The organism is Lacticaseibacillus boliensis, assembly GCF_054784775.1.
Map to the genome: position 1 here is coordinate 1 of NZ_BAAIHN010000024.1, position 46,584 is coordinate 46,584.

The following is a 46,584-nucleotide window of genomic DNA, read 5'->3' on the forward strand; positions in this document are numbered from 1 at the left end:
ATGGGTGTACGGACTCATAGTCGAGTTCTCCTTGTAGTTGGTCTTGTGGTGATTCCATTTTACAAGGACTCAGGCTATGAGTCTTTTCTATTTGACTAATTTGTTGCACTTGAATTGTAAATCCGTCACCCTAAAAAGCGCACCCGCCGGGGATGCGCCTTTATTGTTCTAATATCCAAGTAACGAACGTGCGCCAGCCATTACTAAATTCGCGCCCGTATATCAATAAATGAAAAACCTATCACGTAGCGCGTCATAGGTTGTTTGGTGCATACCCTTTGGCCGCTTTGGAAAGTACCACCACTGGAGCGTTCACGGGCTCGAACCCATACGGATCCAGAAGCTAACAATGACCTGGTGTGAATGAAGCTTGAAAAAGCTCATTGGCGCCGCGTCTCTTTATTTTGTACACAACCACCCCACCGGCCATTTGGTCGATGGGGTGTTTTAGTTATGGATCATTCACCAGCTTGATTGCCCGCACGTCTGAACTTGCCAGGGGTCTGGCCGGTGGCGTTTTTGAAGACGCGAATGAAGGTGTTGACGTTCTTGTAGCCAACTTGTTCGGCAATGTCAGAAACCTTCTGGTCGCTTTCCATTAACAGGGATTTTGCTTGCCGGATACGCAGCTGGATCAGATAGTCTTTGAACGAGATCCCAAGGTGTTCTTTGATCAAACGGCTGGTGTGTGATTCTGACAGGTGGTAGTGATCAGCAATTTCGGATAATGCTAGATCGCTTGTGTAGCGGCGACTGATGTAGTCGATAATGTGTTCGACTAGGGAGCGGTCATTTTTGCTGTGCTGTTTGATTTTGATGAAAGCTTGTTGAAAAAGTTCAGTCAGTGCTTCTTGAATGCGGGCAGGCGTGGTTTCGAGATTCAGCCGTGTGAAGGTCGCTTGGTTTTCGTCGATAAAATCTGCGACTGAGATGCTGGCACTATCAAGCGTCCGTTTTAATGTATTGAGAAAGACAAACTTGATATTCGTCAGGATCGCCAGCGTTGGGTCGTCGACGGCCAAGTTTTTGGTCAGCGCATCGGTAAGCAGTTGGCTGGCCTTGTCAAAATTACGCCGGGTCACCTCGCCGATCAAGGCGGCTTCGGTTTCGATTGTGTAGTTGCTTGTGATCATCACGAGGTTGGCGGCAGACGTCTGGTGGGCTTGCGGGGTAGCGGTGGCTAGACTATACGCGTCTGCGAATCGCTGTGGGATCTGGTAAAGCGTTTTAAAAGGCACAGAGATCAAGCTGTGAACTTGGGTCTCAAGGCGCGCAGAGAGCTTGTCGGTGACGTCTTGAACCGTTTGGATGAAGGCTTTGGTCGCGTTCAGGCCGCCTTCGCTGATGATGGCATAGTGGTTGACATCGATATCGAACAAGTAATGGATCGGCGTCGGCCAGGTGTCACGGATGCTTTGCTTACGCGAATCTTTACGCTCGTTGATGCCTAGCGGTTCTTCGCTCACCGCGATTTGATGGAAGCTGATGATCGCGATGACGCCACCGTCTTGTAATTCGGTGAGTGATAAGATGTCAGCAAAACGCGTGATGTCTTTTTGCGAGTAACTGTTCAAAAGAAGGTTCTTCAAGAAGAGCGATTTGAGATCGTTGGTGACATCGTGTTGCATCTGTACATATTGATAATTGCTTTCGACCAAGTCGTGGATCTTTTCGAGCAAGATCTCAGCGTTTTGGGGGCGCACGTTGGAGTCGATCTGTTCCACTTCGTCGATGATCTTGGCGTATGGGCGAAAACTGCGGCGACTCAAGATAATGACTAGCAAGCCACCGACGAGTAGCAGCAAACAGAAGTAAGCCACAAGAGTTTGTACGAGGTTGGTGGGAATGCGTGAAAGGGCGCGATTGCTGATCTTATATGTAAATAATACCGTGGGGATGACCGTCGACTGCCGGATGAAGACTTGGTTGCTGTTTTGCTGGCGCTGTATGACCACTGAACTTTTCTCAGGATGAGTCGTCAGTGTTGCCATGATCTTTTTGGCGCCTGGCAGTTGCTTGGCGCTGTGAGCATCGAGCGTGTCCACCAACGTTAGCTGGCCTTTGTTGTTGTATATCTTTAAAGGCGATAGATTGGCTTTGGACCAGGTCAGCAAAAAAACGACCGGTCGCGAAGCGCCAGAGATTGTGGCAGAGCGGAGCAATAGGACATACTGGGCGTTTTCGACGACCCGAATGCCGGAATCTGGAGGGTCAGTGAAGAAGGATCTGACTTGGGCGTTGAGGTTTGCAATCTGCATGTAGTCGAGGTACGAGTGAAATTTGTAGTAGCCAGAAGAACTGATGATCTGTCCGTTATAGCGACGGGCAACGCCAATGGTATAGTCGGAGCTATAGTTAGTGTAGTCAGGATTGGCGATGATATCGTCGTAAACCGCGGCATAAGTATGAAAATTATTAGGCTGGTTGAGTGCTAAGCGCTGGATACTCGGCTTATTCCCCAACGTCAAAACGGCGTCATTACCTGTAGAAAGCTGTTGATCGATGATGGTGGCTTCTTGTTGGAGATTGGATTTGATTTGATTGATCGTATCGGTTCGCTGCTTAATATAGGTGCTTCTGACAACGGAAACGGTGATGATCAGGGTATAGAAACTGGCGACGATTAAGAAGGAAAGCAATATTTTTAGATATATCCGATTTTGCATATTTCGTCCTCCTTTGATAGCGCTTTAATTGTCGCACAAAAAGTTGCTAACGGCCATATCGACGAAATATTCAATTATTGCTAAAATACGCAATCGATTCAAAAACGCGAAATATTGGCGAAATTATCGAAAATTAGAAATTGATTGCGCTTTCATGTGGCCGTATGTTGATGATGTTCTATTTCAACAACCACGTGCCTGAATCAATACATATTAGGGGGGATCGGGTGACACGATTGAAGACCGCTGTGATTTTGGATCATTAAGGTTAGTTTTTCGCTAAGGAGGAAGCATGATGAAGATCGGCAAATGGATCGCACTTTCGACTGCCGCGTTGAGTATCACCTTGCTGGCTGCTTGTGGCAATAGTTCTAGCAAGGATTCATCTGGCAAAACAACAGTCAAAGTTGCGTGGCGCTACACTGGTAAATCAGATCCGACGCCTCGGGTGTATACCAAGACCTGGATCAAATCGTTTGAAAAAAAGCATCCCAACATCAAGATCAAGTTGGAGCCAATCAACGCCAGCGAAAGTGATTACTATTCCAAATCTGATTTAGCTATGAAGTCGGCGGACACGACGCCAGACATTGTGGCCGAGGATACCTTTATTTTGGCGGCCGATGCTAAAGCCGGATATCTGTCTGATTTAAGTAACAAAGTGACCAAGTGGCATGATTGGGATCAATATCTGACCTCAATGAAGAAAGGGACACAAGGTTCTGACGGCAAGCAATATGCCGTACCAGGCACGACTGATTCTCGGGGGCTGTGGTATGACAAAGCGCTGATGAAGAAGGCCGGCTATTCGGCAGACTGGACACCGAAGAATTGGGATGACATTTTAACCGCTGCCAAGAAAATCAAACAAGTCGCGCCGGATTCGATTCCATTCACGATGAGTGCGTCGACGACCAACGGCGAATCGGTTTCGATGCAGACCTTTGAAATGTTGCTATACGGCACAGGGGAAACCTTGTACAACGAAAAGACAGACAAGTGGAACGTGAACTCCGCGGGCATCAAAGACAGTTTGAGCTTCGTTAATACGGTCTTCAACAAAGACAAGACCGGTCCGAGTCTGTCAGTGGCAATGAACAGCAATTATGGCTCCACGATTTTCCAAGACAAGATTCCGAAGGGCCAAGTTGGTATTGCAATGGATGGTGTCTGGGATGCTGCCAACTGGACGGCTGATGGGGCTGCGCCGATCTCCAATCTGACCAGCAAGATCGGCTATACTTTGATGCCAACGCAAAAAACGACGAAGCAAGGCTTTGTCACGATGTCTGGTGGCTGGGCATGGTCGATCCCGGCTAAGTCTAAGCATCAAAAAGCTGCATGGACGGTTTTGAAGGCCATGAACACCGAGAAGTTGGCAGTTAAGCGGGCGGTTCAAGAAGGTAACCTGACGCCAAGAAAAGATGCGGCTAAGGATCCTGAATACCTGAAGAAGCCATACATCGACACAGCGACGAAGGCATTGGCCAACGCATACTTCCGCCCAAAGAGTGATCTGTATCCTAAGGTTTCTGTGTTGATCCAAAAGGCAGTTGAAGATGTTGCTTCCGGTCAGCAAACGCCAACGCAAGCCGCAGCTAAGTATGCGACTGACGTCAAAGGAATCGTTGGTGCTAAGCATACTGAGACGCAAGATTAGTCTAAGTTGAACAAAGCGTTCTTACTTGCGGTTTGGCGGATTAGCATAATCTGATCAAGCCGCATTTGTGATTATGGAGGTGAGTCTATATGGATGCGACAAATTCCCTCTCCCCGAAGCAACAACCCAACGATAATCGGGTGAAACAAAAATCTAGAAGGCGCCTGTCCTTTTGGCTGATGGCACCAAGCATCGTGTTGCTGCTGGTATTTTTCATCACGCCAATGGTGTTGACCATTGTCTTTTCGTTCACCAACATGTCGTTGACCGGGGCTAGTGCGAGTGCTTTACAGTTTATTGGTTTCCAGAATTTTGCGACGATGTTCAAAGACCCGCAATTGGCGAAGTCGGTATGGAAAACCATCATCTTCGTCATTTTCTCAGCGGTGATCGGGCAGTGTTTCTTCGGTTTCTTGGTGGCCTTCATGATGCGCGGGAAGAACCGTACCTTCCGGCGGATCGTCGGGTTGGTCATCATTGCGGCATGGGTGACACCTGAAGTCGTTGTTGGGTTTTGCTGGGTCTCTTTCCTTGGTGACAACGGGACGTTGAACATGATCGCGCATAACTTGTTGGGGATGAAGCCGATCGCTTGGCTGTACACGTTTCCGATGGTCAGCGTTGTGATCGCCAATATCTGGCGGGGCACGGCATTTTCAATGATGGTCTTCCAAACTGCGTTGGATGACATTCCCCAAGAAGTTGAAGAAGCAGCCTACATGGATGGTGCTTCACGGTGGCAGGTAGTCACACACATCACGATTCCAATGGTGCGTGGGACGATCGCAACCAACGTGATGCTGGTCACCCTGCAAACGCTGGGCGTGTTCACACTGATCTACACCATGACCGGTGGCGGTCCATCAGACGCCACTTCGACCTTGCCGGTGTTTATGTACAAGCAAGCGTTTGTCAGCTATCAGCTCGGTTATGGCACGGCGATCTCGTTAGTCCTGCTGTTGATCGGCGCAATTGCAAGTCTGTTGTATATGAAAGTTCTGAAGGTCAAACTCTAAGGAGGCAATCGCTATGATGCGTGAAAATAAGGGGATCAGGATACTCCAATACGCTATTCTTGCCGTGATTGCCCTCCTGTTCTTATTACCGTTATTATGGATGCTTTTTTCGTCATTTGACGCGCAGGCCATTCAGGCGATTCAATGGCCGAAAAAGCCGACGCTGGGCAATTTCGGGGCGATATTGTCTGATCCGGCAATCATGCGTTCATTTGGGATCGGGCTGTTAGTGTCTGGGTTCCAGGCGGTGTTTGTTGTGGTGATTTCGGTGCTAGCGGCTTATCCGCTTTCTCGTTATCCGCTACCGTGGAAGCGGCCGTTTTTGCTGACGATCCTGTTTCTGACGTCGCTACCGATGACGGCGGTGATGGTGCCGGTTTATCAGATGTTCTTATTCTTGAAGCTTCAGAATTCCTTGGTGGCAACGACGATCTTCATGATTTCGTCGAGTCTACCGTATGGGATCTGGATGATGAAAAACTTCATGGATTCAGTGCCGACTGAACTTGAAGAAGCCGCCTGGATCGATGGTTCTTCCGTTTGGGGCGGGGTGCGCAAAGTCGTGATGCCGCTGATGATGCCTGGGATCTTCACGATCGCGATCTACACGTTCACCGGGTCCTGGGGAAATTTCTTTGTGCCGTTTATTTTGATCACGGCACCTGAAAAAATGCCTGCTTCAGTCACCATCTTCCAGTTCTTCGGTAATCATGGTATGGTTAATTACGGCCAATTGGCAGCGTTTTCTTTACTCTACACGATTCCGGTCGTGGTACTGTATATTTTCGCCCAGCGCTATATGTCTAAAGGCTTCAGCTTCGGTGGGGCTGTGAAGTAGGAGGTGTGGATATGGTAGAGAATCAAAAGCAGTTCTTGCGTAAAATGAATCAGCAGCTCGAGTACTTACATGGTTATTATTATCGCGATTTCACGTCGGTGTCGGACTTGACGATCAGCGAAGACACACGTGCGGATAAGCGTCAGATCCCAACCGACGCGACCTGGTCGCCGATCGCCATCGGGGCCCAATGGGAAGGGCGCGACCGCTATTATTGGTTGCACTTCGGGGTGGAAGTGCCAGCATTGGCGGCAGATGAGCATTATGTGTTACACATGAATCTTGGTCGCACCGGCGATGGCAATAATTCAAAATACGAAGGCTTGATGTTCGTCAACGGCGTGCCGCGCCAGGCGGTCGACAGCAACCACGAAGATGCCTATTTTGACGCGACGGTCGCCAACCAGCACCTGGATGTGTACATCAAGATGTGGACCGGGCTTGAAGGCGGCGGACCGCACAAGATTCAACATTATGTGTTGCGCGCTTTATGCGGCGGGGTGATCAACCAGGCCGTCGTGGATTGCTATGATTATCTGAGCAATATCGTCGGGGTCGTGGCGGAGATGAGCGCCGACGAGCCGTTGCGCTATCGCTATGCGACGCTGTTGAAGCAAAGCTTCAAACAGTTCGTCTGGGCGCAACTGGACGCTGAGTCGATCACCGCGGTTTGCCACAACGTGCTTGCCCAGATCCAGGCGTTCATCGCCGCGCATCAAGGCGAGAAGAAAGCTTATCAGGTCACCGCCGTTGGGCACACGCACATCGACGTTGCGTGGCTGTGGCGGTTGCAGCACACCAGGGAGAAGGTCGCGCGTTCGTTTTCGACCGTGTTAGAGCTGATGAAAGAATATCCCGAGTATGTGTTCTTTCAAAGTACACCACAAGACTACGCGTTCTTGGAGGAAGATTATCCGGAGCTGTTCAAGCAGATCCAAGCGCGCGTTGCCGAAGGCCGCTGGGAGGCCAATGGTGGCACGTGGTTGGAACCAGACACGAACCTGCCGAGCGGGGAATCGCTGACGCGGCAGTTCTTGTACGGTGGTGAATTCTTCAAGACCCACTACAATGCGCGCCAAAACGTCTTGTGGCTGCCTGATGTCTTTGGTTATTCGGCCGCGATGCCGCAGATCATGCACGGCTTTGGTGTGGACAACTTCATGACCACCAAGATCAGCTGGAACGATACGAATCGGATGCCGCATGACACCTTCTATTGGCAAGGGATCGATGGCACCAAGGTATTGACGCATTTCATCACGACACTAGAAACTGGCACAGACTTTGGCGACCGGACCGCTTGGCGGTACACCTATAACGGTGAGATCTTGCCTAAGACAGTGCTGGGCAGCTACCATGTTTATGCAGACAAGGCCATCAATGATGACTTGCTCTTGGCTTATGGTTTTGGTGATGGCGGCGGCGGCCCGACCCGCGAAGAAATCAAAAACATCAAGATCTTGAACCAACTACCAGGCGTCCCGACGGTGGTGCCTGGGCGAGTGGATGCTTATTTTGATCGCTTGAACAAGCGCCTGCAAGAGACGCCAGAGCCGGTGGCAACGTGGCGCGGTGAGCTGTACCTGGAATATCATCGCGGCACCTACACGTCGCAGGCAAAGATCAAAAATTGGAACCGCCGCGCCGAGTTTGCCTTGCGCGACTTGGAATTGCGGTATGCAACAGCGGCGGTGCAACAGCAGGTGGCGTACCCGACCGCTGAGATCAAACAACTGTGGCACATCTTGCTGCGCAACCAGTTCCATGATATCTTGCCAGGGTCGGCGATTCACGAGGTCTACGAAGATGCGGCCAAAGAATTTCACCAGATCTTCACCGGCATCAAGCAGTTGCATGAAAAACTCGATGCCCAGCTGCTGACCGCAGATGCGAACGCGGTGACGTTGACCAACACGCTTCCTTGGGCGCGGCAACAGTTGGTGCCATTGGCTGCCGCTGAAGAAGAGGCGTTCACTGTGATTTCGGCGCCTGTTGATACCGCACTGGTTGAAGTGGCGGTGCCGGCGTTGAGCAGCGTCACCTTAGCCGCGGACGCGTTGCCTAAGACCATCGGCGCCCCGTTAAGTTCGGTGAGCGATGGTGAGATCCAGACACCGTTATACCTATTGCAATATGCTGAAGATGGTCACTTGACCAGATTGTATGACCGGCGGCTCAAACGTGATCTGCTCGATGATCAAGGCGGCAACGTCTTGACTGTGTACGAAGACCGGCCGCTTGATTTCAACAACTGGAACATTGACGCAGATTATCCGGATAAGGCGACGGTGCTACAGGCATCAACGATCGCAGTCACCGCCAACACCGCCACGCATACCGATTTGACGATCACCTATGATTATGGCGCGTCGCAGTTGACGCAAACGATCCGCTTGTATGCAGCTACACCGCGGATCGACTTTATCACGACTGGTGATTGGCAGCAGCCGCAAGAGTTGCTGCGCACGGCGTTCAACTCGACGATCATGGCAGACAGCGCCCAGTATGACATTCAATATGGTAACGTCGCGCGTCCGACCAACGACAATACCAGCTGGGATGAAGCCAAGTTTGAAACCGTCGGCCATAAGTGGGCCGATTTATCGGAGCAAGATTATGGTTTGGCGTTGTTGAATGATTGTAAATACGGGTATCGAATCAAAGATCGGCAACTTTCTTTGACACTGATCAAAGCTGGTATTGATCCGGATACCACCGCTGACATCGGGACACATCGCTTCACGTATAGTTTGTTGCCACATGCTGGTGATTTCAGAACCGGACACGTGGAACAGATCGCGACTGAACTGAACCAGCCGCTACGAGTCACCACCGGCAAGCGCGGCGATCAGCTAAAGCCGCTGGTCGACTTTGATCAGCAACAAGTCGCGCTAGACGCGGTGAAGATCAGCGAAGACGGGAAGTTCTTGATCATTCGCGTGCACGAGTTTGAAGGCCGCAACCAGCCAATGACGCTGAAGTTGACCTTTGCGGCCACGGCTGCTTACCGGGGACGGTTGAATGAAACCATTGCCGACGAAACGAACCTGTTGGCAGACGGCCAGATCCATCTGCACATGCGGCCTTATGAAATTGTCACATTATGTATTCCTTATCAAGGAGGCGTTGATTAATGACTCAACGGTATGGTTCGATCGAAGCAGGCGGCACCAAGTTTGTGTTGGCAGTCGGGACCGCGGATTTTGAGATCCTCGACAAAAAGCAGATTCCCACCACGACGCCCGAAGAGACGCTGGCGGCTTGTGTGGCCTATTTTGAAGCCCATCCGGTGGCGGCACTCGGCGTCGGGTCGTTTGGTCCGATCGATATCGACCGTGCGTCAGACACTTACGGGCAGATCCTCCAAACCCCCAAGGCCGGCTGGGCCGGGACCGACGTTGTCGGGTATCTCCAAAAGCAACTCGAAATCCCTGTGGCGTTTACCACAGATGTGAATGCGTCGGCTTACGGGGAATATATCGCCGGCGCCGGCAAAGACGTGCAGTCGCTGGTTTACTTCACGATAGGCACCGGGATCGGTGGCGGGGCCATTCAAAACGGCCACTTCATCGGCGGTACCGGGCACGCGGAGATGGGGCACACGCTGATCGTGCCGCGTCCGGAAGATCACTATCAAGGCACCTGCCCGTTCCACCACAACCGGTGTGTGGAAGGCATGGCCGCCGGACCGTCGATCCAAGGGCGGACCGGCATCCCGGGTGAAAAGGTACCGCGGACCGCACCGGTGTTTGATTTTATCAGCGATTATGTTGCCCAGCTGTTATACAACACATACTTGGAGCTACGCCCGGCCAAAATGGTCCTGGGTGGCTCCGTGTTGAGTGAAGCTGAGCTGCCTAAGGTCCGCCATTATTTTGACACGAATAATCAAGGCTATGTGGTCACACCGGCGTTAGAAGACCTGATCGTGTTGACGCAGATGCCAGATAATTCGTCGGCAACCGTTGGGGATTTTGCCTTGGCCAAACAAGCGCTAACTGATTGAGTTAAACCACTGAGCCGTCACTGCTGAAGCCCGTTGCCTGGGTTTGGCGGTGGCGGCTTTGTTGTTTCAAAAATTGTAATAGTGATACCGTTTCGCTTAACTTGCTGTTAGCGCATTATGCTATGGTTAAGCTAATCCAATGATGAATGGAGGGATGCACATGATTCCTGAGATGGCATGGCTAGATGATCCGGAGGTTTTTCGCGTCAATCAGCTACCCGCGCACAGCGACCATCATTACTACCGTGATAGCCAAGAAGCAGCAATGCGGCAAAGCAGCTTTACCAAGCGGCTGAACGGAACCTGGGCGTTTCAATATGCGGATCGTCCGCAGAAACGGCCGGTAGCATTTTATCAACCGACGTTTGATGCTTCAGATTTTGATATGATCCAAGTGCCACAACATATCGAACTGGCTAATTACGCGCAGATCCAATATGTGAATACACAATATCCATGGGATGGCCATCACTACCGGCGGCCCGCTTATGCGTTGCAACAAGGATTACAGCCGGGCTGTTTTTCCGAGGCCGCGGATAATGCGGTCGGCAGTTATCGCAAAACGTTCACGCTCCCTGATGCCTGGCGCGGGCTGGCCGTCCACATTCAGTTTGCCGGCGTCGAGCGGGCGATGTATGTGTGGTTGAACGGGCACTTCGTTGGCTACGCTGAAGACAGCTTCACGCCTTCTGAATTTGACCTGACGCCTTATCTGCAAGCCGGCGAAAACCTACTGGCCGTCGCCGTTTTTCGCCACAGTACCGCCAGTTTTTTGGAAGATCAAGACTTCTTCCGCTTCTTTGGGATCTTCAGAGACGTCACGTTGCTGGCCGAGCCCGCCGCCCATGTCCAAGACTTGCACCTGCAGCCGACGCTGAACGAAGATCTAACCACCGGTTCCCTGGCCTGTACCGCCCGTCTGAATTTGCCGCAGGCCCCGGTGCAAGCCCAGGTGGTGGTGCGCGATGCCGATGCTGAGGTGTTAGCGTCGACGACCGTCCCTGCCACTGCACAGCTGGTCGTGCCCACCATGACATTGACACAGTTGCACCCGTGGTCGCATGACCAGCCTTATTTGTATACGGTTGAGGTGACCCTGATCGATGCGGCCGGTCAGGTGATCGAAGTGGTGCCTTATCAGATCGGTTTCCGCCGATTGCAGGTGGTCGATAAAGAAGTGCGGTTGAACAATCAGCGCTTGATCCTCACCGGCGTCAATCGTCACGAGTGGTCTGCGGATTCTGGCCGCGTGATCGGTCTGGCCGAGATGCAAGCGGATATCGCGACGTTCAAGCGGAACCACATCAACGCGGTGCGGACGTGTCATTATCCGGACCAATTGCCGTGGTATCGCCTTTGCGATCAAAACGGCATCTACATGATGGCAGAGGTCAACTTGGAAACCCATGGTACCTGGCAGAAAATGGGTGAGGTTGAGCCGTCATATAACGTGCCCGGCAGTTTGCCGCAGTGGCGCGCGGCGGTGTTGGATCGCGCCAAGACCAACTATGAGACCTTCAAAAACCATCCCGCCATTTTGTTCTGGTCGTTGGGCAACGAGTCGTATGCAGGCGCTGATATTGCTGCGATGAACGCGTATTACAAGCGCGTCGATCCCAGCCGGCTGGTGCATTATGAAGGCGTCGTCCACAACCGTGCTTATGAAGCGCAGATCTCAGACGTCGAAAGTCGCATGTACGCGACGCCGCAAGCGGTGGCCAGCTATCTCAAAGAAGGCACCAAGCCGTTTTTGCTTTGCGAGTACATGCACGACATGGGCAATTCGCTTGGCGGCATGCAAGATTACATGGCGCTGTTGGCGAAGTATCCGAACTTTGTCGGCGGCTTCATCTGGGACTTCATCGATCAGGCATTGTGGGTCGATGACCCAGTGTCTGGGCAGCGCGCCTTGAGATACGGTGGGGACTTTGATGATCGGCCTTCCGACTACGCCTTTTCCGCAGACGGGTTGATGTTTGCAGATCGGACCCCGAAGCCGGCAATGCAGGAGGTGGCTTATGAATACAGTCGATTCACCAAGTAAATTGACCTTAGCGTTTGGGGATTACGGCATGGGCGTCACCGGCGGCAACCACGCGTACTTGTTCAGTTACGACAAACAAGGGCTGGAGTCGTTGCGCGTTGACGGCAAGGAGTGGCTGTACCGCGTGCCTAGGCCGATCTTCTGGCGGGCCACGACCGAAAACGACCGCGGCGCGGGTTTTCCCCAAAAAGTCACGCCTTGGTATGGCGCCAGCCAGTTTGTCACGGGCCAAGCCTTAACGATGGCTGTCGACGGTCAACAGCAAGCTGTGCCCCTGGGGACAGCCGCCAATCGTTACGGCGGCGACGTTGCCGCAGACACGTTTGCAATCACCTATCGCTACACGCTACCGCTGGTACCAGCGGCGTATTGCGACGTGACTTACACGGTCGACGCTGAGGCGAGCTTGACTGTCAGTGTGGTTTATCCCGGGTTTGCCGGTTTGCCAGAGCTGCCGGTGTTTGGGTTGCAGATCATCATGCCGACACCAGCAAGTGAATTCGTCTACACCGGCCTGTCTGGCGAGACTTATCCCGATCGGCTCAACGGTGGGGTGCCGGGGACTTATCGGGTTTCAGGGTTGCCGGTGACGCCGTATCTGGTGCCGCAAGATTGTGGCGTCCACATGCAGACGACTGCGGTGACGATCACGCGGGCGCGAACGCTCAACAACGCCGACCAGACGGCTTCTCCGTTCAGCCTCCGAGTGACCGCGGGCAAAGTACCGTTTGCCTTCAGTTGCCTGCCATACACGGCATTTGAATTAGAAAACGCGACGCATCAAGACGAACTCCCGCCGCGACGGCGCACGGTCTTGACGGTGATGGGGGCGGTGCGTGGGGTTGGCGGCATCGATAGCTGGGGAAGCGACGTCACGGCGCCTTACCATATCGATAGTGCGACACCACACCAGTTCAGCTTCACATTGGCCTAGACAATTAAAAGACCGCTTCCATTTGGAGGCGGTCTTTATATTATAGAAAGACTTTGCAAAGGCTGGGCGCTGGTGCTTGACAGGAACCAAACTTTTCCTTAATCTGAGAACAGTTTGTGGCGTCAGATCGGCGTCTTTGCAATAGCTGGAGGAGGAAACGCGTACATGTGTGGAATTATTGCGTTCAATGACCCGACGGTGCTTGATAAGGAAGCGACCATCGAAGCGATGATGGAAATGATCCGTCATCGCGGGCCGAACATCGAAGGCGGCGGTCATTATATCAATGACGAAGCCGCGTTGGGCTTTTGCCGCTTGAGCATCATCGATCTTGGTGGCGGTGGGCAACCGATTTACAACGAAGATGGCACCATCGTCATCACCTTCAACGGGGAGATCTATAACTTCCAGAGCCTGCGAGAAGAGCTGATCGCGGCCGGCCACGTCTTCAAGACCAAAGCCGACACCGAAGTCTTGTTGCACGGTTATGAAGAATGGGGCATGGCCGGCACGCTCAACCGGGTGCGGGGGATGTTTGCTTACCTGATTTATGATGAAAATAAAAAGGCGCTTTTTGGTGCCCGCGACTTCTTTGGTATCAAGCCGTTGTATTACTACCAAAACGGTGAGACCTTCATCGTCGGTAGCGAGATCAAGGCGTTCTTGAAGCATCCGCACTTCAAGAAAGAACTGAACAAAAAGGCCCTGAAGCCATACTTAATGAACCAGTACAACGATCTTGATGAAACCTTCTTCAAGAATGTCTACCGCTTCCCGGCAGGGCATTGGTTCGAGTATAAAGACCAGAAGATGTCGATGCACGAATATTGGGATGCCAAATACGATCTCAACAAAGACCGCACTGAAGACGAGACCATCGATGCCATCGACAAAGAAGTCGTTGACTCCATCAAGATGCACAACGTTGCTGATGTGCCAGTCGGTAGCTTCTTATCCGAAGGGGTCGACTCCAGCTATGTGACCACGGTGTTGAAGCCGCATGAAGTCTTCTCGGTCAACTTCGATAACGGTCCGTTCGACGAAGCCAGCGTTGCGCGCGGACTCGCTGAAGAAAACGGCCTGAACTTCAATGTTGAAACTGTCGATGGCGATGAGGCCTTCAACGATTTTCCTGAGATGCAATACCACATGGACGAACCAGACGCCAACCCGTCGGTCATTCCGTTGTGGTATCTCTGCCGCCTAGCCCGCAAGAAGGTCACCGTTGCGCTGTCCGGGGAAGGCGCTGACGAGCTGTTTGGCGGTTACGTCAACTACGGCATGCACACCAAAAAGCAAGTGATCCGCGTTTTTGCCAATGAATTGCATAAGCTTCCTCGCGGGGTACGGTATTCACTGGGCCGCGGCATCAAGCATCTGCCGGCCTTCCCAGGCAAAGTCCATCTGTACACCTGGACGGCCAAGCCGTCTGAGTACTATGTCGGCGAAGCGTTCATCTATGACCCAGCCCAACCGACGATTTTCACCAGCAATCAGGCCAACAACCTCTTGCAGGCTGATTATCAAAACGACTTGACCGTCAACGGCATCTATCAGAAGGACTTTGCCAAGGTCGAGTCCGCAGAAGAACTCAAGCAGATGCAATATATCGATCTGCACCACTTCATGCTCAACGACATCTTGCAAAAAGCCGACAAGATCTCTATGGCCCATTCACTGGAACTGCGGGTGCCGTTCCTTGATCGCAAGGTGGCGGAGCTGGCCAACACGATCCCAAGCCACATGTTGTTGAACCCGAACGGCTCCAAGTGGGTCTTCCGCAAGGCTGCGGAAAAGCACTTGCCGGCAGATTTTGCCAACCGCCCGAAGCTTGGCTTCCCGGTACCTGTAAAGACGTGGCTGCGCGAGGCGAAGTATTGCGACCGCGTGCGTGCCTTGTTTGAAGAAGACTGGGTGCCAGAGCTGTTCGATCAAAAGAAGATCTTGAAGCTTTTGCAAGACAACTTCGATGGTAAGACTGATGGCCGGCGCCAGATCTGGGTGCTGTACACGTTCTTGCTGTGGTACAAGATGTACTTCATCGAATGGGACAAGACCGTCGAGAAGTACGGCCATGTCCAACCAGACGTGGCCAAGTTGATGGCCAGCGGCAAGTTGGTCTAACCTCAATCTTCAATCGCAATCAAAAAGCGACGAGTCGATTTCAATTCGACTCGTCGCTTTTAATTCCGGCAGCGTAAGTGTGGTTAGGTTGGCGGTTGGGATAGTGGTATGGGTCCGGACGGGGTGCGCTGCGACAGGAGATGGCTGGAACGGTGCGAGGCGCTCAGAAGCTAACTCGGCTCCGCCGAGTGGATCTTCTTCGACGCCTTTGTTGTAAGCGGCAAGCCGCTAACAACAACGCCGCGCCTGAGCCATCTCCTGTCTCCGCACACCCCGCACCCGACAGTTTACTGGTCTACCCAACGCAAAATGCTTACGCTGCCCGACAGTAACAGTTAGCGTTTGGCGATGAAGTTGCGATAGGCCCAGTAAACGGCGGCGATGATCAGGACGAGTAAGACGAGTTTGACGATCAGGGAAATCAGGCCGGCGACTAGTGGCAACAAGATCAAGGCGATGATGACAATGACGATCCAGGTGAGGATTTGTTTCGATTGTGTCTTCATGTGAAAGACTCCTTTTTAAGTGGCTGTGTTAAGTCTATCGTATAACAGGCTGAGCAATGGAAGAATCAGGCTTTAGTATGAAATGATAGGAATGAACATGTTATACCATATCTAGAATGAAAAACAGCGTTTCGAGCTTTTTCATACAACATATAGCCCGCGGCGTGGTATGATAGATACATCATCTCGTAGGAGGAGTTATTTCATGATCGACATCAAAGTCAAAATCAACATCAAAAAGCGCGACGGGCGTATCGTCGACTTCGACCAAAGTAAAATTACGCGAGCCATCACTAAAGCGGCGGTGTCTGTAGACAATCCGCTGTCGCCGGCGGACTATCGCGACATCGAAGCCATTTCTGACGACGCGGTCGCCACGATTTGCGATCGCTTCGACAAGGATGTCCGCATCGCGGAGGTGCAAAGCGTCGTCGAAGAGGCTATTTTGAATGCGCACAAGTATGATTGGGGCAAGGCATACACCGATTATCGCATGCAGCGCGATATCGAGCGCGCTAAGAAAGCCGACGTCAATTATAACATCCAGAAGCTGATCGATCGCGACTCGACTGTCGTTCATGAAAATGCGAACAAAGATTCGCGTGTCTTTTCGACACAACGTGATCTGACTGCCGGCGCCGTTGCCAAGGCGATGGGCCTGCAGATGTTGCCACCAGCTGTGGCCAATGCGCACATGCGCGGCGACATTCACTGGCATGACCTCGATTACACGCCGTTTATGGCCGAAACTAACTGTTGTTTGATCGACTTCAAGGAGATGCTCAACCACGGCTTCGTGATTGGGAACGCTGAAGTGGAACCGGCCAATTCGATTCAAGTTGCCGTTACGCAGATGACTCAGATCATCGCCAACGTAGCTTCAAGCCAGTATGGCGGCTGCTCAAGCGACCGGACCGACGAAGTGCTGGCACCATTTGCTGAGAAGAACTATCAGAAGCATTTGGTCGAAGCCGCTGAGTTGACCGACGATCCCGCCAAGAAAGATACCTACGCGAAGCGCCGGACCAAAAAGGATATCTTAGACGCCTTACAGACGCTGGAATACCAAGTCAACACGCTTTATTCGACCCAAGGCCAGACGCCTTTTGTCACCGTTGGCTTCGGTTTGGGCACCAACTGGATCGAACGCGAAATTCAAAAAGACATCTTGAAGATCCGTATCGGCGGCCTCGGCAAAGAGCGGCGCACCGCAATCTTCCCAAAGCTGGTGTTTACGCTTAAGCGCGGGTTGAACCTCAACGAAGGCGATCCGAACTACGACATCAAGGAACTGGCTGTCGAATGTGCAACCAAGCGGATGTATCCTGACGTCTTGTCTTATGACAAGATCGTTGAACTCACCGGCTCGTTCAAGGCGCCGATGGGTTGCCGCAGCTTTTTGCAAGGTTGGAAGAATCCTGAAACCGGCAAAGAAGTCAACTCTGGGCGCATGAACCTTGGGGTAATCACCTTGAACCTGCCGCGGATCGCGATGGAGTCCAAAGGTGATAAGGACAAGTTCTGGAAGCTTTTGGAAGCACGGTTGGATATCTGCAAGACCGGTTTGGTTTACAAAGTTGAGCGCGCCAAGGAAGCAACGCCGGAGTCTGCGCCGATCCTGTATAAGTACGGTGCCTTTGGCAAACGCCTGGCAGACGATCAAAAAGTCGACGAAGTGTTCAAGAATTCGCGTGCGACGGTCAGCCTGGGCTATATCGGTTTGTATGAAGTTGGGACTGTCTTCTATGGTTCTGCGTGGGAAAAGAACCCTGAAGCCAAGCAGTTCACCATCGATGTGGTCAAGGACCTGTACGACCACTGTGTTGACTGGGAGAAGGAATATGGTTATCACTTCTCGGTATACTCCACGCCTTCTGAATCCTTGACCGACACGTTTGCCCGTGCTGATAAGAAGCGTTTCGGTGTGGTGAAGGATATCACTGACAAGGATTACTACACGAACTCCTTCCATTACGATGTCCGCAAGCAGCCGACGCCGTTTGAGAAACTGGACTTCGAAAAAGACTATCCGAAGTATTGTTCCGGTGGTTTCATCCATTATTGTGAGTACCCGAACTTGAAGCAGAATCCGAAGGCCCTGGAAGCAGTCTGGGACTATGGGTACGATCGGGTCGGTTATCTTGGGACCAATACCCCAATCGACCAGTGCTTCGAGTGCGGCTTCAAAGGCGAGTTTAAGGCTACCGAAAAGGGTTATGAATGCCCGCAGTGTGGTAATCACGATCCTGAGACTTGCGACGTGGTTAAGCGGCTTTGCGGCTACCTTGGCAACCCAAACAAGCGGCCGATGGTTCATGGTCGTCAAGAAGAGATCATTCACCGTAAGAAACACATGAGCCTGGGTAACGATAACTTGGCAGGCCAGGCCTAAGAAGTTTTATTGAGCGCCGGTGTGGCACGACCCCAAACAGGGTTGCGCCACACCGGTGTTTTTGTGTGCGGTATGCCAAAATAGGCATGGCGTTTGCTCACTTGTGTAATGATTAACAACTTGGTGAAAGCGTTACACTGAACATAGACGAACATGGAGGAGGGATATTTATGACACTTGTCGCCTTGGTTGGCGAACGTGGCTCAGCAGCATATCCGCTGAAGCTGCTTACTGATATTCAAAAACATCATCCTGAACTCGCCATCGTGTCGGTGGCAGATTGGCCGGCGGCGACCGGAGCACCCACAGAAGCGATCGTTGCGGCGCGACAACAGGTGCAAGCAGCAACTGGTGTGGTGATCGCGGTGTCGGAATATCAGCCGGCGGCCGTGGTTGCTTTGACCAATGCGTTGGCTTGGTTGACCGGTGAGAAACCACTGTTGGCGGCCAAGCCGGTCGTGGTGATGACGACCAGTTTCGCCACATTAGGCAGTACGCACGCGCAGGAGGCGTTATGCCAAGTTCTCGATCGCCATGGCATCAAAGCAGAGGTGGTGGCGACCGTTGCCTTGACGGCTTGTCAGAAATTATTTACAGCCGATGGCCGGCTGACAGACGACGCGGCTTTGCACCAGGTGGCCAACGCCTTGAAACAGTTAAATCAACGAATCGAAGAAACGGAGGACAATCAAGTGACTCAACCACAGATTGCTTGGGATGCGACTTATGACGTGATCGTTATCGGGTTTGGTGGTGCCGGGGCCACAGCCGCGCGTTTTGCGGCTGATCATGGGGCCAAGGTGCTATTGGTCGATTCGGCACCGGAAGGTCATGAAGGGGGGAATACCCGTTACGCGGGCCAGATCGTCGGTAGCGCCAGTGACTTCGACCAGATGAAGGCCTATTACCAGCGGTTGCAATATCCGCTGGCACTAGACGAAGAGATGGTCGATACCTATGTCGATGGCATGGTCAAGATGAGCGATTATTTCAAACAGTATCTTGGCGTTGAGAAGCCTTTTTCCGTGCGGCGAGATTGGCATCATGACAAGCCCAACCTGGCTGAGATGTTGCCGGAGTATCCGGAGTATGCTGGCGGCCAAAGCTATGATGTCTTGCTGGTGCACGATGGCACGTTTGATTCCGCCTTTTGGAAAACGTTGCGGCAACAAGTCGTCGCCAGAAGTTCCCAGATCGATGTGTGGTTCAGCTCCCCGGCCCGCCACTTGTTGCAAGATCCGCAAACGAAAACAATCATTGGTGCGCAGATCGAGCGGGAGAATGTCGTGCAAAACATCCAGGCCAAAAACGGCGTGGTGCTGGCGACCGGCGGTTTTGAAAACAATAAACAGATGATTCAAGATTATCTTGGGGCTGAATCCTTGCAACCGTTGGGATCGGTGTACAACAAAGGTGCCGGTGTGTTGATGGCCCAAGAAGTTGGGGCTGATCTTTGGCATATGCACAATTACGAGTCACTGGGATTGACTGTGCGCGAGCCTGAAGGCCAGCGCGGCAAGATTTTGTTTGGCTGGACGGCGATGGCCTCCGGGGCGGCGTTTGCCATCGGGGATGACGGCACGCGGTACATGAACGAGTGCGAGGCCAACCGGCATGGGCATCTGTATGATCACGGCACCTGGCGGATTCCGGCAAACAACGTGCATCCTTACCTGGTCACTGACGCGGCCAAGCACGATGCCTTGATCGCGGAGAATCCGGAATGGACGGCCAAGTTTAAGAAGGCGCCGACGTTGGCTGATCTTGCGGCAATCATTGGGGTGCCTGCGACCAAGCTGACCCAGACGCGAGAGCGTTTTGACCGCTTTGCCCAGGCCGGTGAAGACCCGGCCTTTGACCGTGATCCGGCGACGATGACGGCGTTGGGTGATGGCCCGTATTACGCGTTGCCGTTGCGTCAAAGCATGCTCAATACCCAAGGCGGGCCGCGGCGCAACGTCCGCTGCGAAGTCTTGGATCCAACAGGAACCCCAATCCCGCATCTGTATTCTGCAGGGGAACTCGGTGGGATCTCAGCCAATCAGTATCAGGGTGGCAACAATTTGGCGGAGTGCCTGATCTTTGGCAAGATTGCCGGCATGAACGCTGCACGCGTCAAGGATTTCCCGTCGACGACCAGCACCGCCAAATCGGCCACCGATGCCGTCAGCGGCGCGAGCCAACAACCGATGCATTCTGACTTAAAACCGGAACCGGCCACCTATCCAACCGGTGAGCACCAATACATCGGGCGGTCGACTGCGGGAATGGGCAACGAGATCGTCGTGCGCGTCACCTATGCAGAGCACAAGCTTGAAGACGTTGAAGTCTTGCAGCAAAATGAGTCTGGTGACTTTGGCCTGAAGGCGATCAAACAGCTACCGGCGAAGATGGTTGCCGCCAACTCGACTGATGTCGATGCGGTATCAGGCGCCAGCGTGTCTAGCAACGCGCTCAAAGAAGCCGTGGCTTCAGCAATTGCCAAGGCCGAAGCCACAGAACAATAGGCAACAGTTCGACCGCTGTAAACGGCACTAACCATCCCCTTGATTAGGGTGGTTAGTGCCGTTTGTTTTGCGTTTGCGTAATCTATTCTTAGGACGTTGTACACCAGTCACCAAGACGGGTAGAATAGTAAGGATAGAAATGGGGGAGTGACACCATGGCCAATGCGCAAGCCTTAGCGTTGTTGCAGGAAAAATTTGGATATTCGCAGTTTCGGCCGGGCCAAGATCAAGCCATTGAGCAGGTGCTTGCGGGCGAAAACACGCTGGTCGTGATGCCAACCGGCGGCGGGAAATCGCTGTGTTACCAGATTCCAGCCTTGGTGATGGCTGGGCTCACGTTGGTCGTCTCACCGCTGATCGCGTTGATGAAAGATCAAGTCGATGCCTTGAATGAAAACGGCATCCCCGCCACTTTCATCAACTCCAGTCTCACCTACCAAGAAGCCAAAAATCGGCTGACGCTGGCCGCTCAAGGACAAGTCAAGCTGCTGTATGTTGCGCCTGAGCGGCTGGACATGCCGCAGTTTCAAGAGGAGCTGGCGGCGTTGAATATCACGCTAATGGCCGTCGATGAAGCACATTGTATCTCGCAATGGGGGCACGATTTTCGCCCCAGCTACTTGAACCTGCAGCAGGTCGCCGCCAATTTACCATCAAAGCCGACGATCGTGGCGCTGACAGCCACCGCGACGACGCGGGTGGCCGAAGATATTTGTGCGCGACTCGATATCGATCAGGCGCAGATGGTCAACACCGGTTTTGCCCGAGATAACTTGAGCTTCAATGTCGTTCGCGACCAAGATAAAGACCTTTATCTCAGCGAGTACCTGAAGCTGAACCACGATCAGTCAGGAATCATCTATGCCTCAACGCGCAAGGAAGTCGAGCGGTTGTACAACCTGCTTGACCACAAGCACTTGCCGGTCACGAAGTATCACGCCGGCTTGAGCGAAACCGAACGTGCTCAGAACCAAGAAGATTTCTTGTATGACCGCAAGCCGATCATGATTGCAACCAACGCGTTTGGAATGGGGATCGATAAGTCCAACGTGCGGTTTGTGATCCACGATCAGGTGCCAGGAGACTTGGAATCGTATTATCAAGAAGCCGGACGTGCCGGGCGTGATGGTTTGCCCAGCGAGGCGATCTTGTTGTTTGCACCACAGGACTTGCAGATCCGCCACTTCTTCATCGACCAGTCTGATGGCGACGATGATTACAAGCAGCGCGCGTACATGAAGCTCCAGACGATGCAACAATACGGCAACACCGGGGACTGCCTGCAACAATTCATCTTGCGCTATTTTGGTGAAAAAAGTGCGCCATGTGGCCGCTGTTCGAACTGTTTGGATCAACGCGAGCTGGTCGATGTGACCGAAGATGCCCAAAAGGTGTTGTCGTGCGTGGTGCGGATGCATTCACGCTTTGGCAAGGGGTTAGTCGCGCAGGTGTTGGCGGGGGCCAACAATCAGCGGATCCGCGACATGCATCTGGAGACGCTGTCCACTTACGGGTTGATGGCGTCACAACGGCAAAAAGACATCACCGGGTTCATCGACTTTTTGACGGCCAGCGGGTTCTTGGTAGCAAACGGTGGCCAATATCCGACGTTGGGGGTGACGGCTTCCGGGGCGGCGGTGCTCAAAGGCCAACAGAAGGTGCAGCGTAAGATGGCGGCCAAGGCCAAGGCGACGCTGGCCGTGGATGACGAGCTGTTCCAGAAGCTGCGGAGTTTGCGGCGCGACCTTGCAGAAGATGCCGGGGTGCCTCCGTATGTTATTTTCTCCGATCAGACCTTGAAGCAGTTGGCCCAAGACAAGCCGCAAGACCGGCTGAGCATGTTGGCGGTACGCGGTATCGGCCAAAATAAGTTGGACAAGTATGGTGAGGCATTCCTGGCCGTGCTCAAGGATGCATGATTCGCGCTTTAACAAGCCGTGAATATTGGGTATGATTGAGACGAACGTCTTAAACCAGTTAGTGACGCAGTATGTGTCTAATGAAAGGAGCATCGATCGATGCAACTCTATAATACGTTGACGCGGCAGAAAGAAGAATTTAAGCCGTTAGTACCCGGCGAGGTCCACATGTATGTCTGTGGGCCGACCGTTTATAACTACATTCATATCGGCAATGCGCGTTCCGCCATTGCCTTTGACACCATTCGCCGGTATTTTGAATATCGCGGCTACAAAGTGACTTATGTGTCTAACTTCACCGACGTCGATGACAAGATCATCAATGCCGCCCACGATACTGGTGAGGAGCCACTCGCTTTGGCGCAGCGCTTCATCGATGCCTTCATGGAGGACACGGCTGCCATCGGAATCGAACCGGCATCCGCCCATCCGCGGGCCAGTCAAATGATTCCCGAAATCATCGCGTTCATTCAAGACTTAATCGCCAAGGGCTTCGCTTATCCGGTCGCCGGCGACGTTTACTTTCGGGTGCGTAAGTCGCCGCATTACGGGCAACTTGCCAACAAGAACATCGATGAACTGGAACAAGGGGCCAGCCAGCACGTGGCTTCAGAAGAAACTGCGCGCAAGGAGGACCCGGTCGATTTTGCGTTGTGGAAAGGCGCTAAGCCTGGTGAGATCTCGTGGGACTCACCTTGGGGAGCCGGCCGTCCAGGCTGGCATATCGAGTGTTCAGTGATGGCGACCACCTTGTTAGGGGATACGATCGATATCCACGCCGGCGGCCAAGACCTCGAATTTCCGCACCATACCAACGAAATCGCCCAGTCTGAGGCCAAAACCGGCAAAAAATTTGCCAACTACTGGCTACACAACGGTTTTGTGACGATCGGTGAAGACGACGAGAAGATGTCCAAGAGCCTGGGCAATTTCATCACGGTGCACGATATCGTTAAAACCGTCGATCCTATGGTGTTGCGCTTCTTGATGGCCGGGACGCAATACCGGCGGCCGATTCGCTATTCTGAAGCGGGACTGCAAGAAGCAGCGACAAATCTCGAAAAACTCCACAACGCTGACACGAACGTCGCCTTTCGCCAGGACCAGGCGGTTGCCGGTGCAGATTCGGCAATCACGGAGCAAGTCGCCGCGCTTGAGACTCAGTTTGTGGCGGCTATGGATGATGACTTTAATGTTCAAAACGGTCTGGCGACGGTGTACGATCTTGCCAAGGTCATGAACGAGTACGCGGCAACTGATGCGCCTAAGGCCGACAGTCTCGCGCTGTTGCGCAAGACTTTGGCCACCTGGCTGCAGATCTTCGGGGTCCATTTTGAAGCCGACACCATGCTTGATGCAGACGTCGACAAGAAGATCGAAGCACGCGATCAGGCCCGCGCGGCCAAAGATTTTGCCACCAGCGATGCCATTCGCGACGAGCTGTTGGCACAAGGCATTATTTTGGAAGATACTCCCCAAGGAACGAGGTGGCGCCGCAAATGACCGACGCAAAGCAACTCAATGGTATCGCGTTGGCCTATCTAGGCGACGCAGTGTATGAAGTGTACGTGCGCGAGCACCTGCTCGCTCGCGGTTTGGTGCGGCCCAACCAGCTGCAACGTGCCGCAACCAATTTTGTCTCCGCCAAGGCCCAAGCGGCGTTGATCGCGGGGATGGAAGAACAGGCGTTGCTCAGTGATGAGGAATGGGATTATTTTAAGCGCGGGCGGAACGCAAAGTCGTACACGCACGCCAAGCACACCGATGTCGTCACTTACCGGATCTCCACAGGCTTTGAGGCGCTGTTCGGGTATTTGCAACTGAGCGGCCAAAAAAAGCGCGTGGACACGTTGGCGAATTGGTGTATTGATTATGTAGAAGCAGGAGGAACCGGCCATGGCCAAAGCACAACCAAATAAGCGTAAGTTCCATCGTGATCCAAGACAAAAGGCCGACCGTGACGAGCGTGTTGCCCGAGCAAGAAAAGACGACCGCCGAGAAGTGCGGCCAGAGCCTGAAGAAGAAGTCGATAATGAATTCGTTTTCGGCCGGCACGCCGTGGAAGAGGCCTTGAAGGTCGGTTCTAGCGCCAACATCAACAAGTTGTTTGTCCAAAGTGACCTCAAGTCCGATCAAGTCCACACGATCGTTAAAGCCGCCCAAAACAAGAAAGTTATCGTCAGCCAGGTGCCAAAGTCGAAGCTGGATCTGATGACCGACGGTGGCAACCACCAAGGGGTATTGCTGGCGATGAGCCCCTATGATTACGCGACCATCGATGATTTGTTTGCGCACGCTGAAGGGCACGATCCGTTTTTTGTCATTCTCGACAACCTCGAAGACCCGCACAATCTCGGGTCGATCTTGCGGACCGCTGATGCGATCGGCGTTGATGGGATCATCATCCCGAAGCATCGCGCGGTGGGGCTGACAAGCACCGTTGCCAAGGTCTCAACCGGTGCGATCGAACATGTGCCGGTGGCACGAGTGACCAATCTCGCCAACACGATCAAGATCCTCAAAGAACGCAACGTCTGGGTCTTTGGGACCGCAATGGACGGGCAAGACTTCCGCAAGTGGGATGCGCACGGTGCCATCGCCTTGGTGATCGGTAACGAAGGCAAAGGCATCAGCCCAGGAGTCGCGAAGCTGATGGACGCGACCGTGACGATTCCAATGGTCGGCCATGTCCAAAGCCTCAACGCGTCTGTGGCGGCTGGGATCTTGATGTACCAAGCCTTTACCAGCCGAGGCCAATAATGAGGCGGCACATCCTGATCGTGGACGCATATAATGTCATCGGTAACTGGCCACAGTTAGCCAAGCTCAAGGCCGAAGACAAGCTCGATGCCGCCCGCGATCTGCTCTTGCAAGTGCTTGCCGAATACCGCGCGCATGAAAACGCCGATATGATCGTGGTATTTGATGCGATGTACGTGCCTGGCATCGGGCAAAAATATGATCAGTGGGATATGGAAATCGTCTGGACTGATGAAGAACAAACCGCAGATTCGTACATCGAAGCGCTTGCGGAAAAATACAACAGTCCATTAGTCCAACTGACGGTAGTGACCTCAGACCAGGCCGAACAGTGGACGGTTTTCTCCCGCGGTGCGCTGCGGATCTCGTCGCGTGATTTCTTGGGTTATGTGCGCCGCTCGCATCGCGAGTTCAAACACTCTGCGGATCCGTTTATCACGCGGGAGAAGCGCCGCAATGTTCCTTGGAACGCTGATCAGGCCGCGGAACTCGATGCGCTACGCCGCAAGCTTGAAGAAGGCGACGACTAAGCGCGGTTTAAACTTGAACAGTTGGCATAGCAGCATCTTTGGGGAACGACCTTTTACCAGGTGGCCCCCAAAGATGCTTTTTGTTTTGTGTTGACAAATGTAAATTTTGAGGTATTCTATGAGTGTAGGTTACAAATGTAAATGAAAGGACGTGGCGTGATGGCAACCGTAGAGATGTCGCCGGCAGAATGGGAAGTTATGCGGGTCGTGTGGACCAAAGGCAGTGCTGGCACCAACGAGATCATTGCCGTGATGCAGGCCAAGCGTGACTGGGCCGAGTCGACGGTCAAAACGCTACTCAGGCGGCTCGTTGGCAAAAAGGCGCTGGCAACTGTGAAGGCGGGGCGGCAGTTCGTCTACCATCCGCTGATCTCTGAGCAAGTCGCGATGACGCAGACGACTGACGAGTTGTTCGATCATCTGTGTGAGATGAAGCAAGGTGCCGTTTTGATTGGGTTGTTACAGCGCACCACGTTGAGTCAAAAAGACATTCAAACCATGCAGCAGGTGTTAGCTGAAAAGGCTAAAACCGCACCTGTCCAGGTGGCTTGTAACTGTCTGGCAGGCGAATGCACCTGCGAAAAGGAGGAAGCACAATGAGTCAGATCATCGTCACGATCGCCGGGTTAGCCCTGATCGGTTTTATCGTTTGGTGGTTCTTTGGCAAGCACGCCGTTGCCACCACCCAAGCGCAGGTCCAAGATCAACAGCAAACCGTTGATGTGTTAGTCAAAGGGGGGTACTCCCCAGAGCGCGTTGTCTTAAAACAAGGCGTGCCGGCAGTATTGAACTTCACCCGTGAAGACCCCTCGAGCTGTTTGGACCGCGTGGTTTTCCCGGATTTTGGGATCAATCAGGCGCTTCCTAAAGGCGAAACCGAGCAGATCAAGATCGATACCAGCAAGCCTGGCGAATACACTTGGGCTTGCGGCATGGACATGTTTCATGGGCAATTAGTCATTCAGTAACCAATCGAGGAGGAAAATCTTATGTCAGAAAACCAACAAAACGTCAATATCACCGTTGCCGGCGGCTATGATCCAGCAGAGGTCACCTTGAAACAAGGGGTCCCTGCAACGCTGACATTCACCCGCACCAACACGCAAGGCTGTTTGGACGTGGTGCATTCTAAAGATTTTGGGTTTGAAACTGAGTTGCCTTTGAACCAGCCGCAAACCGTTACTGTTGACACGAGCAAGGCCGGTGAATTTGGCTTTAGCTGCGGGATGGACATGTTCTTTGGCAAGGTGGTGATCAAGTAATGTCGATCGCAGCGCGTTTTTGGGTATCGCTGGTCTTGAGCCTGCCGATGCTTGCCGAGATGGTCATGAAGCCGTTGACCGGGTTCATGCTACCAGGCGGTGAGTGGACGATGCTGATTTTGACGACGATCATCATGGCGGTATCCGCCGTGCCATTTTGGCAAAGCGCGTGGGCGAGTTTCACCAAACACCACGCCAACATGGATACCCTAGTGGCGATCGGGACAGCGACGGCGTATTTTTACAGTATCTATGCGATGTTCACGCATCAGGCCGTGTTTTTCGAAAGTGCGGCGATCGTGACCGCGTTCGTTTTGCTGGGCCAGGTGTTTGAAGAGCGGATGCGTAACAACGCGTCTGATGCCGTGTCGAAGCTGGTCGACCTGCAGGCCAAAGATGCTGAGGTGCAACGCGATGGTCAGTGGCAACGCTTGCCGCTGAGCGACATCGTGGTCGGTGACGTGTTGCGCGTCCGTCCCGGCGAGAAGATCGCCGTGGACGGCACCATCACCGATGGGCAATCGACGATTGATGAATCGATGGTCACTGGCGAAAGTATGCCGGTCGAAAAAAAGGTCGGCGATCGCGTGATCGGGGCCACCATCAACAACCATGGCACCTTGACCTACACGGCCGAAAAAGTCGGCGACGACACGATGTTGGCGCAGATCGTCGCGATGGTGAAGCAGGCGCAAAACTCGCATGCCCCAATTCAAAAGCTCACGGATAAAGTCTCTGATATTTTTGTCCCGGTTGTCTTGATCCTCGCCATCCTGACGTTTTTGATCTGGTACGTGCTGATCGGCGCGAGCCTTGCCAACGCCTTGATCTTTGCGGTGTCTGTGGTCGTCATCGCCTGTCCGTGTGCCTTGGGCCTGGCGACGCCAACAGCCTTGATGGTCGGGACCGGCCGTTCCGCCAAGATGGGGATCTTGATCAAAAACGGTGAAGTGCTCGAAGCCGCCAATGATATCACCACGGTCGTTTTCGATAAAACCGGCACGATCACCAACGGTAAGCCTCAGGTCACCGACATCGTTGGCGACCAAAAACGGGTGCTGACCGTCGCCGCAGCCTTGGAGGCGGCGTCAGAACATCCGCTGGCAAGTGCGGTGGTCCAAGCGGCCGCCGACCAGCAGTTGACCGTGCCAACCGCGGCGGCTTTCACCGCGCTGGAAGGCCGCGGAGTCGCGGCAACCGTTGAAGGCGATCACGCCTTTGTCGGTAACGACAAATTGGTTGCCGGCCATCAGCTGTCTGCGGATTTGCAGGCCCGAGCAGAAACTTTGCAAAATCAGGCGAAGACGGTGGTTTATGTTGGCGTCGCGGATGCAGTCATCGGCTTGATCGCCATTCAAGACGCGCCAAAGCCGACCTCTAAGACAGCGATCGCAGCCTTGAAAGCCCGCGGGCTAAAGACCGTGATGTTGACAGGCGACAATCAGCGCGTTGCCCAGGCAATCGCTGAAGACGTCGGGATCGATGCGGTCATCGCTGACGTTTTGCCTGCAGATAAGGCCGATCGCGTCCAGGCGTTGCAAGCATCTGGCAAGGTGGCGTTTGTCGGGGATGGCATCAATGATGCCCCGGCACTGACCGTCGCAGATGTTGGGATCGCGATGGGATCCGGAACCGATATCGCCATCGAATCAGGTGGGATCGTGCTGGTCAAAAACGATTTGCGCGATGTCGATAAGGCGCTGACCTTAAGCAAGAAGACATTCAACCGAATCAAACTCAACTTGTTCTGGGCGTTCATCTACAACGTGTTAGGGATTCCCGTTGCCGCAGGGGTGTTTTACGCCATTGGCTTGACGTTGAGCCCGGAATTTGCAGGACTGGCAATGGCGCTGTCGTCCTTATCGGTGGTGACAAGTTCCGTTTTGTTGAACCGCACGAAGATCGAACCAACAGCAACAGTTGCCTAAACACCAACAGGGCGGCTGTGACATAAAGCGGTTTTAGCCCATAACACAAGTGCCTCTACCCCACGATTTGTTCTTGAATCGCGGGGTAGAGGCATTTGTGTTTCTGGGCGTTGCTTTGTGGAACGCGACGATGTGCTTTATGTCTCGCCCACCTGTTTTTTGTGATTATAAATCAACGCCGCCGTCGATATGCAAGATCTGGCCGGTGATGAAGTTGTTTTGCATCAGATACAGGTAACCGGAAGCCACCTCGTCGACACTGGCGACGCGCTTGAGCGGGATGCCTTGCGCAAAGGCAGATTCTTGAGCGGTACGCGCTTCGGCGGACAGGTCACGCCAAAGCTCTGTCGGCGTCCAGGTCGGGGCCACCGCGTTGACGCGTTTGTCCGGGGCGAGTTCGACTGCCAGCCCTTGAACCATCGTGTTGAGGGCCTGGTTGCCAACGATGGCACCACTGGCGTCGGCCGGCCGACCGCCTGATCCCGAGGTGAAGGTGAGGCTGGTCGTGACGTGGCTGGCGGCGATCTGTGCGAGCTGTAGGTTTGCGAAGAATTTGGCTTCCACCGCCGCGCGGATCTCGGCCAGGTCGCTGTTGAGAAAACCGCCGCTCATCCCCCCACCGAGCATGGATACCAGATGCGTATAGGCGTCATGACGGGCAAAATAGTTACGCAAGGCGGCGCCGTTGGTCGCGTCAAGCGTCGACCCGGCGATACCGGGGTGAGCTTCTAAGAAGGCGTGCAGTTTGACGGGGTCTTGACCGACCACATGGACATGGGCAGCTTGTTTGGCCGCGGCGATCGCCACAGCGGCGCCGAAACCAGAGGTGCCGCCAATGATGAGAATTCTTGTTTGTTGTTGCATCAGCAATTCCTCCTGTCGTGATCATTATGCGCCGTTAGCGAAAAAAAGAACACACATCTGATTGAGACGTGTGTTCGAAGCGATTATTGGCGTTGGTTGTGATCGAGTGAGAACACGGCCACGCAACCCAGGCCTGTGTGACTGGCGATGGCCGCGCCGATCCGTTCGATCCGGATCGGGGTGTCCGGATAAGTCGCCAAGATCCGATCGCGGATGCTTTCTGCGGCGGCTTGGGCCTTGGTGGTGGCGATGAGGACCTGGTGAGTCGGGTCTGCCGCGATGGCGGCGATGGTTTCGTCAGCCAAGGCGTTCAGCGAGCGCTGGCGCGAGCGGGCCTTTCTGACGACCCGCAGGTGCCCGGCGATGTCGACATCCATGACCGGTTTGATGTTCAACAGCGTGCCTAAAGCGGCGCTGGTGCGTGACAAGCGCCCACCGTGATAAAGATAGTTGAGATCGTCGACAGTGAACCACTGGCGATACCGCAGACGATTGGCGGTCAGCCAAGCCGCCAGGTCGCTACGGGAGACACCGGCGTCGCGCTTGGCGATCGCGTCTAACACCATCAAGCCCAAACCGCAAGAAGCGGCCAGGCTGTCAACAAGCTCGATTTGGGCGTTGGGGTAGTCTTCTAAGATGATCTGCTTGGCCTGTTCCGCAGACGCGAAGGTACCGGAAAGACCGCTGGAAAAGCCGAGGTATAAGATCGGCGTGTTGGCCTTGACGTAGGGGGTAAAAAAATCGACGAATTGGCCGATGTTGACCTGGGCGGTGGTTGGCATCACGCCTTTGTCGATCTGCTCGTAGAGTGAGTCGACATCAAACGTTTCGCCAAGGTCATCGATATGATCGGCACCGTCAACGTCGACGTGCATCGAGACGAAATCGACATGGGCTTCTTGAAGCGTTTGATACGGTAGGTCGCATGCAGAGTCGGTCAATAATTGATACATGATGGGTCTCCCTTTTTTAAGACATATAGGGTCATTCTACTACGATTCATGAAAAAGACAATGTAAGCACCCTGAGTTTTCATTTTGGCTGGCGCGACTGCGCAAAAACCAGTGCTGCCAGTCTCAAGTAAGAGACCATGCAGCACCGGTTGTGAGGGGGGATACAGGAAAAAAATCAGTTGATCGTGGCGTCTGTGACGTCGATTTTCTTGGCGATCAGGCCTTGTTCGTAGAAGACATCGGCGATGGTTTGTTGTTCTTTCAAGATACTTGCGGTGACGTTACCCATCGAATAATCGCGGCGGTCGACCATCTTGGCGGCGATGCGCTTCTTGAGCTTGAGCATCTTCGTCAACATCGTGGTCAGCTGCGCTTTGTGAGTGTTGGCCCAGTCCATGTCGTCTGCCAGATATTGGACCAAGAGCTTCGAGACGTTCTTGTGGGCGGTCGCGTATGCCTTCGTGGAAATCACGAAATCACGGTTCTTGGCGAGCCCGGTGTCGTCGACTAACAACTTGGCGTTGGCGTTGACCTCGGCTGTTGAGGTGTAAGGATCCCAGGTGGCCCAGGCGTCGACGGTGCCTTTGGAAAAGGCGACGGCTGCGGCGCTTTGATCCATGCTGACCAGCTTGACGTCAGCGGTCGTCAAGCCGGCTTTCTTCAGCGCTTGGATGACCATGAATTGGGACGAGGTGCCTTTGGTGTAGGCAATCGTTTTGCCTTTGAGATCCGCAACAGAGTTGATATTGCTATTCTTTTTGACTTCGATCCCGGAGCCTTTGACCTTGTCGGAACCGGCGGCGATATAGACAAAGCCCATGCCGTTGGCTTGAGTGGTGACTGGTGGGACATCTCCGAGACGTGCGTAGTCGATGTCACCGGACTTCAAAGCGGTCGATAGCGCCGTGCCGTCTTGGAATTCTTTGAAGACCACCTTGTAGCCTTTTTGCTTCATTTTCTTGGCGAGCTCGCCGCGGGCGCGGGAGATGTCGACAGGGTCGGCTTTTTGATAGCCGATGGTGACGGTCGTCAATTTTTGATCGGCGCTGGTTTCATGGGTGGCTGAATACCCAAACCAAGCCACCGCGGCGATAATGACGATCAGTAAGACGGTGAGCAATCCTTTTTTCTTCTTCATAACTATCCTTTCGCACCTACAGCAAGTAGTTGATCGCGTAATTGTGGCCGCAAGACCTTGCCGGTGGTGTTGCGTGGGAACTCATCCACAAATTCAACGCGGGTCGGGGCTTCGAATTTGGCGAGGTGGCTGCGGCCGAATTCGAGGATCGCAGCGCGCTGGGCGGCTTCGTTTTGTCCGGGGGTGGTCGAGACCAAGACGGCGGTGACTTCTTCGCCATATAAGGCGTCTGGGGTCCCAATCACGGCGAGCTGTTCGATGAACGGCAGCTCGGACAAGACGGATTCGACATGCGCCGGTGCGACTTTTTCGCCGCCGCGGGAGATGATCTCTTTTTTGCGGCCTTTGACAAACAGGTACCCGTCTTCATCGAAATAACCGAGGTCGCCGGTCAAAAACCAGCCGTCTTGGAATGATTCGGGTTTCTCGTCGTCGAGATAATGGGTAATCACATGGTCGCCACGGATCGCGATTTCTCCGATCGCGCCTGGTGCGGCGGTGAATTGTTCACCGATCAGCAGTTTCACATCGGTGCCAAAAGGCAAACCTGCGGAACCGATTTTCGGGGCATCGTGAGGGTTGGTGGTGCATTGGCTCGTGGCTTCCGTCATGCCATAGGCTTCGATCACCTGCGTGTGGAACCGAGATTGGAACGTGCGCAAACGCTCTTCTGGCAAAGCAAACGAGCTGGAGCGCACAAAGCGCAAATTAATGTCTGCTTGAAGCCGGCCGTATGCGGCGTTGGCTTTTTCGTTCAGCAATAAGAAGCTGATGATGGTCGGGACGACCGAGACCCAAGTGACGTGATAGTCTGCGATTTGTTGCCAGAAGTTCGACGCAGAGAATTTTGGTGTGACGACGATGCGCGCGTTGGCGACGCGAGAAGAAAGGGTCGACAGCACCTGCGCGTTGATATGAAACATGGGCATGGTAATCATCGCGGTGTCTTTTTCGGTCATGAGGTTGGATTCTGCGTCGTGGCGCGCGGCGTTGAGCAAAAGCCGGTGTGAGAGCCCGACGCGCTTGGGCTTGCCGGTGGTGCCAGAGGTGTTGAGGATCAACCCCAGATCGTCTTCTTGAACAGGGATGCAATCGCCCGCTGGCCGAGAGTCCAGTTGGTTGCTGTCGGCGATGACTTCAAAGGCCGCGGTGGTCAACGCCAAAGACGAGTGGGCAAAGTGTGGCGCCTGCCACGCACCTGCGAGGGCTTGGGTCGTGAGGACCAGCGGGTATTGGAATTCTTGCCAGTCTGCGATAAGCCCAGCAACTGGCGTTGTCGGTGAGATCGGATGGACGATGATGCCAAGATTCCAAGCGGCTTGGTTGATGACCGGGAAAACCGCTGAGTTGGGGAGGCAAACCAAGATGGTGTCGCCGCGGCCGAGGTTCGTTGCCGTGAACAGGGCTTGGAGTTTGTCGACGTCGTGTTGCAGATCGGCCCCGGTAAACCAGCGGGCGCTGGCGGCGTCGGCGATGAGCTTGCGGTCGGGATTATTCTTTAGTTGATTGGATAGTAGCGTGGTAAGTTTGGTCATGGACAGGTGCTCCTTTCTTGGCGAAGAGATGAATTTGCGGGCGCCCAATCAAGATGCCGAACGGGGCGACTTTGTAGCAGAACCAGGCGATGCCAAAGCTCATGCCGATAACGATCACGTAACCGACGGGAATCAATAGCAGATAGCCCCAGTCGGGTAACGCGGTGAAGCTTAACAGCCAACGCAGAAAAGCTAAGCCGATGGTTTGATCCAGATAGATCCCAAACGACACTTTGGCGCCGTTTTTGATAAAGCGGTCTAGCCAATTCGGAATGCTGTGCGTGCGCGAGCGGTCGTAAAGCTTGCCAATTCCGAAGACGAAGATGATCATCATGGTGTCGTACACCAACATGTAGGGTTGGTGTGGGGAAACGGCGCTGGTGTGGCTCAGCCCCAAGACGTTGCGGTTCCAGAAATAGTAGGCGACCGTGCCTAGACCCAGGGCCAAGGTGATGCCGCCGATGGCTTTGGCATGGTGTTTAATGAACGCCACCATCTGGTCATAGTGCAGCGAGGTGAAGGCACCGAAGATGAAGTAGAACTGGTAGGTGAAGACGTTGACGCCATAAGCACGGAACCACCACAGCCAACTGCTACGATCGATATGGGGCAGGCCGTATTTGATGCCGAACATCAAGGCGAGTTGGATCAAGAAACTCACGACCACAATGGTGCCGTGGTGGTCTTCCAGCCGTTTGAACAACCACACCAGCAGGGGAAACAGTAGATAGAGCTGCAAGGTGACCAGGATGTAATACATATAGAACTGATCGCCGTGAAGAATGGCGCTGGCGTAGGTAGAAACAAAGTGATTCAGTGAAAAGCCCGGGGCGCCGACGATCAAGGCGAAGACCATCAAGATAAAGTTCCACAGCAGATAAGGCCAGCCAGAACCTGAAAAACGTTTCTTGAAGAAGTTTGGCCAGTCATCTTTGTGATAATAGTTGAGCGTCAGCACCAGTCCGGTCATGAACATGAAGCCCATCCGGGTGAAATGGATCGTGAGGTGAGTCGATAACAATAGCATGTGCGCCCAACCATTGGCATCGGTCATACTTTGGGTAAACGCGGTGGTGGTGTGATTCAAAAGCACCCCGAAGATGAAGATGATACGCATGGCATCGACTTCATAGAGGTAGCGGCGAGTTTTTTTAGTCGTTGTGGTCACAAGGCACCCCCTAAGCTGAGGCAGGCGTCGTGTTCAAGATGACGCTTAAGACTTGTTCTGAAACGGTCCCGATGGTGGCAGGGCCTTGGCCTTTGGCACCGTCGGCTTCGTAGACGTTGGTGCCGTCTTTGACCACGATCACACGATCGGCCATGCGCGCGGCTTCTTCGACGTCGTGGGTGATCAGTAAGGTCGTGAGGTGCTGTTCCGCACAGATGGCAGCAATCGAATCTTGCATCTTGCGGCGGGTCAAGGCATCTAGCGCCCCCAATGGTTCGTCGAGCAACAACAGCTGCGGATCGGCCATCAGTGCCCGCCCCAGCGCGAGGCGTTGCTTTTGCCCGCCTGACAAGGCGTTGGGATAACCATCAGCGAAGTCTTGCAGCCCGACGGTGGCCAGCATCGCCAAGGCGCGTTCTTGTTGGGCTTTGTCTTTGCTGTTGAACGAGAGGTTTTGGAGGTTGTTCATCTACGGCAGCAGGCGATCGTTTTGGAACATCACGCGGGTGACCATGGCGGGATCAGCGTAATGGATATCACCGCTGGTCGGTTGTTCCAGTTGGGCGATCAGGCGCAAAATCGTTGATTTGCCGCCGCCGGACATGCCGACCAAGGCGATGAATTCACCAGGATAGAGACTGAAGTTGACATCGTGCAAGGCGGTTTTGTCACCGTAGACTTTCCCGATGCGGTCGAGGGTCAATAAGGGTTCGGTCATATTAGTGACTCCTTTCGTTTTGCCAGTCCAAGCAGATGTCTTCTAATAACTTGGCGATCAAGTCGGAGGCTTTGCCGAGCAAGGCATAGATGACGATACATAAGAGGACGGTTTTCATGTTCATGAATTCTTGCGCGTTGGTCGCCATGTAGCCGATCCCAGAAGTCGAGCTGATTGTTTCGGCAACGATCAAGGTCGTCCACATTACCCCGAGGGCGTAGCGGATCCCGACTAAGATGGTCGGAAGCGCTCCTGGGAAAACGATCTTGGTCAGCATCTCACGCTTCGACAGCCCGTAAGCTTGGCCCATTTCGACCAGCTCCGGATCGATGCGGGTGATACCGTGGAAGGTGTTGATGTAGATTGGAAACATCACGCCGACGGTGACCAGCGAGATCTTGGCGGACTCACCGATACCAAACAAGATAATCACCACCGGAATCAGAGACAGGTGGGGGATGTTGCGTAGCATCTGGATCGTGGAGTCGAATAAGGCGCGGGCGGTTTTGGATAAGCCGTTGAGGATCCCGAAGAAGAACCCGACTGAGCCGCCGATCGCAAAGCCGGCCATGGCCCGATACAAGCTGATCCCGAGGTTTTTAGGCAAATCCCCGCTTTGCCACAAGCTGATGCCGTCTTGCAAAACGGCCAGCGGCGTCGGCAAAAGTGCTGTCGAGAGCCAACCAAGGGTGCCGGTGATCTGCCAAAGGCCGATCAAGGCAAAAGGAATCAGCCAAGGAAGCAGTTGTTTGAAGTTATAGGTGTGCGGGCGGCGTTTTTGTTGCGTGAGGTCTGTCGCGTTGTCCATATTGTCATCTCCATATGATTAGTTGATGGGGATCATCATAGGCAGGCAAGCTTAAACCCAACTTAAAAGCCAAAAAGTTTTTCTTGTATATCGGGGAAAAGTTGGGTACAATGTGGGCCTGGTGGTGGCACTTACTTTTCGTAAGTCTGGGGTCATTTTCAATGGAGTGATTCTCGATGGAAGAAGCAACACTCTATGGATTGCTGGCAGACGCCGAGACCAACTCCGAAGCCTTTGCCAGGATCTTTGAACAATATCTGCCGCTAGTGTATAAAGTTATCAGACACTACTATTTACGAGATTTTTCCGAAGAAGATTGGCTCCAAGAAGCACGCATGGCGATGTTTAATGCCATCAAGCGCTATGATCGCCGCAACGGGACGACGTTCGGGTCGTATTACGCGATGGTCTTGCGTTCGCACATGAATTCCTTGGTCCGGCGCCACCTCGCCAAGAAGCGGGCCGCGTATTCACGCTCGGTGGTGATGGCAGATCCGATCGATCGCGCCAAGGAGCAACAACTCGGTCAACACGTCGAAGATTCGCAGCTGATGGGGATCGATCTCGACCGCCTGTTGAAACAGCTGACGCCGCTTGAAGTTCAGGTGTTGTACGCCGCCTTCAACGGCACGATCAAAGACCAAGAACCTTCAGTCCAATATGCCCGGGAACGGACAAAGCGCAAGCTTGAACGGTATATTGCTGAGTTTCACCGGTAATGACGATACCAAAAAAGGCGCCGTGAACGTTTTGTTCACGGCGCCTTTTGGCTGTAGGTCAATCAGTTAGCTTTTGCGGTCGAGCAGTTGCGTCGTCAGGCGGATCAGCGTCGCCTTTGCCGGTTTGTCCGGTAGCGTCGCCAGTCCTTCTAAGGCACGGTGGGTGTAGTCGGCCGCCATGGCTTTGGCTTGGGTCACGCCGCCAAAGCGCGTGATCAAGTCGTCGATTGCGGCCAGATCAGCATTGCTTAAGTCGTGTTGTTTCTGCAATAACGGGATGAAGGCGTCGCGATGGTCAGTCATCGCGAGGATCAACGGGGCGGAGTAGACGCCTTGTTTGATATCTTCATGCACCGGCTTGCCGATCGTGGCTTTGTCGCTGGTGTAATCGAGAATGTCATCCAGCAGCTGAAAGGCGATCCCGATGTTCATCCCGATCTGTTCGATCCGCTTGGCAAAGCGCATCGATTGGCCGCTTTCATAAGCGCCAATGAAGCTTGCCAAGGCGAAAAGTTGGCCGGTTTTGCCAGAGACCTGAGTGAGGTAATGATCGATGTCCATCTGGTATTGATAGCGCGTATTCATCTGCTCGAGTTCCCCGTTCAACAAGCGCTCCATGCTGTTGGCATCTTGTTGTACTGAGCGGAGGTCGCTGGCGTATTTGGCAATCAGCTTGAAGCAGACGACGAATAGGTAGTCGCCGGCGTATACCGCGACGTCTTGGCCGAAACGAGCGCTGATCGTTGGTAAACCGCGGCGGATACTAGCAGCGTCAATGATGTCATCATGGACCAAGGTGGCGTTGTGTAGCGCCTCGATCGCCGCGGCCAGCGCGATCATTTTTTGCCGGTCGCTTGTCGGACTGAACTGTGAAAACAGCAGGCAATACGCCGGCCGCAACAGCTTGCCGCCGGCGTTGATCATCTCGATCAACGCCGTGGCGACGGCAGAGCTTTGTGGTTTGATCTGGGTGGTGATGAGGTCTAAGGTGGCGCTGAGCTCGGAAGCAAGCGCGGGGTAGTCTGCCCACATTGGATGGATCTTCATGTCTGTCTCCTTTTGCGGCGGTCAAAGCGTAACCGGCTGAGGGTGTCGATGTGTTCGAAAAGAAAGTTGGCGGCGATGCCAACGGCGATCCCTGCCAGAATGCCCATGAAGCTGAGGATCGGCAGGTACAGCATCACGGTCCACGACTGGGCGATCAGGCTGGCGACGACCAGCTGGCCGACGTTGTGTAAGATCCCACCGGCAGCAGAAATCCCGATCATGCTGACGCGGCGTTCGCCCAGTTGTTTGATCAACAGCATCCCTATCCATGATAGCAAAGCGCCGGCACCAGAGTACAGGAACGTCGACAAGGTGCCGCCGAGCAGCGTCGTCAATAACAAGCGCAAGACCATCAACAAGAAGCTGTCTGAAACCGACATGGTAAACAACGACACGATGGTGATTAGATTGGCTAAGCCGAGCTTGGCGCCTGGCGCAAAGGCAAACGGGAAGGGGATCATGCGCTCTAACAGACCGATGATGACCCCTTGGGCACACAGCAACGCGATAAAAATAATTTGTTTGGTTCGATCAGGGCGATAAGTCATTCGGACACCATCCCCCCTGTGTTGTTGCCGCTAGAGTGGCCGCTGGATTTGATCGAGACCAGTAATTTGTGCGGCAGGCAGACGATGGTTTGCCCGGGTTTGGCGATCTTGCCTTTGCGCACGCAGACTTGATCCGGACAGTTGGCGTCTTTGATCTCGATTTGTTGATCGGTGGTGACGATGTCGTTATAGTCGTGGCCGTCGCTGTAGCGGAAGTGTGTGGTCCCATGGTGGCCGGTCAAACGGATGCGATAGACTTCTTTGCCGTCGTGGGTCACCACCGCGGTGTAAACCGTTTGAGGGGCGGCGGCATTTTTCTGGGCTTCGACACGCGCGAAGATGACATACGGAATGAACGACGCCACCAACAAGGCCAAGACGATGATGTAGTCGAAGGGGCGGATCATTTTGATGTAGTGCTTCATCATGTTCTCCCTTCGTGATGTTGCCGATAAAAAAGGCTCTGAGGCCAGTTTACCCCAGAACCTAAGGCCGGACAATGTGGCTTGCCGGCATGGTGGACAAGGCCGCTAGCGGACGGTATCGCTACCGTACAACGCTTTTGGTTGACCGTACCGCCACTTGCCAAAGACTTTTTGCAGATATGGAACGACCCACTTATCGAGGCCGAACGCTCTGCCGGAGCCGTTCATCACGGCGATGGCCATCGGGATCATCCAGATGTTGACCCAATAGAACATGCCGCTGAGGCAGAAGATGATCGTAAACATCACGGAGACGCCACCGCTCAACCAGGTGAACAGGCCAGCAACCAAGGCGAGGCCAATCAGGATCTCGACGATCGTCATCGTTTTTTGCATGAAGAAGGCGACTTGTTGGTTCGGGATCAAAACTTTGGTGATGTTATACATCCATCTTGGCATCTGATCGAAAACCATCATTGGGTCCTTGCCATATTGATAGGACAAGGAGAACACCGACTTGGCCGCGGCCGCAGCGGTGTCTGCGGCACCGCTAGCGGCAGCACCTGACGCGGCTGAGGTGGCGTCAGCACCGGCGGCAGACGCACCGCTGGTGGCTGCCGGTTGGAGCCAAGAAAATGGTAGGCGCAACTTGTCGACGAACCAAGATTCTTTGCCCGAAATCTTGTACGAGCAATCGACCAGCCACATGGCCCCAAGGAAGATCCGTGCCGGCACCGCCCATAAGACGTTGCCTTGACGAGAAACATGGCCGCGCATCAAGTTGCGGTCGTTTCTGGTCCGGAAGAACTCGTGCATGACGTATTGGAACAGGTAATAACCCGAATAGATCTGCACGAAATACAACATGTTGACCAGGTGCTTCATCAACATCGCAAAGAACCCGGAAAGGTGGAAGATCCCCATCAAATTAGCGACGCCGTAGCGGGAGCCTAGGCTGACCATGAAGCCTGAATAAGAGGCCTTGAAGTCAACGTCAGCGGCCTGGCCGTGCATCTGGTTGGTGATGTTAGACAAGGCCGTTTGGGCGCTGGCTTCGGCGCCTTGGACGATCTGAGGTTCGCCGCGATCGGAGTTGCCGTCGTAAAACGAAACATCCCCGACAACGTAGATCCGTTCATCATCGACAGACTGCATATGTGAGTTGACGACGATCCGACCGGCGCGGCCTTGCGTCAGATGGAAGTTGGCAGCTTGTGACGATGCCTTGACGCCGGCGGTCCAGATCAAGGTTGCCGTCGGGTAGGTGGTGCCATCTTTGAGATCGACGTGATCGGCATGAACGCCGACGACGCCGGTGTTGGTCATGATGTTGATGCCGCGGCGGCGCATGTATTTCTCGGCCTTGGCGGCGTCAGAGCGGTCCAGCATGTTCATGATCGTCGGCGCCATTTCCATCAAGGTGAAGGTGATCTCTTCAGGATCGAGCTTGTTTTGTTTGGCGAGTTGCTCGCGCCAGTCGCGCAATTCACCGATGGTTTCAGTACCGGTGAAGCCGGAACCGACAACAACGAGCGACAATAGCGCCTTGCGCTTGTCGGGATCGTGTTCAACGGCACCGCGGGCGATCACGTCTTCAACGTGTTCTTTGAGCGCGATAGCTTGTTCCCAAGACCCCAGTGTGAAGCCGTGTTCTTGGACGCCTGGGGTCCCAAAGTCGTTAGGCTCTGAGCCGATGCCAAGCATCACGTAGTCGTAAGGATAAGCGCCGTGCTTGGTCTTGACCAGCTGCGCGTCGCGATCGATGGTCGTGACTTCATCGGTGACGAGGCGGACGTTTTTCCGCCGGCAAAATAAGCGTTGTAAGTCATATTGGATCGCGTCTTTGTCGACGCGATCAGCGGCGATTTCGTGGAGCTCGGTCATATAGGTAAAATATGAATGCTTGTCGATCAAGGTGATGGTGACATCTTGGTCGTGTTTGAACTTCTTGGCTAGCCGTTTGGTTGCATATACCCCTGCAAACCCGGCGCCGATGACGACGATGTTTTTTTGCGCCATGGCAATAACACTCCTCTGTGAATTCTTAGCGAATAATTCCCAATTACACGCATCATTATACCTTTTATCCAATTGATTTGTCCATTATTTCACACAACTGATTAGGCTAAACCTAAAATCTTCGGAAAATGGTTTCCCACATACGGGTAAGCGTGATCATTCGACTGGGCTTATAAAAATGTGAAAGCGCTGAAAATTTTGGGTTTTTGTTGATTTTTGCACAATGCCTGAGTACACTTATTTTGTGTGAAAGATAACACAAAATTAGGGCATAATAGATAAAGGGGTATAGACTATGAAATTAGCAAAGACATTGACTAGTGTTTCAGTGATCGCGTTATCCGCGTTGACCTTAGCCGCTTGTGGGAGCAGCTCATCCAGCAAAGATTCCTCAAGTTCAAAGGCCTCAAGCTCCAAAGTTGTGAAGAAGTCTTCTAGTTCTGCCAAGCAGATTGCCGGTGGGGCACTCAAAGACGGGACGTATAAGCTTGATGAACTTGGCTATTCTCACGGTTATAAGGTGCAAATGAGCATGACCGTTGCCAATGGTAAGATCACCAAGACGGCCTATGACTACGTCGACAAGAATGGCAAGTCCAAGACACAAGATGCTGATTACGAAAAGAGCATGAAGAAAGTCGCTAAGACTGGGCCTAAGGAATACATCCCAGAACTGAACAAGTCGTTCAAACAAAACGGCGCAAACACCGGTGCCATCGACGTCGTCAGTGGCGCAACGGAATCTTCTTGGACCTTCAAGAACTATGCGGCCCAATTGGTTCAAGCTGCCCAAGCCGGCAACACCGCCACGATCCAAATTCATAACACAGATAAGTTGAAAGACGGGACATATACCCTTAACGAGAAGAACTACTCACACGGCTACCGCGTGACCTTCTCGATCACCGTCAAAGATGGCAAGATCACGGCGTCTAACTACGATAACGTTGACAAAAACGGCAAGTCTAAGACCAAAGATGCCGCTTATGAAAAGAGCATGAAGAAGGTCAACAAGGTCGGCCCAGTGGAATACACCAAGGCCCTCAACGAAGGTTTGGTCAAGAAGCAAACCCCTGCTGAAGTCGACGTTGTTTCCGGTGCGACCCACAGTTCGACCAGCTTCATCAGCTATGCTGAACAGCTGATCAACGCGGCCCAAGCCGGCAACACCAAGCCAATCACCGTTGACAATATTGTTTACGAAGAATAATTGCTAGTTGTCATCGGATCTGAGGCTGAGACATATGTGGCCTTAGTCTAATTGACGAGCGTCTCTGTCGCCCTACCCGTTTTGGGGTCGGGTGCCAGAGACGTTTGTCTTTTATCAAGGAAGCGTGTTGGCGGGGAATTATGCTTTCCAGCCGCGGTCTCAGGTCTGTATACTAGAATTATTCACAGTTGGAAGGAAATTGACGCAATGAAGAAGATAATATTGGGTGTGGTGGCACTTTTGCTTGCGATCACCCCGCTGGCCGCGTGTGGTCAGCAGAGCAAACCCGCAGAAAAAAAGGCCCCGGTATTGGTCAAGACCCCTTATGAAGACACGCAGTTTCTGATGGGCACCGTCGTCACTTTGCGCGTGTATGACAAAGGCAAGCAGGCGGCGCTCGACGACGCGTTTGCGCGGATCAAGACGCTGGCGCGCGAAACGACGGTCAACCAAAAAGGTTCTGAAGTCGACGCCGTCAACGCCCAAGCCGGCAAAAAGGCGGTCAAGGTGACGCCTGCGATCTACCAGATGATCAAGTACGCCAAGCGTTACAGCAACCAGTCGCAAGGCGCATTTGACCTGGCGATCGGCCCGATCACGAGCCTTTGGCACATCGGTTTTCCAGATGCCCGCAAGCCTAGCCAAGCCGAGATCGATGCCAAGTTGCCGCTGGTGAATTACAGAGACGTTGTCTTGAACGACAAGAATCACACCGTGTATCTCAAGCGTCCCGGCATGGCACTGGATCTCGGCGGGATCGCCAAGGGCTTCATCACCGATGAAGTCGTCAAGGTCTTGAAAAAAGACCAGGTGTCGACGGCCATCGTCGACCTTGGCGGGAATATCTATGTGCTCGGCCACAGTCCGAAGCAAAAAGACGCTGACTGGACGGTCGGCATTCAAGACCCGAAAGAAGCGCGCGGCACGGCCATCGGCACGGTGCCGGCCAGCAACATGACCGTGGTCACCAGCGGCATCTATGAACGCAAGCTGGTGGTTGACGGCCACACGTATTCACACCTGATGGATCCAAAAACGGGCTATCCGTTTGACAACAATCTGATGGGGGTGTCGATCATCACGAAGAAGTCAGTCGATGGGGATGCGTTATCGACCGCGACCTTTGATAAAGGGCTTAAAGGCGGCATGGCGTTCATCGAAAAAACCGGCTATGCCGAGGCGATCTTCATTACAAAGGATAAGAAGGTCTATGTTTCTAGCGGCCTGAAGAAAGACTTCAAACTGCTCAAAGACTCTGGCTACCAGCTGGCGGAGCTGAAGTAATGGCAACTTTCCTCGAACTCGTCGAAGCCAGGACCAAGCTTGCAAGCCTCTTGCCTTGTGCGATCGGGGTGTTGTTTGCGGCGGTTTATTTTAATCACATCGACGGCATCAACACGGTGTTGTTCGTTATCGCGACGTTGCTGGTCGACATGGCGACGACTGCCATCAACAACTTGATGGATTATCATAAGGCGCAAAGCCAGCGCTATTTGGCCGAGACCAACATCATTTCTAAAGCCGGCTTGGATTCGCGTCGCGTCGTGGCGCTGATCGTGGCGATGCTCAGCGTCGCGAGTGTGATCGGGCTGGTGTTGGTGTGGCGGACGCAGTGGCTCTTGCTGTTCATCGGTGGGGCGTGTTTTGTGATCGGAATCTTTTATACTTTCGGGCCGCTGCCGTTGTCGCGGTTGCCGCTAGGGGAGGTATTTTCTGGCGTCACCATGGGTCTGGGAATCCCGTTCATCGCGGTTTTTGTGAACGTCCCGGCGACAAGCTTTGTCTCGGCGCAATGGGCGTGGCCGCAGCTTTACGTCTCTGGTAACTGGGTGGCACTGGTCGCGTTAGGGTTGGTGTGTGTGACCCCGATGGCGACGATCGCCAATGTGATGCTGGCCAATAACTTGTCGGACCTTGACGAAGACCACGCCAATCACCGGACAACGCTGCCCATGTATCTCGGACATAAATATGCCATCTGGCTGTATCAGGCGCTGGCGTATTGTGGGTTCTTGGCTATCATGGTCGCAGTCGGCATCGGCTTGATGAACTGGCCGCTGCTGTTGGCGTTGGTCGCTATTCCCGGGGTCGTGCACAACACGCGGCTTTTTGTTGCGCGGCAAGTCAAAACTGCCACCTTCAAAACCGCGATCGCCAACTTGGTGCTGGCCAATGGCGCCTTAGTGCTTGGCTTATTGGTAGATTGGCGGTGGCCGACGTGACGACTTATCGTAAACTGACGTGGCCGCTGTTTTTAGAATTGATTCGCCTGCCGGCCAAGGCGGCCAGCCTGTTACCGTTCTTGTTCGGGGTCAGTTATGCGTGGGTCCATTACCACCAGCTGAACTGGGCGAATACGGCAGTGTACTTTGTCGGCCAGATGAGCATCGCGTTGTTCGTGACCGGGTTCAACAACGTGCAGGATTTCTACAAGGCCAAAGACTTGCAGTACCGCGACACCCAAAACATTATCGGGCGAGAACACTTATCTCCGCGACGGATCTTGGCGTTGATGCTCGGCTTTCTCGGGCTCGCTTGTGCCTGCGGGTTGTGGCTGGTGACCCGCACCGATCTGAGCCTGTTGCTGATCGGGGGAGCGGCGATCTTTGTCGCGATCTTTTACACCTTCGGCCCGGTGCCGTTATCACGGATTCCCAGCGGTGAGCTGTTGGCGGGGTTGTGCGAAGGATTTGGCACGATTTTTATCGCGGTGTTTGTCAACGTCCAGCCACGGCCGGTGACGCTCGCTTTAGCCGGCAACGCCTTTCGTTTCGGCATCGATCTGCGAATGTGTCTGGCCTTGTTGGTGGTGGCGTTGCCGATCGTGATCTTAGACGGCACGGTGATGTTTGCAGACAACATCTGTGACTTGGCCCAAGACGAGCGCAACCAGCGCTTCACGTTGCCTTACTATCTTGGCCAAAAGCGGGCGCTGGCAGTTTACCCGTGGTTACCCCGCGTGGCGTATGCCATGATCGTGGTGGCGGTGTTGTTGCGGCTGTTGCCTTGGCTCGTGTTGTTGGCGGTGTTGTTGTGGCCGCTGGTCGCCAAGAACACCCGCGGCTTTTTGGCCAAGCCAAGCAAGACCGAGACGTTCAATCTCGCGATCAAGACGCTGTTAGTCACTGCGGCGGCAGAGGTTGTGTTGCTCCTGCTTGCGGGCGGCTTGAATTTTTGATACATTGTAGTGTGACTGGAGGAAATCACCTATGTCTGTAAAAAAAGTCGCCATGGCCTGCTCCGTTTGTGGGCGGCGCAACTATTTCGTTCCAGAAAACAAGCAACGCACGGAACGCCTCACGTTAAATAAATATTGTAAGTATTGTAAGAAAGTCACTGAACATCGCGAAACCAAATAAGCGACGCAAGGGAGGAAGCAGCCATGAAATTTATCAAGAGTGTCATTCAAGAGATGAAGGCCGTCACTTGGCCGAACGCGCATGAAACGCGGCGTGATACGTCGACGGTCATTATGACCTCCCTGTTGTTTGCGATTTACTTCGCCATCGCCGATTGGATCATCTTGATGATCTTGAATGCGTTTGTCTTTTAGTCGTCGTTTTGGTATACTGTATCTCAGCGAAAAACCGTGCCCATAATGGACGGTTTTTTATTTTGGCAAAGACAATCAAAGGAGCCTATCATGGTAGAATCAGCAGAAAAGCAATGGTACGTATTGCATACTTACTCCGGCTACGAAAACAAGGTGAAGACTAACCTTGAGTCTCGGGCCTCTTCAATGGGAATGGACGACTTCATCTTCCGGGTGATCGTGCCTGAAGAAGAAGAAACCCAAACCAAAAACGGCAAGGCCAAGCAAGTGATGGAAAAGACGTTCCCTGGCTATGTTCTGGTCGAGATGGTCATGACCGACGAATCTTGGTTCGTTGTGCGTAACACCCCAGGGGTGACCGGCTTCGTTGGCTCTCACGGTGCAGGGTCCAAGCCGGCACCGCTGGAACCAGAAGAAATTGCCTCGATCTTACATTCGCTCGGCATGAGCGCACGGAAGACGGCCAACGTTGATTTCGATCTTGGCGAAACCGTGACGATCATCGACGGCGCCTTTGCTGGCATGGAAGGCAAGGTCACGGCCAACGACAAAGAGAAGCAAAAGCTTCGCGTTGCGATCACGATGTTCGACCGGGAAACCGCGGCCGAGCTTGATTACGAACAAGTCGACAAGGCTTAATATAATAGATAGAAAAAATGCGGCTCTGCGTCAACTGGTGTTGAAGAATAAATTTATCTTTTAGGAAAGTCTCCATGATAGGAGGCTTTTTGTTATTTTAGGCAGTTAATTGGTAGATGCGATTGAAGAAATTGGTTTGATTGCGAAA

Annotated in this window: 39 protein-coding genes and 1 pseudogene; 27 read left to right on the plus strand and 13 right to left on the minus strand. The window is 53.5% G+C overall.

The window, feature by feature from the left end:
* Positions 1 to 458: 458 nt before the first annotated feature.
* A complete protein-coding gene (locus ACYVRB_RS10030) occupies positions 459 to 2,666 on the minus strand; it encodes a helix-turn-helix transcriptional regulator (RefSeq protein ID WP_461215166.1) in 2,208 nt (735 codons plus the stop codon).
* A gap of 295 nt (positions 2,667 to 2,961) precedes the next feature.
* Between ACYVRB_RS10030 and ACYVRB_RS10035 the strand changes: the two genes are divergently transcribed.
* The 8 genes from ACYVRB_RS10035 (at position 2,962) to asnB (ending at position 15,288) form a co-directional block, all read left to right on the plus strand.
* Positions 2,962 to 4,326: an ABC transporter substrate-binding protein gene (locus tag ACYVRB_RS10035; protein WP_461215167.1), complete on the plus strand. Its 1,365-nt coding sequence runs from the start codon at positions 2,962 to 2,964 to the stop codon at positions 4,324 to 4,326.
* Positions 4,327 to 4,505: 179 nt separating this feature from the next.
* The gene (locus tag ACYVRB_RS10040; RefSeq protein WP_461215203.1) at positions 4,506 to 5,342 is read left to right on the plus strand and encodes a carbohydrate ABC transporter permease; all 837 of its coding nucleotides are present in this window, start codon (positions 4,506 to 4,508) and stop codon (positions 5,340 to 5,342) included.
* Positions 5,343 to 5,355: 13 nt separating this feature from the next.
* Positions 5,356 to 6,180 carry a carbohydrate ABC transporter permease gene (locus ACYVRB_RS10045; RefSeq protein ID WP_461215168.1) on the plus strand — a complete coding sequence of 275 codons (825 nt, stop codon included), beginning with the start codon at positions 5,356 to 5,358 and terminating at the stop codon, positions 6,178 to 6,180.
* Positions 6,181 to 6,191: 11 nt separating this feature from the next.
* Positions 6,192 to 9,314: an alpha-mannosidase gene (locus ACYVRB_RS10050; protein ID WP_461215169.1), complete on the plus strand. Its 3,123-nt coding sequence runs from the start codon at positions 6,192 to 6,194 to the stop codon at positions 9,312 to 9,314.
* On the plus strand, positions 9,314 to 10,186 hold the full coding sequence (locus ACYVRB_RS10055) for an ROK family protein (RefSeq protein ID WP_461215170.1): 873 nt from the start codon (positions 9,314 to 9,316) through the stop codon (positions 10,184 to 10,186). The genes ACYVRB_RS10050 and ACYVRB_RS10055 overlap by 1 nt, the downstream gene beginning before the upstream one ends.
* Positions 10,187 to 10,346: 160 nt before the next feature.
* Entirely contained in the window at positions 10,347 to 12,230 is a 1,884-nt protein-coding gene (locus ACYVRB_RS10060) for a glycoside hydrolase family 2 TIM barrel-domain containing protein (RefSeq protein ID WP_461215171.1), read from the plus strand.
* Positions 12,205 to 13,164: a beta-galactosidase small subunit gene (locus ACYVRB_RS10065; RefSeq protein WP_461215172.1), complete on the plus strand. Its 960-nt coding sequence runs from the start codon at positions 12,205 to 12,207 to the stop codon at positions 13,162 to 13,164. Before ACYVRB_RS10060 ends, ACYVRB_RS10065 begins: the two co-directional genes overlap by 26 nt.
* Positions 13,165 to 13,329: 165 nt before the next feature.
* Positions 13,330 to 15,288, plus strand: a complete 1,959-nt coding sequence (gene asnB, locus ACYVRB_RS10070) for an asparagine synthase (glutamine-hydrolyzing) (protein WP_461215173.1) — start codon at positions 13,330 to 13,332, stop codon at positions 15,286 to 15,288.
* Positions 15,289 to 15,623: 335 nt separating this feature from the next.
* On the opposite strand, the gene ACYVRB_RS10075 is transcribed toward asnB, so the two are convergent.
* Positions 15,624 to 15,794 (minus strand): hypothetical protein, encoded by a 171-nt coding sequence (locus ACYVRB_RS10075; protein WP_461215174.1) that lies wholly within the window; start codon positions 15,792 to 15,794, stop codon positions 15,624 to 15,626.
* A 205-nt stretch (positions 15,795 to 15,999) separates the two neighbouring features.
* On the opposite strand from ACYVRB_RS10075, the gene nrdD reads away from it, so the two are divergent.
* The 11 genes from nrdD to ACYVRB_RS10130 all read left to right on the plus strand — a co-directional run bounded on the left by nrdD (position 16,000) and on the right by ACYVRB_RS10130 (position 29,092).
* Positions 16,000 to 18,186 (plus strand): anaerobic ribonucleoside-triphosphate reductase, encoded by a 2,187-nt coding sequence (gene nrdD, locus ACYVRB_RS10080; RefSeq protein WP_461215175.1) that lies wholly within the window; start codon positions 16,000 to 16,002, stop codon positions 18,184 to 18,186.
* Positions 18,187 to 18,356: 170 nt separating this feature from the next.
* Positions 18,357 to 20,693, plus strand: a complete 2,337-nt coding sequence (locus ACYVRB_RS10085) for an FAD-dependent oxidoreductase (protein ID WP_461215176.1) — start codon at positions 18,357 to 18,359, stop codon at positions 20,691 to 20,693.
* Positions 20,694 to 20,848: 155 nt separating this feature from the next.
* Entirely contained in the window at positions 20,849 to 22,612 is a 1,764-nt protein-coding gene (gene recQ, locus ACYVRB_RS10090) for a DNA helicase RecQ (RefSeq protein ID WP_461215177.1), read from the plus strand.
* Positions 22,613 to 22,711: 99 nt separating this feature from the next.
* Entirely contained in the window at positions 22,712 to 24,115 is a 1,404-nt protein-coding gene (cysS, locus tag ACYVRB_RS10095; protein ID WP_461215178.1) for a cysteine--tRNA ligase, read from the plus strand.
* Positions 24,112 to 24,531: a Mini-ribonuclease 3 gene (locus ACYVRB_RS10100; RefSeq protein ID WP_461215179.1), complete on the plus strand. Its 420-nt coding sequence runs from the start codon at positions 24,112 to 24,114 to the stop codon at positions 24,529 to 24,531. Before cysS ends, ACYVRB_RS10100 begins: the two co-directional genes overlap by 4 nt.
* On the plus strand, positions 24,509 to 25,372 hold the full coding sequence (gene rlmB / locus ACYVRB_RS10105; RefSeq protein WP_461215180.1) for a 23S rRNA (guanosine(2251)-2'-O)-methyltransferase RlmB: 864 nt from the start codon (positions 24,509 to 24,511) through the stop codon (positions 25,370 to 25,372). The genes ACYVRB_RS10100 and rlmB overlap by 23 nt, the downstream gene beginning before the upstream one ends.
* Positions 25,372 to 25,902 (plus strand): NYN domain-containing protein, encoded by a 531-nt coding sequence (locus ACYVRB_RS10110; protein ID WP_461215181.1) that lies wholly within the window; start codon positions 25,372 to 25,374, stop codon positions 25,900 to 25,902. Before rlmB ends, ACYVRB_RS10110 begins: the two co-directional genes overlap by 1 nt.
* Before the next feature lie 159 nt (positions 25,903 to 26,061).
* Complete coding sequence (locus ACYVRB_RS10115; protein WP_461215182.1) at positions 26,062 to 26,502, plus strand: CopY/TcrY family copper transport repressor; 441 nt, start codon at positions 26,062 to 26,064, stop codon at positions 26,500 to 26,502.
* Positions 26,499 to 26,870, plus strand: a complete 372-nt coding sequence (locus ACYVRB_RS10120; RefSeq protein ID WP_461215183.1) for a cupredoxin domain-containing protein — start codon at positions 26,499 to 26,501, stop codon at positions 26,868 to 26,870. The genes ACYVRB_RS10115 and ACYVRB_RS10120 overlap by 4 nt, the downstream gene beginning before the upstream one ends.
* A gap of 21 nt (positions 26,871 to 26,891) precedes the next feature.
* Positions 26,892 to 27,164 carry a cupredoxin domain-containing protein gene (locus tag ACYVRB_RS10125; protein WP_461215184.1) on the plus strand — a complete coding sequence of 91 codons (273 nt, stop codon included), beginning with the start codon at positions 26,892 to 26,894 and terminating at the stop codon, positions 27,162 to 27,164.
* Positions 27,164 to 29,092: a copper-translocating P-type ATPase gene (locus ACYVRB_RS10130; RefSeq protein ID WP_461215185.1), complete on the plus strand. Its 1,929-nt coding sequence runs from the start codon at positions 27,164 to 27,166 to the stop codon at positions 29,090 to 29,092. Before ACYVRB_RS10125 ends, ACYVRB_RS10130 begins: the two co-directional genes overlap by 1 nt.
* Positions 29,093 to 29,257: 165 nt before the next feature.
* Here the strand turns inward: ACYVRB_RS10130 and ACYVRB_RS10135 are convergent, their stop codons facing one another.
* From ACYVRB_RS10135 to ACYVRB_RS10165, 7 genes and pseudogenes are all read right to left on the minus strand, one after another.
* Positions 29,258 to 29,956 carry an SDR family oxidoreductase gene (locus ACYVRB_RS10135; protein ID WP_461215186.1) on the minus strand — a complete coding sequence of 233 codons (699 nt, stop codon included), beginning with the start codon at positions 29,954 to 29,956 and terminating at the stop codon, positions 29,258 to 29,260.
* Positions 29,957 to 30,039: 83 nt separating this feature from the next.
* Entirely contained in the window at positions 30,040 to 30,909 is an 870-nt protein-coding gene (locus tag ACYVRB_RS10140) for a DegV family protein (protein ID WP_461215187.1), read from the minus strand.
* Between the two features lie 175 nt (positions 30,910 to 31,084).
* On the minus strand, positions 31,085 to 32,047 hold the full coding sequence (locus ACYVRB_RS10145) for an aliphatic sulfonate ABC transporter substrate-binding protein (RefSeq protein WP_461215188.1): 963 nt from the start codon (positions 32,045 to 32,047) through the stop codon (positions 31,085 to 31,087).
* A 2-nt stretch (positions 32,048 to 32,049) separates the two neighbouring features.
* Positions 32,050 to 33,582, minus strand: coding sequence for an AMP-binding protein (locus ACYVRB_RS10150; RefSeq protein ID WP_461215189.1), 1,533 nt, complete (start codon positions 33,580 to 33,582; stop codon positions 32,050 to 32,052).
* A complete protein-coding gene (locus tag ACYVRB_RS10155) occupies positions 33,539 to 34,774 on the minus strand; it encodes an acyltransferase family protein (protein ID WP_461215204.1) in 1,236 nt (411 codons plus the stop codon). The genes ACYVRB_RS10150 and ACYVRB_RS10155 overlap by 44 nt, the downstream gene beginning before the upstream one ends.
* Positions 34,761 to 35,468: pseudogene (locus ACYVRB_RS10160) on the minus strand (ABC transporter ATP-binding protein). Before ACYVRB_RS10160 ends, ACYVRB_RS10155 begins: the two are co-directional and overlap by 14 nt.
* A gap of 1 nt (position 35,469) precedes the next feature.
* A complete protein-coding gene (locus ACYVRB_RS10165) occupies positions 35,470 to 36,276 on the minus strand; it encodes an ABC transporter permease subunit (protein ID WP_461215190.1) in 807 nt (268 codons plus the stop codon).
* A 176-nt stretch (positions 36,277 to 36,452) separates the two neighbouring features.
* On the opposite strand from ACYVRB_RS10165, the gene ACYVRB_RS10170 reads away from it, so the two are divergent.
* Complete coding sequence (locus ACYVRB_RS10170) at positions 36,453 to 36,995, plus strand: sigma-70 family RNA polymerase sigma factor (RefSeq protein WP_461215191.1); 543 nt, start codon at positions 36,453 to 36,455, stop codon at positions 36,993 to 36,995.
* 66 nt (positions 36,996 to 37,061) lie between these two features.
* Here ACYVRB_RS10170 and ACYVRB_RS10175 read toward each other — a convergent pair whose 3' ends face one another.
* The 4 genes from ACYVRB_RS10175 to ACYVRB_RS10190 all read right to left on the minus strand — a co-directional run bounded on the left by ACYVRB_RS10175 (position 37,062) and on the right by ACYVRB_RS10190 (position 41,034).
* Positions 37,062 to 38,042 carry a polyprenyl synthetase family protein gene (locus ACYVRB_RS10175; RefSeq protein ID WP_461215192.1) on the minus strand — a complete coding sequence of 327 codons (981 nt, stop codon included), beginning with the start codon at positions 38,040 to 38,042 and terminating at the stop codon, positions 37,062 to 37,064.
* Positions 38,039 to 38,590, minus strand: a complete 552-nt coding sequence (locus ACYVRB_RS10180) for a Gx transporter family protein (RefSeq protein WP_461215193.1) — start codon at positions 38,588 to 38,590, stop codon at positions 38,039 to 38,041. Before ACYVRB_RS10180 ends, ACYVRB_RS10175 begins: the two co-directional genes overlap by 4 nt.
* The gene (locus ACYVRB_RS10185; RefSeq protein ID WP_461215194.1) at positions 38,587 to 39,018 is read right to left on the minus strand and encodes a NusG domain II-containing protein; all 432 of its coding nucleotides are present in this window, start codon (positions 39,016 to 39,018) and stop codon (positions 38,587 to 38,589) included. The genes ACYVRB_RS10180 and ACYVRB_RS10185 overlap by 4 nt, the downstream gene beginning before the upstream one ends.
* Before the next feature lie 102 nt (positions 39,019 to 39,120).
* Entirely contained in the window at positions 39,121 to 41,034 is a 1,914-nt protein-coding gene (locus tag ACYVRB_RS10190; protein WP_461215195.1) for an FAD-dependent oxidoreductase, read from the minus strand.
* A 295-nt stretch (positions 41,035 to 41,329) separates the two neighbouring features.
* Between ACYVRB_RS10190 and pplA the strand changes: the two genes are divergently transcribed.
* From pplA to nusG, 7 genes are all read left to right on the plus strand, one after another.
* Complete coding sequence (gene pplA / locus ACYVRB_RS10195) at positions 41,330 to 42,244, plus strand: extracellular electron transfer flavoprotein PplA (RefSeq protein WP_461215196.1); 915 nt, start codon at positions 41,330 to 41,332, stop codon at positions 42,242 to 42,244.
* Between the two features lie 207 nt (positions 42,245 to 42,451).
* Positions 42,452 to 43,528 (plus strand): FAD:protein FMN transferase, encoded by a 1,077-nt coding sequence (locus ACYVRB_RS10200; RefSeq protein WP_461215197.1) that lies wholly within the window; start codon positions 42,452 to 42,454, stop codon positions 43,526 to 43,528.
* A complete protein-coding gene (locus ACYVRB_RS10205; RefSeq protein WP_461215198.1) occupies positions 43,528 to 44,466 on the plus strand; it encodes a 1,4-dihydroxy-2-naphthoate polyprenyltransferase in 939 nt (312 codons plus the stop codon). Before ACYVRB_RS10200 ends, ACYVRB_RS10205 begins: the two co-directional genes overlap by 1 nt.
* On the plus strand, positions 44,454 to 45,422 hold the full coding sequence (locus tag ACYVRB_RS10210; protein ID WP_461215199.1) for a UbiA family prenyltransferase: 969 nt from the start codon (positions 44,454 to 44,456) through the stop codon (positions 45,420 to 45,422). Before ACYVRB_RS10205 ends, ACYVRB_RS10210 begins: the two co-directional genes overlap by 13 nt.
* Before the next feature lie 31 nt (positions 45,423 to 45,453).
* Positions 45,454 to 45,603, plus strand: a complete 150-nt coding sequence (gene rpmG / locus ACYVRB_RS10215) for a 50S ribosomal protein L33 (protein ID WP_461215200.1) — start codon at positions 45,454 to 45,456, stop codon at positions 45,601 to 45,603.
* Between the two features lie 23 nt (positions 45,604 to 45,626).
* Entirely contained in the window at positions 45,627 to 45,797 is a 171-nt protein-coding gene (gene secE / locus ACYVRB_RS10220; protein WP_461215201.1) for a preprotein translocase subunit SecE, read from the plus strand.
* A 90-nt stretch (positions 45,798 to 45,887) separates the two neighbouring features.
* Positions 45,888 to 46,436 (plus strand): transcription termination/antitermination protein NusG, encoded by a 549-nt coding sequence (gene nusG / locus ACYVRB_RS10225; RefSeq protein WP_461215202.1) that lies wholly within the window; start codon positions 45,888 to 45,890, stop codon positions 46,434 to 46,436.
* Positions 46,437 to 46,584: the final 148 nt, after the last annotated feature.

Excerpts from the sequence above, each read along its gene's own strand:
- ACYVRB_RS10030 (WP_461215166.1), bottom strand. The coding sequence starts at position 2,666 with ATGCAAAATCGGATATATCTAAAAATATTGCTTTCCTTCTTAATCGTC.
- ACYVRB_RS10035 (WP_461215167.1), top strand. The coding sequence starts at position 2,962 with ATGAAGATCGGCAAATGGATCGCACTTTCGACTGCCGCGTTGAGTATC.
- ACYVRB_RS10040 (WP_461215203.1), top strand. The coding sequence starts at position 4,506 with ATGGCACCAAGCATCGTGTTGCTGCTGGTATTTTTCATCACGCCAATG.
- ACYVRB_RS10045 (WP_461215168.1), top strand. The coding sequence starts at position 5,356 with ATGATGCGTGAAAATAAGGGGATCAGGATACTCCAATACGCTATTCTT.
- ACYVRB_RS10050 (WP_461215169.1), top strand. The coding sequence starts at position 6,192 with ATGGTAGAGAATCAAAAGCAGTTCTTGCGTAAAATGAATCAGCAGCTC.
- ACYVRB_RS10055 (WP_461215170.1), top strand. The coding sequence starts at position 9,314 with ATGACTCAACGGTATGGTTCGATCGAAGCAGGCGGCACCAAGTTTGTG.
- ACYVRB_RS10060 (WP_461215171.1), top strand. The coding sequence starts at position 10,347 with ATGATTCCTGAGATGGCATGGCTAGATGATCCGGAGGTTTTTCGCGTC.
- ACYVRB_RS10065 (WP_461215172.1), top strand. The coding sequence starts at position 12,205 with ATGAATACAGTCGATTCACCAAGTAAATTGACCTTAGCGTTTGGGGAT.
- asnB (WP_461215173.1), top strand. The coding sequence starts at position 13,330 with ATGTGTGGAATTATTGCGTTCAATGACCCGACGGTGCTTGATAAGGAA.
- ACYVRB_RS10075 (WP_461215174.1), bottom strand. The coding sequence starts at position 15,794 with ATGAAGACACAATCGAAACAAATCCTCACCTGGATCGTCATTGTCATC.
- nrdD (WP_461215175.1), top strand. The coding sequence starts at position 16,000 with ATGATCGACATCAAAGTCAAAATCAACATCAAAAAGCGCGACGGGCGT.
- ACYVRB_RS10085 (WP_461215176.1), top strand. The coding sequence starts at position 18,357 with ATGACACTTGTCGCCTTGGTTGGCGAACGTGGCTCAGCAGCATATCCG.
- recQ (WP_461215177.1), top strand. The coding sequence starts at position 20,849 with ATGGCCAATGCGCAAGCCTTAGCGTTGTTGCAGGAAAAATTTGGATAT.
- cysS (WP_461215178.1), top strand. The coding sequence starts at position 22,712 with ATGCAACTCTATAATACGTTGACGCGGCAGAAAGAAGAATTTAAGCCG.
- ACYVRB_RS10100 (WP_461215179.1), top strand. The coding sequence starts at position 24,112 with ATGACCGACGCAAAGCAACTCAATGGTATCGCGTTGGCCTATCTAGGC.
- rlmB (WP_461215180.1), top strand. The coding sequence starts at position 24,509 with ATGGCCAAAGCACAACCAAATAAGCGTAAGTTCCATCGTGATCCAAGA.
- ACYVRB_RS10110 (WP_461215181.1), top strand. The coding sequence starts at position 25,372 with ATGAGGCGGCACATCCTGATCGTGGACGCATATAATGTCATCGGTAAC.
- ACYVRB_RS10115 (WP_461215182.1), top strand. The coding sequence starts at position 26,062 with ATGGCAACCGTAGAGATGTCGCCGGCAGAATGGGAAGTTATGCGGGTC.
- ACYVRB_RS10120 (WP_461215183.1), top strand. The coding sequence starts at position 26,499 with ATGAGTCAGATCATCGTCACGATCGCCGGGTTAGCCCTGATCGGTTTT.
- ACYVRB_RS10125 (WP_461215184.1), top strand. The coding sequence starts at position 26,892 with ATGTCAGAAAACCAACAAAACGTCAATATCACCGTTGCCGGCGGCTAT.
- ACYVRB_RS10130 (WP_461215185.1), top strand. The coding sequence starts at position 27,164 with ATGTCGATCGCAGCGCGTTTTTGGGTATCGCTGGTCTTGAGCCTGCCG.
- ACYVRB_RS10135 (WP_461215186.1), bottom strand. The coding sequence starts at position 29,956 with ATGCAACAACAAACAAGAATTCTCATCATTGGCGGCACCTCTGGTTTC.
- ACYVRB_RS10140 (WP_461215187.1), bottom strand. The coding sequence starts at position 30,909 with ATGTATCAATTATTGACCGACTCTGCATGCGACCTACCGTATCAAACG.
- ACYVRB_RS10145 (WP_461215188.1), bottom strand. The coding sequence starts at position 32,047 with ATGAAGAAGAAAAAAGGATTGCTCACCGTCTTACTGATCGTCATTATC.
- ACYVRB_RS10150 (WP_461215189.1), bottom strand. The coding sequence starts at position 33,582 with ATGACCAAACTTACCACGCTACTATCCAATCAACTAAAGAATAATCCC.
- ACYVRB_RS10165 (WP_461215190.1), bottom strand. The coding sequence starts at position 36,276 with ATGGACAACGCGACAGACCTCACGCAACAAAAACGCCGCCCGCACACC.
- ACYVRB_RS10170 (WP_461215191.1), top strand. The coding sequence starts at position 36,453 with ATGGAAGAAGCAACACTCTATGGATTGCTGGCAGACGCCGAGACCAAC.
- ACYVRB_RS10175 (WP_461215192.1), bottom strand. The coding sequence starts at position 38,042 with ATGAAGATCCATCCAATGTGGGCAGACTACCCCGCGCTTGCTTCCGAG.
- ACYVRB_RS10180 (WP_461215193.1), bottom strand. The coding sequence starts at position 38,590 with ATGACTTATCGCCCTGATCGAACCAAACAAATTATTTTTATCGCGTTG.
- ACYVRB_RS10185 (WP_461215194.1), bottom strand. The coding sequence starts at position 39,018 with ATGATGAAGCACTACATCAAAATGATCCGCCCCTTCGACTACATCATC.
- ACYVRB_RS10190 (WP_461215195.1), bottom strand. The coding sequence starts at position 41,034 with ATGGCGCAAAAAAACATCGTCGTCATCGGCGCCGGGTTTGCAGGGGTA.
- pplA (WP_461215196.1), top strand. The coding sequence starts at position 41,330 with ATGAAATTAGCAAAGACATTGACTAGTGTTTCAGTGATCGCGTTATCC.
- ACYVRB_RS10200 (WP_461215197.1), top strand. The coding sequence starts at position 42,452 with ATGAAGAAGATAATATTGGGTGTGGTGGCACTTTTGCTTGCGATCACC.
- ACYVRB_RS10205 (WP_461215198.1), top strand. The coding sequence starts at position 43,528 with ATGGCAACTTTCCTCGAACTCGTCGAAGCCAGGACCAAGCTTGCAAGC.
- rpmG (WP_461215200.1), top strand. The coding sequence starts at position 45,454 with ATGTCTGTAAAAAAAGTCGCCATGGCCTGCTCCGTTTGTGGGCGGCGC.
- secE (WP_461215201.1), top strand. The coding sequence starts at position 45,627 with ATGAAATTTATCAAGAGTGTCATTCAAGAGATGAAGGCCGTCACTTGG.
- nusG (WP_461215202.1), top strand. The coding sequence starts at position 45,888 with ATGGTAGAATCAGCAGAAAAGCAATGGTACGTATTGCATACTTACTCC.